This is a genomic window from Micromonospora echinospora, from assembly GCF_014203425.1.
Classification (GTDB): domain Bacteria; phylum Actinomycetota; class Actinomycetes; order Mycobacteriales; family Micromonosporaceae; genus Micromonospora; species Micromonospora echinospora_A.
The window spans coordinates 6,558,716-6,614,217 of record NZ_JACHJC010000001.1; the positions used below are offsets into that span (position 1 = coordinate 6,558,716).

Here is a 55,502-nt window from a genome sequence, read left to right on the forward strand (position 1 = left end):
ACAGCACCGACCTCGATCTTGTAGGTTGGGTGCCGTGGCTCGCAGCGTGTACCTCACCGGCGTCGGCTCGGGCGGGGGAAAATCGACAGTGGCGCTCGGGCTGGCCGAGCTGTTGTCCCGGCAGGTGGAACGGATCGGCGCGTTCCGGCCGCTCGTCGCCGGTGACGGCACCGACCCGATCCTGGCCCTGCTCACCGAGCGCTACCGGATGGAACTGCCGGTCGACGAGCTGTACGGCGCCACGTACGCCGAGGCGACCGCGCTCGTCGCGGACGGCCGCCGGGAGGAACTGATCTCCCGGATCGTCACCCGCTACCGGGAGGTCGAACGCCGCTGCCCGGCGATAGTGGTGGTGGGCAGCGACTTCGCCTACGGCGACGGCACCGGCCCGCGCGAGCTGGCCTTCAACGCCCGGCTCGCGACCGAGTTCGGCAGCGTCGTGGTGCCCGTGGTGGACGGGTTCGCGCAGGAGCCGGAGGCGATCGCGGCGGCGCTGCGCGGCGCGTACCACGATCTGGTCGACCTCGGCGCGACGGTGATCGCGGCGCTGGCCAACCGCGTGCCGCAGCCGATGACGCTGCCCGAGCTGCCGGTGCCCGCGTACGCGATCCCGGAGGTGCCGACCGTGTCGGCGCCGACGGTGGCCGAGGTGGCGGCGGCGCTGCACGGCACGGTGCTCACCGGCGACGAGACCGCGCTCGACCGCGACGTGCTCGACTACGTGGTCGGCGCGGCGCACGTGCCGACGCTGCTGGACCACCTCACCGACGGGGCGCTGGTGATCACCCCGGGTGACCGCGCCGACCTGCTGGTGGCCGCCGGCGCCGCGCACGTCGCCGGGCAGGTGTCGCTGGCCGGGCTGGTGCTCACGCTCGGCGAACAGCCCGACCCGCGCGCCATGCGGCTGGTCGAGCGGATGAACACCGGGCTGCCCGTGCTGTCGGTGCCCAGCGACAGCTACGACACGGTGTCCGCGTCCAGCCGCATCGAGGGCCGCCCCAGCACCGCCAACCCGCGCAAGGTCGAGGCCGCGCTCGGCGCGTTCGAACGCTGCGTGGACACCGACGACCTGGCCCGCCGGCTGCGCGTCAGCCGTTCCGCACGGGTCACCCCGCTGATGTTCGAGAACGACCTGATCGACCGGGCCCGCGCCCAGCGCCGCCGGCTCGTACTGCCCGAGGGCGCCGACGAGCGGATCCTGCGCGCGACCGAGGTGCTGATGCGCCGGGGCGTCGCCGAGATCACCCTGCTCGGCCGCCCGGACGAGATCGCCCGCCGCACCCGGGAACTGGGCGTGGACCTCGGCGACGCCCAGGTGGTCGACCCGGCGACCAGCCCGTGGCGGGACGAGTTCGCGCAGGCGTACGCGCAGTTGCGCGCCCACCGCGGCGTAACCGTGGAGCTGGCGCACGACATCGTGGCGCAGGCCAACTACTTCGGCACGATGATGGTGCAGACCGGCCACGCCGACGGCATGGTCTCCGGCGCCACCCACACCACAGCCGCCACCATCCGCCCGGCATTCGAGATCATCCGGACCGTGCCGGGCGTCTCGGTCGCCTCCAGCGTCTTCTTCATGCTGCTCGCCGACCGGGTGCTCGTGTACGGCGACTGCGCCGTCAACCCCGACCCGGACGCCGACCAGCTCGCCGACATCGCCATCTCGTCGGCCGACACCGCGGCCCGGTTCGGCATTGAGCCGCGGGTGGCGATGCTGTCGTACTCCACCGGCAGCTCCGGCGCCGGCGCCGACGTGGAGAAGGTCGCCGCGGCCACCAAGCTGGTCCGGGAACGCCGGCCCGACCTGCTCGTCGAGGGCCCGATCCAGTACGACGCGGCGATCGACCCGCAGGTGGCGGCCACCAAACTGCCGGACAGCCCGGTCGCCGGGCGGGCCACCGTGTTCATCTTCCCGGACCTGAACACCGGCAACAACACGTACAAGGCGGTGCAGCGCTCGGCCGGGGCGGTGGCGGTCGGGCCGGTCATGCAGGGCCTGAACCGGCCGGTGAACGACCTCTCCCGGGGCGCCACCGTGCCGGACATCGTCAACACGGTGGCGATCACCGCCATCCAGGCCGCCGCGGAGGCGTCGGAATGAGCCGCATCCTGGTCCTCAACAGCGGATCCTCGTCCGTCAAGTACCGGCTGTACGACGGCGACGACGTCCTGGACAAGGGCACAGTCGAGCGGATCGGCGAACCCGGAGGCGGGCCGGCCGACCACGAGAGCGCGGTCCGGGAGATCATCGGCCGCCTCGACCTGACCGGGCTGGCCGGCGTCGGTCACCGGGTGGTGCACGGCGGGCGGAAGTTCAGCGAGCCGGTACGCATCGACGACGCGGTCGTCACCGCCATCGAGGACCTGGTGCCGCTGGCCCCGCTGCACAACCCGGCCAACCTCGCCGGCATCCGGGTCGCGCTGGAGGCGCTGCCGGACACCCCGCAGGTGGCGGTCTTCGACACCGCGTTCCACCACACGCTGCCCGAGGCCGCCGCGACGTACGCGATCGACAAGACCACCGCCGAGCGGTACGGCGTCCGCCGGTACGGCTTCCACGGCACCTCGCACGCGTACGTCTCGCGTCGCGTCGCCGACCTCCTCGACCGCCCGTACGACGAGCTGAACACCATCACCCTGCACCTCGGCAACGGGGCGAGCGCGTGCGCGGTCCAGGGTGGCCGCAGCGTGGCCACCTCGATGGGCATGTCACCGCTGGAGGGCCTGGTGATGGGCACCCGAAGCGGCGACCTCGACCCGACAGTCATCTTCCACCTGCGCCGCGAGGGCGGCATGGGCGTCGACGACATCGACGACCTGCTCAACCACCGCAGCGGTCTGCTCGGGCTGACCGGCGCCAACGACATGCGCGAGGTGCTGGCCCGCCGCGACGCCGGTGACCCGGACGCGACGCTGGCGTTCGACGTCTACTGCCGGCGCATCACCGGCTACGTCGGCGCGTACTACGCGCTGCTCGGCCGGGTCGACGCGATCGCGTTCACCGCCGGGGTCGGCGAGCACGCCGCGCCGGTACGGGCGACGGCGCTGGCCGGGCTGGACCGGCTCGGCATCGCCGTCGACCCGGCGCGCAACGACGGCCACGGCGACCGGATCGTCTCGCCGGACGGCGCGGAGGTGGCGGTGCTGGTGGTGGGCACCGACGAGGAGCGGGAGATCGCCCGCGAGACCCGCGAGGTGCTCGGCACGGCCTGATCGCGTTCTGGGCGACGGTGCCTTAGATGCCGCCACCTCGGGGAGGTGGCGTGGTCCGGTGCCGCCGATGCCGCCACCACGGCGAAGTGGCGTGACCGCGGCGCCTCAAGTGCCGCCACCTCGGGGAGGTGGCGTGATACCGGTGCGCCCGACGCCGCCCCTGCCGCTGCCGGCGTGCGGCGGGCGGGTCAGCCCAGGGCGATCCAGGCGACCAGGGCGACCACCACGACGACGGCGACGGCCACACCGGCGATCAGCGGTACCCGGGACGGCGCCGACGCCGACGCGGCCGGCTCGGGCGAATCGACGAACGCGCGGAACTGCGCTGTGTTGCCACTCGGGTCGGTGTAGTTCTCAGCCATGCGGGTGACCCTAGCGAAGCCGGCCGGACCCGGCCGCCCCGCCGGGCCGGAGCAAGACATCCGGCTCACCCGGCCCGAGCAAACCCGCCCGGCCGGTGGAGGTGTCGCCCGGCCGGGTGGCGGTGGCAGCCGATCCGGACGGCGGGCGCGGGCCGACCGCTCGGCTGCCTACCGTGCAGGTGTGAGGTGGCAGCGGCTGGTGGCCGCGCTGATGACGGCGCTGCTGGCCGGCTGCGGCCAGGCCGTCGCCACGACCGATGCCGTCCCGGCCGGTGTCCGGCCCGCCCCCGAGCGCCAGTACGCGGTGGGAATGCGGCAGTTCACGCTCGACCCGGACAGCGCCCGGCCGCTGCCGGTCACCGTCTGGTACCCGGCCGACCTGCCCGCGCCGGCCGCTCCGTCTGCGTCCACGGGTCCCGCCGGGCCGGCCCGCGCCACCGCGCCGATCTCCGCCTCCACGCCCGGCCGGACCACCGCGCCCAGCTCTCCCGCCACGCCCAATCCTGCCGCGCCACCCGGCTCCCCCGCCGCCGCGCCACCCGGCTCCATCAGCGCACGTGGCTCCGCCACCTCGCCGGGCCGCGCCGCCGGGCCGTCCGGCGCAGACGCTGGGATGCAGGACGGGCCACGGGTGCGGCCTGGCGCGCCGTTCGCGGCGGGCCGGTTCCCGGTGGTCCTCTACAGCCACGGGCTGCGCAGCCTGCCCGCGCTGCACGCCGCGCTGACCAGCCGCTGGGCGGCTGCCGGGTTCGTGGTGGTCGCACCCACGTACCCGCGTACGAACCTGCGCGCCCGCCACTACACCCGCGACGACGTACGCAACCAGCCGGCCGACGCCTGGCGGCTGGTCCGTCACCTGGTCCGCCTGGGCACCCGCCCTGGCGACCCGCTCGGCGCGCACCTGGCCGTGGACCGGTTCGCCGCCGCCGGGCACTCGGCCGGCGGTCACACCAGCCTCGGCATGTTCGCCTCCGGGCAACCGTCCCCGTTGCGGGCCGGGATCGTGATCGCCGGTGGCCGGATGGTCGCCGGCTTCTCCCGGCCGCTCGTGCCGATGCTGTTCGTGCACGGCAGCGCCGACCGGATCGTGCCGGAGTCGATCGGCCGGGCCGCGTACGCCCGCTGTCTCGGCCCGGCCGCCTTCCTGAGCCTGCGCGGTCAGGGCCACGGCGAGTACCTGACACCGGGCCGGTCCGGCTTCGCCCAGGTGCTCGCCACCACCACCGACTTCCTGCGCTGGACGCTCTACGCCGACCGGGCAGCGCTGCGCCGCCTCCCCGCCGACGCGACAGCCCCCGGCACCACCTTCACGACCCGCTCCCTCCCCGCCTGACCGCACCCCGCCCGGCCCAGCGCCAACGATCATGAGGTTGACGGCGACGAACCGGACAGCAGATGCCGCCAACTTCATGATCGACGTGACCCAGGGCGGGGGTGGGTAGGGTGCGGGCGTGGACGGGCTGGAAGAGCGGCAACTGGGCGCCATCCGTGAGGTGGTGGAGGTGGCCGGAGCGGCCGGGATCGACGTCTGGCTGCGTGGCGGCTGGGCGATGGACTTCCACCTCGGCGCGGTGAGCCGCCCGCACGTCGACGTCGACTGGTACTGCTGGCGGCGGGACGCCGACCTGCTGGCCGACCGCCTCGGCGCGCTCGACTGGCGGCCCGACCCCCGGATGCCGGCGACGCTCCAGCTCGACCTGCTCCGGGACGACGTCGAGCTGAGCTTCGCGTACCTCGACCGGGACGCGGCGGGCCGGGTCGTCGTGGGCGCCGGACCGTGGGCGGGCACCGTCCTGCCCGAGGGCATGCTGACCGCACCACCCGGCCGGATCGGCCCGCTCGCGGCGCCGGTGATCAGCATCGCCGCGCAGATCGAGTTCAAGGAGATGTTCCCGGTCTGGATGCCGGAGCGGCCCCGCCGTGCCAAGGACGCCGCCGACCTGGCCCGGCTCCGGGCATCGGCGTGCGACCACCCGACGGGCTGACCGGGCCGGGTCACAGGCGATCGCGAGGCACAATCGAGTTCATGCGCCGTCGTCCCGTCGTTTTCGTTACCGCCGCCGTGCTCGGCGCCGCCCTCGCCGGCTGCTCGGGGCAGCCCGCCGCCCCGGCCGGGCGGCCCGCTCCCGACACCTCACCGACCAGCGCCACGGCGACCCCGCGCGTACCCGCCGGCAAGGCTCCCACGGAAAGCTTCGCGGTCGGCGTACGCCAGGTGAAGCTGAACCGGGACGGCAACCGGCCGTTGCCGGTGACGCTCTGGTACCCGGCGGCGGGCGCGGCCGGTCGCGCGGCCGAGCGCTCCGCCCCGGCGGCCGACGGGCGGTTCCCGGTGGTGCTGTTCAGCCACGGGCTGACCGCCCGGCCCGAGGACTACCAGGTGCTGCTCACGCGCTGGGCGGCGGCCGGTTTCGTGGTCGCCGCGCCACGTTTCCCGCACACGTCCCGGGGCACCGACGGCAACGCGCTGGACGTGCTCAACCAGCCGGCCGACGTGTCGTACGTGCTGACCCGGGTGCTCGCGCTCGGTGAGAAGGCGGGCGATCCGCTGCGCGGCCGGCTGGACCCGGAGCGGGTGGCCGCGACCGGGCACAGCGCCGGTGGCGTGACCACGATCGGCCTGTTCACCGCGGGCCGGGACGCGCGGCTGGACGCGGGCATCGTCTTCTCCGGCACCGCGCTCGGCGTGGGTACCGCGTTCGCCGGCACCGTCGCGCCGCAGTTGTTCGTGCACGGCGAGGCCGACGAGGTGGTGTCGTACGCCGCCGGCAAGGCCGTCTTCGACGCGGTGCCGTGGCCGAAGGCGATGCTCAGCCTGCCGAAGGGCGACCACGGCCGGGCCCTGCTCGGCGACGGCAAGGCGCTGGGCGTGGTCGCGGACACGACCGTGGAGTTCCTCCGCTGGACGCTCTACGGCGACCCGGCGGCGAAGGAGCGCCTCCCCGCCGGCGCCGCCAAGGGCGGCGTGGCCACGCTCGACGACCGGCTGTAAGGAAGGGCCCCTTATTAACGCCTCCGGTAGAGAAGGGGCCCCTTCTTTACACGCCATCCGCGCGATCCGCGCCGCCCGCGCGATCCGCGCCGCCCGCGCGATCCGCGCCGCCCCGCGCCATCGGCACCGCCGGCGCCGTCGCGCCGCCGGCGCCGTACGCCTCAGGCGGTGTGGTCGACGACCACCTTGCCGAAGACGTCGCCGGAGTGCAGCCGCGCGAACGCCTCGGTGATCTCGCCGAACGGCACCACCCGGTCGACCACCGGCCGCACCTCGTGCTCGGCGCAGAACGCGAGCAGTTCGGTCAGCTCGTCCGGGGTGCCCATCGAGGTGCCGAGGATCTCCAGCTGCATGGCGAAGACCCGGCGCAGGTTGACCTTCGGCTCGTGGCCGGAGGTGGCGCCGGAGACCACGATCCGCGCCATCGGGGCGGCCGACTTCAGCGAGTGGTCGAAGGTGGCCGCGCCGACCGTCTCGATCACCACGTCGACCCGTTCCGGCAGCCGCGCGCCGGGCTCCAGCGCGGTCGCGCCCAGCTCGGCGATCCGCTCCCGCTTGGCGGCGTCGCGGCTGGTCGCGTACACCCGCTTGCCGAGCGCGACGCCGAGCGCGACCGCCGCGGTGGCCACGCCACCGCCGGCGCCCTGGACCAGCACCGACTCGCCGTCGGCGACCCGGCCCTTGGTGGTGAGCATCCGCCAGGCGGTGAGCCAGGCCGTGGGCAGGCACGCCGCGTCGGTGGCCGACAGGCCGTCGGGCAGCGGCAGGAGGTTCACCCGGGGTACGGCGACCAGCTCGGCGAACGTGCCCTGGTAGTGCTCGGAGAGGATGGAGACCCCGCGGGGGTCGCCCGGAGTGGGCACCACCGGGTAGATGACGACCTCGTTGCCGTCCGGGTCGGTGCCGACCGCGTCGCAGCCGAGGATCATCGGGAGCTGGTCGGCGGTCAGGCCCACGCCACGCAGCGACCAGAGGTCGTGGTGGTTGAGCGAGCTGGCCCGGACCCGCACGGTGACCCAGTCGTCCTGTGGGTGGGTCGGCTCGGGACGGTCGCCGACGGCGAGCGCGGCAAGCGGGTTGTCGGTGTCGAAGGCCGAGGCGAAGGCAGCACGCATGATCGGCACGGTAACAAGCTGAGCAGCAGTTAAGAAGGGGCCCTTCCTCTACCGGAGGCGTTAGGAAGGGCCCCTTCCTTACATCTCAGCGGCGGGCGACGCCGTCGCGGCGGGCGGCCTCGGCGACCGCTTCGGCCACCGCCGGCGCGACCCGCGGGTCCAGCGGCGAGGGCACGATCGCGTCGGCGGTCAGCGACTCGGCCACCACGCCGGCGATGGCGTCGGCGGCTGCCACCTTCATCGAGTCGGTGATCCGTGTGGCCCCGGCGTCCAGCGCGCCCCGGAACACGCCCGGGAACGCGAGCACGTTGTTGATCTGGTTCGGGTAGTCGCTGCGCCCGGTGGCGACCACCGCCACGTGCCGGGCAGCCACCTCGGGGTGCACCTCCGGGGTGGGGTTGGCGAGCGCGAACACGATGCCGCCGGGGGCCATCCCGGCCACCGCCGCCTCGGGGATCTGGCCGCCGGAGACGCCGATGAGCACGTCCGCGCCGCGCAGCGCCTCGGTGACGTCGCCCTGCCGGCCCTCGGCGTTGGTGAGTTCGGCAAGCTCGGCCTTGGTGCCGGTCAGCTCACGGTGCCGGCCGATGATGCCGCGCGAGTCGCACACCACCACCCGGGCCGGGTCGACGCCGCCGGCGATCAGCATCTTGGTCACCGCGACGCCGGCCGCACCCGCGCCGCTGACGGCCACCCGCAGGTCGCCGAGCTTGCGGTTGAGCAGCGTCGCGGCGTTGCGCAGCGCGGCGAGCACCACGATCGCGGTGCCGTGCTGGTCGTCGTGGAAGACCGGGATGTCCAGCGCCTCGTCGAGCCGCCGCTCCACCTCGAAGCAGCGCGGCGCGCTGATGTCCTCCAGGTTGATCCCGCCGAACGAGGGCGCGAGCGCCTTGACCGTCGCGACGATCTCGTCCACGTCCTGCGTGTCCAGGCAGACCGGTACCGCGTCGACGCCGGCGAACTGCTTGAACAGCACCGCCTTGCCCTCCATCACGGGCAGCGCGGCGCGCGGGCCGATGTTGCCCAGACCGAGTACGGCGGAGCCGTCGGTGACCACCGCGACGGTGTGCGACACCCAGGTGTAGATGTCGACGAGCGCGGGGTCGGCGGCGATCGCCTCACACACCCGGGCAACCCCCGGGGTGTACGCGAGGGAGAGGTCCTCGCGGCTGGTCAGCGGCACGGTGGAGGTGACTGCCATCTTGCCGCCGACGTGCAGGCGGAAGACGGGATCGGCGGGGTCCGGGGTGGACGAAGACATGGTGACTCCAGGATCTGTCGAGCAGACGGACCGGCCGGCGCGGTCAGCGGTGGTCAGCGACCGGCGGCGTGGCGGTGCGGGGGTCACCCGGGCACTTTCCGAGCATAGTCACGCTCCGGCCCTCAGGATGTGAGCGGGGTCATATCGCCCCCTCACCTACCTGCGCCGTACCCGTCCGGGTCGTGGCCACCAGCGGGCCACCACGCGGCCCCGGACGTCGGCCACCCCGTACGCCCGGGAGTCGTCGGTGACGAACTCGTTGTCGCCGCGCAACCACCAGCCGCCGTCGCGCGGCTCCACCGCGCGCTTGACGACGAGCAGGTCGGGACGGCTGCGGAAGACCGCGACGACCACGTCCCCGGGGCGCACCGCCCGGCCGCCGGTGCGGACCAGCACCGCGTCGCCGTGACGCAGCGTCGGGGACATGGACGGGCCGGTCACCAGCACCGGCGCCAGCGGGCCACGCAGTACCGGAGATTCGCCGGTGGGCGCCATGTCACCTCCCAGCCCCCGAGGGCGTCTCCAGGAGTAATGTCGTCTTGGATCATCGCAAACAACCCATGGAGGACCCTGATGCGCCTTCCCCGCATCCTCACGCCCCGGGTGACGGCCAGCGCTCACTGCGACCTGCCCTGCGGCGTATACGACCCGGCCCAGGCCCGGATCGAGGCCGAGTCGGTCAAAATGATCTGCGAGAAGTACCAGGCCAACACCGACCCGGAGTTCCGTACCCGCGCCATCCTGATCAAGGAGCAGCGGGCGGACCTGGTCAAGCACCACCTGTGGGTGCTCTGGACCGACTACTTCAAGCCGCAGCACTTCGAGAAGTACCCGCACCTGCACCAGCTGTTCAACGAGGCCACCAAGCTGGCCGGCGCCGCCGGCGCCAAGGGCGGCACCGACCCGGCCAAGGCCGACGAGTTGCTGGCGAAGATCGACGAGATCTCGAAGATCTTCTGGGAGACCAAGCAGGCGTGACGTCGCCCGACGACACGTTGACGATCCGGCCGGTACGTCCCGAGGACGTACCGGCCGTCGTCGCCATGGTGCACGAACTCGCCGAGTACGAGCGCGCCCCGGAGCAGTGTCACCTCACCACCGAGCAACTCGACGCGGCCCTGTTCGGGGCGTCGCCGGCGCTCTTCGGTCACGTGGCCGTCGACGCGGCGGACCAGCCGGTCGGCTTCGCGCTCTGGTTCCTCAACTTCTCCACCTGGGCCGGCGTGCACGGCATCTACCTGGAGGACCTGTACGTCCGCCCGGCCGCCCGGGGCACCGGCGCGGGCCGGATGCTGCTCGCCACCCTCGCCGCGATCTGTGTCGAGCGCGGGTACCAGCGGCTGGAGTGGTGGATGATCAACTGGAACCCGGCGGCCCGCTTCTACGCCGCGATCGGCGCCACCCCGATGGACGAGTGGACCCCGTACCGCCTGGCCGGGCCGGCGTTGCGCGAGCTCGCCACGCACGCGACGGCCGCGCCCACGCGGCCGGCCCCCTGACCGGGTAGAGTCCCGCACCAGGGGGAGGAGCCGTGACTCAACTGACCGGGCACCCGACGACTGACGATGACGTCGTCCATCTCACCGTGCCCGCCGACGGTGGTTACCTCGGCGTGCTCCGTACCGCCACGGCCGGCCTCGCGGCCCGGCTCCAGTTCGCCCTCGACGAGATCGAGGACCTGCGCATCGCTGTCGACGAGGCGTGCGCCATGCTGCTCGCCATCGCCACCCGCGACGCCGAGCTGGAGTGCCGCTTCGCGGTCACCGAGGACGCGCTCTCCGTCGAGGTGACGGTGCCGACGGTCCGGGGCGCGACGTTGCCGTCGGAGTCGTCGTTCGCCTGGAAGGTGCTCACCGCGCTGACCACCGGGGCCGACGCCCACGCGACGGACGGCCGGGCCACCATCTCGCTGCTGACCCGCCGCGCCGGCGGCTACTGACCGGTCGCGGCCGCCGCTCCCCCGCTCAGCGGTCCGGGTCGCCGAAGCCGAGCGCGCGGTTGGTCGGGCCGCTCACGAGCAACCCGACCATGCCGATGCCGAACGCCATGAGCGGCAGGCCGAGCCAGCCCATCCCTCCCTCGATCATGAACCAGCCGACCGGCAGCAGCATGAGCTGAAGCACGATCGCGGGCGCGCGCGCCCCGGCGCGACGGCGGGACAACGCGCCGCCGAGCGCCCAGAGCGCCACCGCGCCGCCGATCGCGAAAGCGGTCACCCACAGCGCCGAGACCAGATCCGTCGTTTCAGCGGTGAGGTCGGACCAGATGAGCCACACCGCGATCAGCCCGAGCGCCACCGCCTCCGCGCGTAGCAGGAGCACCGCGGCGCGCAGCGTGCCGGGGACCGGGTCGGAGTCGATCGTCACGGGCGCCACGATACCGGTGGGTAGTCGCGGTACAGTGCCGCCCATGCGGGCCGTCCTGGTGGTCAATCCGAAGGCCACCACCACCAGCGAGCGCAGCCGGGACGTGCTGGTCCGGGCGTTGCGCAGTGAAGTCGACCTGTCGGTGCGCTACACGCGCCGGCGGGGCCATGCCATGGACCTGGCCCGGGAGGCCGCCCAGGAGGGCGTCGACCTGGTCGTCACGCTCGGCGGCGACGGCACCGTCAACGAGGTGGTCAACGGCCTGATGGCGGCGGAGCCGCCGACGTTCCGGACCGGGCAGACCTCGGCCGAGCGGCTGCCCGCGCTGGCCACTGTGCCCGGCGGCTCGACGAACGTCTTCGCCCGCGCGCTCGGGCTGCCCCGGGAGTGGCCGGACGGCACCAGCATGATCCTGGAAGGGCTGCGGCTGGGCCGGTCCCGCACGATCGGGCTGGGCCGCGCGGACGACCGCTACTTCACGTTCTGCGCCGGCTTCGGGCTGGACGCGGCGGTGATCCGCCGGGTGGAACAGTCCCGCAAGAAGGGGCGCGTCTCGACGCCGGCGCTCTACTTCCGCTCCACCGCGAGCCAGTACTTCGTCGGCTCGGACCGCCGCCACCCGTCGATCACGCTGGAGCGTCCGGGTGAGGCGCCGGACACGGAGCTGGCCACGGCGATCATCCAGAACACCGCGCCGTGGACGTACCTGGGCGACCGGGAGATCAACCCGAACCCGGAGGCGTCGTTCGACCTCGGGCTGGACGTGCTGGCGCTGCGGCGGCTGCGGGTGGCCAGCACGGCCCGTACGGCGGCGCAGTTCTTCTCCCGGAAGCCGGATCCGCACGGCAAGCAGGTGCTGCGTCTGCACGACCTGGCGGAGTTCACCCTGCGCTCGGAGCGCCCACTGCCGTTCCAGATGGACGGGGACTACCTCGGCGAGCGGGAGAAAGTCCGATTCACCTCCGTGCCGGCGGCACTGAGAGTAATCTGCTAGGTCTCGGGTACTCCACTCGGTTGACGCGGATCCCCCCGCCGCGCGGGCGCGGTGGCCGCCACGCCGAGGAAGGGTGCCGGAAATGTCAGCAACGTCACGCGGACCGTACTACATTGATTATCGACTGTGGCACGCCGGGTAACCAGGACCCTGGTAAACCCGGACAAATGGGTGGTGAGCCCGCTCACTGTTCGGAGTTTTTCCGAGCGGCACCCTTGACATCGCTGTAGTTCGTGAAAGTATTCACAAGCGAACTCGTGTTGCCGGGACATTGCCTGGATATGCTCGTTCGGTTGAGCTGTTCCAGCAGGTCCAGGCACCCCACAGCCTGCTCACGCTGCGCCGAATTGATGGATGCTGACGGTCACCATTCGGCAATGCGTACGCATATAGCAATAACAACGAAGCGTTTACTGGCCACCACTAAGAATGAGGAGTGTTGCCGCCATGGACTGGCGCCACGATTCGGTCTGCCGCGACGAGGACCCGGAGCTGTTCTTCCCGATCGGGACGTCCGGCCCGGCCCTCCTTCAGGTGGAGCAGGCGAAGGCCGTCTGCCGGCGCTGCCCCGTGACCGACCAGTGCCTGCAGTGGGCGCTGGAGTCCGGTCAGGACGCCGGCGTCTGGGGCGGGATGAGCGAGGAAGAGCGCCGCGCGGTGAAGCGCCGCGGCGGTCTCCGGGTGCTGCGCGCTCACTCCGCCTGACCCGTACCACTCGCGACGCCCCGGCCGGGATTCCGGCCGGGGCGTCGCGCTGTGCCCGGGCCGGTCAGGCCGCCACCACGCGCCGCCGGACCAGGTCCGCCAGCTCCGGCAGGTCGGTCAGAGGCTCCGCCACCGCCACCGCGCCGGCCGACCGGGCCGCCGCGCGTACCCCGTCGTGGAACCGGCCCGGCGCCAGGAAATAGGCCGCCACCGCGACCCGGCGGGCCCCCGCCGCACGCAGTCGCGCCACCGCGCCGCCGACCTCCGGTGGCGCCGCCGAGGCGTACGAGACGCGGCAGGGCACGCCCAGCCCGGCGCCGAACGCCGCGGCGACCCGACCCACCGAGGCACGCGCCGCCGGATCCCGGGTACCCGCCGCCGCCAGCACCACCGCGTCCAGCCCGCCCGGCTCGTCGCCGGTCGCCTCCGCCAGGCGGCGGCGCAGCCCGTCCAGCAGCCCGCCGTCCACACCGGCGCCGGCCGGGCCCAGCACGTCTGTCACCCGTGCCTCGATGTCCGCGCCGGCCGCCGCGACCGCCGCCGGAATATCGACCTTCCGGTGGTACGCGGCGGTCAGCAGCAGCGGCACCAGAACCGCCCGGGAGTGGCCGGCGGCGGCTAGCCCGCGCAGCACCTCGGCCGGCCCCGGATCGGTGTGGTCGAGCCAGCTCGGCAGCACCGCACGACCGGGCCAGGTGTCCGCCACGGCCCGGGCCAGCGCCCGGGTCGCCTCGGCCGCCCGAGGGTCACGGCTCCCGTGCGCGACAAGCACCACGGGCGGCCCGGCCCTCAGGTGTGCAGGCCGCACTCGGTCTTCTCGAACATCGCCCAGCGACCGGACCGCGGGTCCTCCCCCGCCTTCGTCCGCCGGGTGCACGGCCAGCAGCCGATCGAGCCGTAGCCGCGGGCGAACAGCTCGTTGACCGGGATGTCGTACCGGGCCACGTACGCGTCCACCTCCCGCTGCGTCCAGGCCGCGATCGGGTTGACCTTGACCTTGCCGCGCCGCGCGTCGAAGCCCACCACCGGCGTGTTGGCCCGGGTCGGCGACTCGTCCCGGCGCAGCCCGGCGGCCCACGCGTCGTACCCGGACAGCGCCCGCTCCAGCGGCTCCACCTTGCGCAGCTGGCAGCAGTCGTCCGGGGACCTGTTGAACAGGCGCGGGCCGTACTGGCCGTCCTGCTGGCCGACTGTCATCCGAGGACGGATCGAGCGCACCCGCACCGGCATCCGGCGGGCCACCTCGTCGCGGACCCTCAGCGTCTCCGGGAAGTGCAGCCCGGTGTCCAGGAACACCACGTCGACGCCGGGGGCGACCCGGGACACCAGGTGCGCCACCACGCCGTCGGCCATCGAGCTGGTCACGCAGAACCGCTCGCCGAACGTCTCCGCGGCCCACCGGGCGATCTCGATCGCGGGCGCGTCGGCGAGCTCCCGGCCGGCCTCCTCGGCCAGCGCGCGCAGCTCCTCCGGGTCGCGGCGGGCCGGCCCGGCCGAGCCGACCAGGCCGAGGCCGGCGGCGGAGACGAGGCCGCTCACCGGGTCACCGCCCGGCTCAGCAGACCGGTGAACTTCACCGAGAAGACCCGCGCGCAGGCGTGGCACTCCCAGGCCCCGTGCCCGGCCTCGTGCGGTCGCAGGTCCTCCTCGCCGCAGTACGGGCAGTAGAGAGGCGCAGATCTGGCGTCGCTCATCGCGCCACCTCGCTTCGCTCGCCGGCACGATGAGGCACGGCCGCACTGAGCCGAATGATTCGCTCGCTTCGCTCGCTCATCGCAACTCCTCCTCGTCGACTCTGATCACCCAGTTGGCGAACGTCTCACCCTCGGTCCGGCCGGCCAGGTAGCGGCGGGCCAGCCGTTCCACGTACTCCGGAAGCTCCTCGGCGGTGGTCTTCAGGCCGCGCAGCTTGCGGCCGAAACCGGCGGTCTGCCCCTGGGCCATGCCGAGGCCGCCGCCGAGGTGCACCTGGAAGCCCTCGACCTGCCGGCCGTCCGGCCCGACCACGAGCTGGCCCTTGAGCCCGATGTCCGCGACCTGGGTGCGGGCGCAGGCGTTCGGGCAGCCGTTGAGGTGGATGGAGATGTCCGCGTCGAAGTCGCGCAGCCGCTCCTCCAGGCGCGCGACCAGTTCCTCGCCGCGCCGCTTGGTCTCGACGATGGCGAGCTTGCAGAACTCGATGCCGGTGCAGGCCATCGTGCCGCGCCGCCACGCCGACGGCCGGGCCTCCAGGCCGATCCCGCGCAGCGCCGTGACGAGCGAGTCGGTCCGCTCCGGCGCCACGTCCAGCACCAGCAACTTCTGGTACGGGGTGAGCCGCACCCGGCCGCTGCCGTGCGCCTCGACCACGTCGGCGAGCTGCGCCAGCTGGGTGCCGGAGACCCGGCCCACCACCGGGGCCGCGCCGACGTAGTTCGCGCCGTCACGCTGGGCGTGCACGCCGATGTGGTCCACCGGCTTCGCCGGCAGGTCCGCGGCCGGCCCATCCAGGAGCGTGCGGCCCAGGTACTCCTTCTCCAGCACCTCCCGGAAGCGCTCCACGCCCCAGTCGGCGACCAGGAACTTCAGCCGGGCCCGGTTGCGCAGGCGGCGGTAGCCGTAGTCACGGAAGATGCCGACCACGCCGGCCCACACGTCCGGCACCTCGTTCAGCGGAACCCAGACGCCGAGCCGCTTGGCGAGCATCGGGTTGGTGGAGAGCCCGCCGCCCACCCAGACGTCGAAGCCGGGACCGTGCTCCGGGTGCTCCACGCCGAGGAACGAGATGTCGTTCGCCTCGTACGGCGTGTCGACCAGCCAGGAGATCGAGGTCTTGAACTTGCGGGGCAGGTTGGAGAACGCCTTGTCGCCGACGTACCGGCGGACGATCTCGTCGATCGCCGGGGTCGGGTCGAGCACCTCGTCCCGGGCCACCCCGGCCACCGGGCTGCCGAGCACGATCCGGGGGCAGTCGCCGCACGCCTCGGTGGTCTGCAGGCCGACCGCCTCCAGCCGGCGCCAGATCTCCGGCATGTCCTCGACCCGGATCCAGTGGTACTGGATGTTCTGCCGGTCGGTGATGTCGGCGGTGTCCCGGGCGAACTCGCGGGAGATGTCCGCGATCACGCGGAGCTGGGCCAGGTTGAGCTGGCCGCCGTCCACCCGGACCCGGAGCATGAAGAACTCGTCCTCCAGCTCGTGCGGCTCCAGCACGGCGGTGCGTCCGCCGTCGATGCCGGCCTTGCGCTGGGTGTAGAGGCCCCACCAGCGGAACCGGCCGCGCAGGTCCTGCGGGTCGATCGAGGCGAAACCGCGGTGGGCGTAGATGTTCTCGATCCGGTCCCGCACGTTCAGCGGGTCGTCGTCCTTCTTGATCCGCTCGTTGGGGTTGAGGGGCTCTCGGTGGCCGAGCGCCCACTGGCCCTCGCCGCGTGGCCGGCGGGGCGCACGGGCGGCGGGCGCCGGGGAGTCGGGACGGGTCGGGGTGCTGCTGACCGCCATCGCGGCGTCCTCCATTGCTTGCTGCGGTGCCTGCGAGCGCGGACGCGACGGCCGGCCCGAGAGTGGGCCGTGGACGGCGATGTCGATGACGGCCGGCGCGAGTGCGCGCCCGAGACGGATGGGTCGGGCGTCGTCAGTGGGCCGGACAGATCGCGCTGCGCACGCGGCCGTAATCGACGTGGCGGCGAGCCACGAAGCGGCGGTCGACAGCGGCGGTCATGTGCCTCATGCTGCCACACCACGCCCTGCCCGACCACAGCTCCGCACTGTGATCCCACATCACGGGCCCTCCCCGAGATCGACTCCCATCCACTCCCCCTCCCTCCCACCCACCCCCTCCCCGTTGATCAAGGAGTTGACGTCCCCCAGCCGGCCACATCAGGCCGCAATCTCCTTGGTCAACACCGCCTTCCCCGGCCCACCGCTTGTTGATCATGAAGTTGACGGGGACAAAAAGGACGGTGGATGCCGTCAACCTCATGATCGACGGGCTCGGGGCGGGTGAGGGCCGGGTGGGAGAGGGCCGGGTGGGTGGGAATTGGTGGAGCGGGCGGGTGAGCGGGAGTGGGCGTGTGACGCTGCGTGGGTGAGGAGGTTCGCGCCCGCGTCTGTTCGCGCCCTTCCCGGCTGGGCGGTGTGGGTGGCGCCGGGGCTGCTCACGCTCGCGGTGACGCTGGCCGGGATCGGGCACGCCCAACCCTGGCGGGACGAGCTGGCCACCTGGAGCGCGGCCACCCGCCCGCTTTCCGACCTGGCCCGGATGACCCGCACCATCGACGCCGCCACCGGGCCGTACTACCTGCTCATGCACGGCTGGACCGCACTGGCCGGCACGTCACCGACGGCGCTGCGCCTGCCCTCCGCGCTCGCCATGGCCGTGGCCGCCGCGCTCACCGCCCGCCTCGGCGCGGTGCTGGTCGGCCGTCGCGCCGGGCTGCTGGCCGGACTGCTGTTCGCGGTCCTGCCGGCCACCTCGCGGTACGGGCAGGAGGCCCGACCGTACGCCCTCGCCACGCTGCTCGCGGTGCTGGCCACGCTGCTGCTGGTCGAGGCGCTGCGCCGGCCGGGGCGGTGGCGCTGGGCGGGGTACGCCGCCGCGGTCGCCGCGCTCGGGCTGCTCCACCTGCTCGCGCTCACGCTGCTCGCCGCGCACGCCCTGGTGGTGCTGCTGACCGCCGCACGGGGCGCTGCGGGGGTCGTCGATCCGCCCGGCCAGTCCCGAGCCCAGATGCCCGACGCGAGCCGGCCACGCCGCAGACACCTGTGGCGTTCCACCCAGCCACGAGATCGAGCGCGAGTGGAGCACCACGGGTGTCACGGCGCCCCGCAGACACCCACGGCGTTCCACCCAGCCACGAGATCGAACGCCGGTGGAACGCCACGGGTGTCACCGCATCCCGGGAGCAGGGAGCACGGCACGGACGCGCCGGAAGCGGAACCGCAGGACGTGACCGGCGAGGCTCGCAAGGCGTGGGCGCCCGGCCGACGGGCGCTGGCCGGCTGGCTGCTGGCGCTGGTGCCGGCCGTCGTGCTCGTCACCCCACTGGCACTCGTCGCCCGGGGGCAGCGCGGTCGACAGCTCGACTGGGTCGGCCCGGCGCGCCTGCCCGACCTGGCGGCGCTACCGGGTGCGCTGGCGCAGAGCGGCGTCGTCGGCGGTTTCGTGCTCGCGCTCGCGGCGCTCGGCGTGGCCCGGCTGGGTCGCCGGGCGCTGCTGCCGGCCGCCGCCGTGCTGCTGCCGGTGCTGCTGGTGTTCGCCGCCGGAACGATGGTGCCGCTCTGGGTGACCCGCTACCTGGTCTTCACCGTGCCGTTCGCCTGCGTACTGGCCGGCGCCGCGCTGGCTGTCGCGCGGGTCACTCCCGCACCGGCCCGAACGCCGGCAACAGCAACGCCCGCTGAACCAGCGCGCACGGCGACACCCGCCGCAGCCGGCCGCACTGCCGCGCCCGTGGAAGCAGAGCAAGGGCCGACGTCGCCGCGCGGACGGATCGCGGCGGGAATCGCGGTGGTGGTCCTGGCCGGACTGCTCGGGCTGCCCGATCAGGCGGCGCTGCGCCGCACCCACGAGTGGCCGCGCAGCGCACCCGTCGACTACGCGGGCGCGGCCGGGATCATCCGCGCCGGGCAGCGGCCGGGCGACGCGATCGTCTACTCGCCCCGGGACGGGTGGCTGTTCCCGGATCTCGGGGTGGCGTACCACCTGGGGTCGAGGGTGCCACGCGACGTGCTGGTGGTCCGCGACCAGCGTCAGGACGCGAGCCTCTGGGCCGTGGAGTGCGACGACCCGGCGCGGTGCCTGGCCGGGGTGGACCGGGTGTGGCTGGTGGTCACCGGCCGGCGCACGGACCCGGTGGCGGCGGTGCCGGGCGCGAAGGGCGACGCGTTGCGCGCGGGCTACACGGTGCGGCAGGTGTGGCCGCGGCCGGGGATCACGGTGGCCCTGCTCGTCCGGTGAGGCGGTCGGTGGTGCCGCGGGCCAGCGGTACGACGATGGCCGCCTCGGTGCCGCCGTCGGCGCCGTTGCGCAGCTCGATGGTGCCGCGTAGCTCGCCGGTGACCAGCGCCCGGACGATCTGCAGGCCGAGGTTGCCGCCGCGCTCGGCGTCGAACTGCTCGGGCAGCCCTCGGCCGTTGTCGCTGACCGTGACGTGCAGTTGCTTGCGGGCCCGGTGCGCGGAGACCACCACCTCGGGCCGGGGCACCGCGACCGCCCCCTCGGGCCGGGGCACGGCGACCGCCGCCTCGGGCCGGGGCGCGGCAAGCGCCGCCTCGGGCCGGGGAGCGTCCGCCGGCGAGGGCGTGGCGGCCTCCTCGTCGGCCGGCGGGAAACCGTGCTCGACGGCGTTGAGCAGCAACTCGTTGAGGATCATCACCAGCGAGGTGGCGATCTCGGCGGGCAGTACGCCGAAGCTGCCGCGGCGGCGCATGCCGACCGTCACCTCGGTGGCGGCGACCTCGGTGGCGGCGCTGGCCACACGGTCCACGATGCCGTCGAACTCGACCGCCTCGTCGCTGGACATGGAGAGCGTCTCGTGCACCAGCGCGATAGAGGCGACCCGGCGTACTGACTCCTCCAGCGCGATCCGGGCCTCGGGCATGGAGACCCGCCGGGCCTGCAGGCGCAGCAGCGCGGCGACGGTCTGGAGGTTGTTCTTCACCCGGTGGTGGATCTCCCGGATGGTCGCGTCCTTGGTGATCAGGGCGCGGTCGCGGCGGCGTACCTCGGTGATGTCGCGGACCAGCACCAGCGCGCCGATCGGCACTCCGGCGGGCATCAGCGGCAGCGCCCGGGTGAGCATGGTGGCGCCGCGGGCGTCGACCTCCCGCCGGGGCGGCGCCTCGCCGCGCAGCGCGGCGAGCACGGCGTTGCCCGCGTCGGTGCCTTCCAGCGGGTCGCCGGCCAGCCGCCGGTGCAGCTTGGCCAGGTCCTCGCCGACCAGGTGGGAGGCGTAGCCGAGGCGGCGGTACGCGGACTGCGCGTTCGGGCTGGCGTAGGTGACCTTGCCGTTGGCGTCGAGCCGCACCAGGCCGTCGCCGACCCGGGGCGCCGAGGTGGTCTCGCCCGGGTGCCGGGGCGGCGGGAACGTGCCGTCGGCGATCATCTGGGCGAGGTCGTCGGCGGTGGTGAGGTAGTTCAGTTCGAGCTGGCTGGGGGTGCGCGCGGTGGACAGGTTGGTGTCCCGGCCCACCACGGCGATCACCTCGCCGGCTTCCCCGTCGCCGGTGCGCAGCCGGACCGGGATCGCCTCGTGGCGGGCCGGGACGTCGCCGTACCAGACCGGGTCGCCCTCGCGCCAGATCCGTCCCTGCCGGTAGGCCACCTCCAGGTGGGCCACCTCGGCTCCGCCGACGATCCGCCCGACCTGGTCGTCCAGGTAGGCGGTCGGGGCGGTGGTGGGACGGACCTGGGCTACGCAGAGGAACGTGCCGTCGCCGTCCACCGGCACCCAGAGCAGCAGGTCGGCGAAGGACAGGTCGGACAGCAACTGCCAGTCGCCGGCGATCCGGTGCAGATGGTCGATGTCGGCGGGCCGGAGCGCGGTGTGCTCCTCGGCGAGGTCACGGAGGGTGGACACGCCCCACAGCGTGCCACGCCGGACCTCACATCGTCGCCGTGACCTTCTTCAAGCCGCGCGGCGCGTCCGGGTCCTCGCCCCGGGCCAGGGCCAGAGACAGCGCGAGCCGTTGCAGCGGCAGGATGTCGAGCAGCGGCGCGTACCGCTCGTCGACCTCGGGCACCGCCATCCGGGTCTCGCCGATCTCGGCGGAGCCGACCACGACCACGTCGGCGCGACGCTCGCCGAGGCGGGGCAGGACCTCGCGCATCGACGTACCGCCGGGGCCGGAGCCGACCACGGCGAGCACCGGCACGTCCGGGTCGGTCATGGCGAGCGGGCCGTGCAGCAGGTCCGCGCCGGAGAAGGCGAGCGCCGGGAGGTACGAGGTCTCCATCAGCTTCAGCGCCGCCTCCCGGGCGGTCGGGTACGCGTAGCCCCGGCCGGTGGTGACGAGCTGGGCGGCGAACCGGTAGCGCGGCGCGAGCCGGGCCGGGGTGTCGTCGGCGAGTGTCTGCGCGGCCAGCTCGGGCAGGCGGCTCAGGGCGGCCCGCTCCTCGGCGGGCAGCACGCCGTCGCCGGCGCGTACCCCCTCGACGAGCATGAGCAGCGCGAACAGCTCGGCGGTGTAGGTCTTGGTGGCGGCGACCGCCCGCTCGTGGCCGGCGGCGATGTCCACGCTCAGCTCGGCGGTCTCGACCAGCGGCGAGCCGGGGTTGTTGGTGACGGCCAGGGTGAGCGCGCCGGAGGCGCGGGCGACCCGCAGCACCTCGGCGAGGTCGGGTGAGCCACCGCTCTGGCTGACGCCGACGACGAGCGCGTCGGAGAGGTCGGGCCGGGCGCCGAAGACGGTGATCGCGCTGGGCGAGGCCAGTCCGGCGGGCAGTCCGAGGCGGATCTCGGTCAGGTAGGCCGCGTAGAGCGCGGCGTGGTCGGAGGTGCCCCGGGCGGTGAACACCACGTGCCGGGGGCGTCGTTGCGCGACGACGGCCGCGACCTCGGCGATCGCCGCGGCGTGCTCGGTGGAGAGCAGGCGCTCGTAACCGGCCGGCTGCTCGTCGATGTCGGCGGCCATACCGGCCCCTGGACGCGTCACTCCAGACCTCCTTCTGCGCGTTTCTCGCGCGTTCGATGCTCAGTCTTGCACGTTTGAGAGATACCGAGCAACGCAACGAACAGAAGTGCGCAGTGGATCACCATTCCACGGAAGATCCCCTAGGCTTGCCCGGCTGACCGACCCGACCGGCGGAAGGACGACGTGCCCGAGGACGACGCCGCGCTCTCGGCGGAGGAGGAACTCGCGCTGGCCCGGCTGGCGCTGGGTGAGGGCGACCTGCGGCACGCCGCCGACCACATCGCCGCCGCGCTGGTCCGCTCCCCCACGCTGCCCGAGGCGCACGAAGCGCTCGCCCGGCTGAACGCGGCCAGCGGCGGGGACCTGGACCTGTTCCCGCTCGGTCAGCAGGCGTTCGTCGGCGCCGTGGTGGCCCGCGCGCACCTGCTCGCCGCCGCCGGCCGCCCCGCCGAAGGGCTCGACCTGCTGGCCGCCGCCACCGGCTACGCGCCCGCCGCGCCATGGGCCGCCGTGCCCTGGGTGACCGCCGCCGACCTGCCGGAACGCCTCGATCCCGAGCGCACGGCCCGCATCCTCATGCAGGTCTGCGCGGCGGCGCCCGACCCCGCGCCGCGCCGGCTGCGCGAGCCGCTGGAGCCGTACCTCACGCTGGCCCGCAACGCGATCACCGTGCATCCGGCCCACCCGCTGCTGCTGGGCGCGGCGTCCGCGCTGGCCCGGCGCCTCGGCGAGGTCACCGTCGCGGTCACCTGGGCCACCCGGGGGGTACGCGCGGAGCCCACCAAACTCGGCGAGGTGTGGCTCGGGTACGCGTACCGCAGCGCCGGCCGGACCACCGAGGCGCTGGCGGCACTGGAACGCGCTGTCGCGCTCGACCCCGACGACCTCGCTGTCTACGCGGACATCGCCGGCACGCTCGCCGACCACGGCCGGCTCGACGCGGCGCTGGGCTGGATCGACCGGGCGCTGGCGAAGGATCCCGCCTTCGACTGCGCCGTGCACACCGCGCACCGGCTGCGCTTCCAGCGCGACGGCGACGTGGACCACCTGGTGGCGCTCGCCGACTTCGTCCGGGAGCACCCCGACGACACGCACGAGCACGGCGACCTCGCCGAGTGCTGCCGGGGGCGCCCCTGGCTGGGTCAGGTCACACCGGCCGGTGACGAACTCGCGTCCCCCGACGGGCCCGCCCCCTCGGCGGCCGCGGTACGACGGCTCCAGCACCTGGCGCACCCGGCGTGGGCGCACCCCCCGGCCGCGTACGACGCCGCCGTCGGGCTGGCCACAGTGGACCTCACCGATCTGCTCGCGCTGCTGGCGTACCCGCCCGAAGCGCCGGCCACCGCGCTGGGCCGGGTACTCGGCGGGCAGGACCCGGCACTGTGGAAACGCTGCGCGCAGGTCTGGGCCTGCCTCGGCCTGCTGCACCACCGCACCGACGAGCCGTGGGAGTCGTCGACCCGCCGGCGGGTGCTGCGCGAACTGGCCACCGGTCCCGGCCCGGCCGCCGACGCGGCGCTGTTCGCCCTGGTCACCGCCGCCTGGGTGGACCCGGCCACCCGTGCCGACGTGGCCGCCGTGGTGGCCGGCCGGCTCACCGAGGTGGCATCCAGCGCCGCCCGGCGTACCCCGGTGGCGGTGTCGCTCGCGTACCTGGCGCGGGCCACCCCGGCCCTCGACCCGGCCGCCCGTGCCACCGCCGACACGCTCATCGCCGGCGCCGCCGGCGGCCCGCTGCGCCGCCTCTGGCGACGCCTCACAGCCGTGTTCCGCCGAGGCTGACCGCAGTCGCGTCCGCACTGTCTCCCCGAGGTGGCCCGCCCCGGCCCCCACCACCTCGCCGAGCGCCGCCACTCCCCCGAGCTGGCGCGATCGATTCCCTTCCGACCCAGCCACTTCCCCGAACTGGCGGGCACCGCGCGGCGACCACGACCCCAGGCCCACCCCACACACCAACTCCCAGCGCCGGAGCCTCGCCACCTCCCCGAAGTGGCGCGATCAACCCACCCCGAACCCCACCACCAGCCCGCACTGGCAGGCACCGGCCACCCGGAGGGGCCCCGCCGAGCACCCGACCACCCGCAGGCCCGCCACCTCCCCGAAGTGGCGCGATCAACTCACCCTTACCCCACCACTTCCCCGAACTGGCGAGCACCCGGCACGGGCACACATCCACAGCCCGCCACCTCCCCGAAGTAGCGCGATCACCCCACCTCGGACCCCACCACTTCCCCGAACTGGCGAGCACCCGCCACCGGGCACCGGGACCACCTCGCCGACCACCCAGACACCCACTGGCCCGCCACCTCCCCGAAATGGCGCGATCAACTCGCCCCGGACCCCACCACTACCTCGAACTGGCGGGCAGCGGGCGCAAGGCATCCCGGTACCAGGCACCGGGGCGCCTCGCTGGAGTGGATACGCGGCGGCCCCGCGTACCCCCGGGGTGGGGGCGCGGGGCCGCGGCGGGTGCGTCAGGCGACCGGGGCCTTGCCGAGCGCGGTCTCGGCCTCGTCCTCCGGGGTGGTGCCGGCCGGCCGCACGTCGTTGGTCGCGCGCAGCGGCACCTCCTTGATGAACCAGGCAAGCACCGGCACGGCGACGGTGAAGAGGACCGCCCAGAAGAAGACGTGCGAGATGGCGTCGGCGAGGCCACCGAGCACCGCCTCGCGCACCGTACCGGTGAGCTTCTTGAGGGCCTCCAGGTTCATCGCGCCGCCCTCGCCGCCGCCAGAGCCCGAGAACGCGGGACCGGCCGCCGAGTCGGCGAGACGGTTGGCGAAGATCGCGCCGAAGAGGGAGACGCCGAACGAGCCGCCGATGGACCGGAAGAACGTGGCGGCGCCGCTGGCCGCGCCGAGGTCCTTCTGCTCGACGCTGTTCTGCGCGATGAGCATCGAGGTCTGCATCAGGAAGCCCATGCCGACGCCGAGCACGAGCATGTAGAGCGAGGACTGCGCCTTGCTGGTGTCCACGTCCAGCAGGCTGAGCAGGCCCATCCCGGCGGCCATCACCACGCCGCCGACGATCGGGAAGACGCGGTAGCGACCGGTCCTGGTGATCGTCCGGCCGACCACCAGCGACACCACGAGCATGCCGAACATCAGCGGGAGCAGCAGCAGGCCGCTGTTCGTGGCCGAGGCGCCCTGGACGGTCTGCTGGTAGAGCGGCAGGAAGTTCATCGCGCCGAACATGGCGAAGCCGAGCAGGAACCCGATCACCGAGATCAGCGCGAAGTTGCGGTTGGCGAACAGGCTCAGCGGCAGGATCGGCTCGGGCGCACGCCGCTCGACGAGCGCGAACGCGCCGAGCGCGACCGCCGCGAGCACGGCGAGACCGAGGATCTGCGGCGAGGCCCAGGCGTACTCGTTGCCGCCCCAGGTGGTGACCAGCACGATCGCGGTGATGCCCACCGACAGCAGCGCTGCGCCCAGCCAGTCGATCTTGTGCTCGGTGCGGTACTTCGGCAGGTGCATCGTGGTGGCCAGGACCAGCAGCGCCACCCCGCCCAGCGGCAGGTTGACGTAGAACGCCCAGCGCCAGGAGAGGTGGTCGGTGATGAAGCCGCCGACGAGCGGCCCCGCGACCATGGCGATGGCCATGATGCCGGCGATCATTCCCTGGTAGCGACCCCGCTCGCGGGGCGGCACCAGGTCGCCGATGATCGCCATGACGCCGACCATCAGGCCGCCGGCGCCGAGACCCTGCACGGCGCGGAACGCGATCAGCTCGATCATGCCGTTGTCGCTGCCGCCGAAGACGCCGGAGCCGGACATGCCGCAGAGCGCCGAGCCGACCAGGAACACGACCACGGCGGTGAGGAAGACCGCCTTGCGTCCGTAGAGGTCGCCGAGCTTGCCCCAGATCGGCGTGGAGACCGTCGTGCCCAGCACGTACGCGGTGACCACCCAGGTGAAGTGGTCGGCACCCCCGAACTCGAAGACGATCCGCGGCAGCGCGGTGCTGACGATCATGTTGTCGAGCATCGCGAGCATCATCGCGATCATCAGGCCGAACAGGACGACGCGGATGTTGGGTCTCGCGGCGACCTGGGCTTGTTGACTCATCGGTAGGCTCCCCCGCAGATCATGTGATCAACTTACTTGCCGCCCGGCTAGTTGACTTACTAGCCGGACGGTAAGCTGAGGACGGTCGGACGTCAAGCGGATTGGAAGGAAGTCGGCTGGTGAGGGAGACCACAGGAGGCACGCGGCAGCGCATCCAGGCCGTCGCCTTGGAACTCTTCACCGAGCATGGCTACGAGAAGACCTCGCTGCGGGAGATCGCCGAGCGTCTCGGGGTCACCAAGGCGGCGCTCTACTACCACTTCAAGAGCAAGGACGAGATCGTCACCAGCCTGGTCGACGACCGGCTGCGCCGGATGGACGAGCTGATCGCCTGGGCCGCCGACCAGCCGCCCACCCTCGCGACCCGGCGCACCCTGCTCGGCCGGTACGCCGACAGCATGTTCGCCGGCGACCTGCCCCAGGTGATGCGCTTCTTCGAGCAGAACCAGACGGTGCTCAAGAGCCTGGTCGCCGGCCAGCAGATGCGGGACCGGATGATGCGGCTGGCCCACGAGCTGTGCCGGGGCGACGACTCGCCGGCCGCCCAGCTCCGCGCCGCGCTGACGCTGTTCGCGGTGCACAGCAGCTGGTTCGCGGTCCGGGCGCCCGGCATCACCGACGACGAGCGGAAGCGGATCGCGCTCGAGGTCGCCGACGAGCTGCTCGCGAAGATCGGCGAAACCGGATCGGACGGCGGGGCCGGGCCGGCGGCCTGAGCCGCGCCCGGCTCAGCGCGCCGCGGTCAGGTCCAGCCGCAGACCGAGCAGATCGATGCCGGGCAGCGGCGACCAGTCCTTCTCCGGCAGCCGGACGAAACCGAGCCGGTCGTAGAGGCGATGCGCGTTCGCCGCCTTCCCGGCGCGTACGCAGATCACCACCGCCGTGCAGCCCAGCTCCGCCGCGCGCGCCACGCACGCGGCCGCGAGCGCGGCGCCCGCTCCACGGCCCTGCGCGGCCGGATCCACCGCGAGCATCCGGAACTCGGCCTCGCCGGGACCGGCGAGTTCGGCGTACGGCGTGCCGGGCAGCACGAACGTCACCGCGCCGAGCACCTGGCCGGTGGTGTCGTCGACGGCCACCAGCACCTCGCCGGTCCGGGCGCGGGTGGCCACGTCGGCGAGCACCGGCGCGTACCCGCTCTCGTCCTTGAGCTGGCCGTCCGCCTCGTACGCGGCGACCGTCAGCCGCGCCACGGCGGGGAAGTCCGCCGGCTCGGCGCGGCGCACCAGCAGGGCGGTCAACCGATCTCCGCGATCAGGTCGCCGTCCTGCACCACGTCACCCTCGTTGACGGCGAGCTTCTGCACCACGCCGTCGGACTCGGCGACCACCGGGATCTCCATCTTCATCGACTCCAGGATGACAAGCGTGTCGCCCTCGGACACGGTGTCGCCGGCCGACACCACGACCTTCCAGACGTTCGCCACCATCTCGGCCCGGATCTCCTCGGCCATGTCCCGGCCCTCCCTCTCCCCGACAGCTCCCCGACAGTCCTGCGAACGGTATCCAATCATGACGCCGGTCACGCCGGACCGCGCACCACCGGCACACGATCCGCCCCACCGCGCTCGGGCGGGCGGCGGCGGCACTAGCATCGTGCGGGTCGGCCACCGGCGAGCCCGGGAGCCACACCGCGACCTCCGCCGCGCTCACCCGCGGACGGAACCGTGAACGCACAAGGAGGCAGAGCATGGCGAAGAAGGCCCGTAAGAAGAAGGCCCGTAAGAAGAGCAACGCCAACCACGGCAAGCGCCCCAACTCCTGATCATCGGGATCAGCGCGGCACCTGCCGGAAACGCGGAACGGCCCGGGTCCGATCATTCGGACCCGGGCCGTTCCGTCGCTTGTCAGTCGGCCAGTTCGCGGAACTCGGTGGTCTCGAAGACCACCAGCTCCGTCAGCCGCAGGCGCAGCCGCTCGCGCAGCTTCTCCGGCGCCGCCTCGTTGCCGCAGCAGCGGGCCACGAGCGCCTTGACCTCCTGCTCGATGCCGTACTCGCGCAGGCACGGCCCGCACTCGTCCAGGTGGTGCCGGATCAGCACCCGGCGCTCCTCGCCGCACTCCAGGTCGAGGTAGAGGTAGACCTCGGCGAGCACCTCGCGGCAGTCCGTCTCGTGCGGTTGTCCACAGCTCACGGTCACACCTCCCGGCTGGCGGCGGCGGTCGAACCCTTCTTCGACGAGGCGGCGCTGAAACCGCGCTCCGCCGCGTACTGCTCGAGCAGCTTCCGCAGATTACGTCGGCCACGGTGCAGGCGGGACATCACGGTGCCGATCGGCGTGCCCATGATGTCGGCGACCTCTTTGTAGGAGAAGCCCTCGACGTCGGTCAGGTAGACGGCCATGCGGAACTCCTCCGGCAACTGCTGGAGGGCCTCCTTGACGTCGCTGTCCGGCAGCCGGTCGAGCGCCTCCGTCTCGGCCGAGCGTAGGCCGCTGGACGTGTGCGACTCGGCCTCGGCGAGCTGCCAGTCGGTGATCTCCTCGGTCGGCGCCTGGATGGGCTGGCGCTGCCGCTTGCGGTAGGTGTTGATGTAGGTGTTGGTCAGGATCCGGTAGAGCCAGGCCTTCAGGTTCGTGCCCTGCTCGAACTGGTGGAAGGCGGCGTACGCCTTCAGGTACGTCTCCTGAACCAGGTCCTCCGCGTCGGCCGGGTTGCGGGTCATCCGCAGACCGGCGGCGTAGAGCTGGTCGACGAAGGGCATCGCGTCCCGCTCGAAGCGGGCCCTGCGCTCGTCCGTCTTTTCGGTGGTCAACCGCACATCCCCTCGCGTCGGATGCTTTCCCGCCGAGGATACGCGTACCCACATTCCGGCAGATTCACTTCCGGAGTCTGTGCCGGTGCTCACGACCGACGCCGCCGCGGGCCACTCCGGCGCGCCGAGCAGCCGCCTGAGCTGCCGCTCGTCCTGTTCGTCCCGTTCCCGGCTCCGTGTCTGGGTCGACACCGGTCACCCCCCTCGCGCTGCCAATGACGTCGTCCACAGGGAGGTAACGCGAGGTACGGGGTGCGGCATTCCACCGATCCCACCCGATCCTGGCCCCGGCGCCGGCCGCGACCGCCGCTGGGACCAGGAAGGGCCTGGGAGGGTGGCCCCGGCGCGCCCGAACCGGGCGGCCGGCACCAACCGGTGCAACGACCCGCTACGGGCGACGGTCACGGCGCAGGCCGCCGGTCAGGACAACCATCCGCGTACGCGCAGCCAGTCCTGGACCACGGCGGCCGTGCCGGCCGGGTCGCCCCGCAGGTCGTGCCGCTGTCCCGGCCGGACCACCACCTCGATCCCGGGGCCGGGCTCGGGTACGCCGAACGGGTCCCGGTCGCCGTTGACCACGAGCGTGGGCAGTCCGGTGAGCAGTTCCGCGGCCCGGGAGCGTTCCGGCCGACCCGGCGGGTGCAGCGGGAACGCCAGCGCCACCACACCTGCCGCCCCGGTGGCGACGGCGGTGCGGCAGGCCACCCGGGCGCCGCTGGACCGGCCGCCGACCACCCAGTCGCGCACCTGTGGGGCGCGTCGGCGAAGCTCGGCCAGCACGGCCGTCCACGCCTCGTCGAGGTGCCCGGCGGGAGCGGGCGCGCGCCGCCCGGCGACCCGGTACGGCTGGGTCACCAGGGCCACCCCGGCTCCGGCGTCGCGTACCGCGTCCCGGACCGCCGTGAGGTCCGGCGCGTCCACGTCGCCACCCGCCCCGTGACCCAGCACCAGCACTGTCGCGCCGCCGGTGGGCGGGTGGAAGCGGAACCGGGCCCGTCCCCGGGGTGTGTCGATCTCGTCGTCGTGCCGCACCGGCCCATTCTGCGCACGCCGGGCGGGCCGGCGGCGGCAGGGCGGGAGAACCGCTCGTCGCCCGTGGCCCGCGAACGGGCCACGGGCGACGAGGGATCAGCTCAGCGGCACCAGGGTGAGCAGGCGGTCACGCACCGGCGGGCCGGCGTCGTCGATCGCGTCCGGATCGGGTTGCACCTCGCTACGCCAGGCCACCAGCATGGCTCGCCGCTCGCGCGGCGTGGTGCCGCCCCAGACGCCGTGGCAGTCGCCCACCTCCAGCGCCCAGGCCAGGCAGGAGCCCTGGACGTCACACGTGCGGCAGAGTGCCACCGCGGCGTCGGCGGGCTCGTTGGGCGCCGGGAAGAACGTCTCCGGATCGACGTTCTGACAGGTGCCTCTGGTCCGCCACGCCTCGTCCTGGCGTCGTTCGTGCAGAGCCCGCAGCAGTCGTGGGTCGCGCCGTGCCGCGGCGACCTCGTGCGGGCGGGGCATGCGTGCCCGTGTCAATACACCCACCTCCCCCGTGGGACCGGCGAAGATCTTTTCGCAAGATCGATGAGTGTCGTCGCCCCGTGCGAACTGACGCCCATCACCGGCGCTGTGTTCTATCGCATTCGCATACGTAAGGACAAGAGTCTTCAATGAAACTGACTGAACGTCCGGGCGACCTTCCCGGAGAAAACCGGGCAAAAGGGGTGCGTCGATGTGGCGGAGCGTGATCAGAACAGGGTCGGCCCGGAGACCGCCTGCACGCCCTCCGGGGACACCCGCGCGATCAGCTCGGGACCGTCGTTGCGGACGTCGCCGACCGCCCGGGAGACCGGGCGGATCTCCAGCCCGGCGAGCAGGCCGGCGTCGGGCGGCGTGAGCAACCCGGCCGGGTCGTCGGCGGGGCCGAGCCAGTCCGCCCAGCGGTCCGGCGCCAGCAGCAGCGGCATCCGGTCGTGCACCTCGGCCAGCTCGCCGACCGCAGCGGTGGTGAGCACGCTGAACGTGAGCCGGGCCCGCCCGGCCGACTCCCACGTCGACCAGATGCCGGCGAAGGCGAGCACCGAGCCGTCCCGGGGCGTCATGAAGTAGGGCTGCCGCCCGCCACCGGCGAGCCGGACCCACTCGTACCACCCGTCGGCCGGGACCAGGCAGCGGCGGCGGGCGAAGGACGGCGCGTACGCCCGGCTGGTGGCGATCGTCTCGGCCCGCGCGTTGATCATGCGGGCGGCGCCGGCGGCGCTGCGCGACCACTGCGGCAGCAGCCCCCAGCGGCCGAGGGAGAGCAGCCGGTGCCCCTCCGGAGCGAGCCGGACCAGCGGCACCGGATCGGTCGGGGCGACATTGAAGTCCGGCCCCACCCCGCCGGTCTCGTCGGCCGAGGAGAAGATCGCGCTCAGGTCACCGGCGCTCCGGGTCGTGGCGTACCTCCCGCACATGGCGCCCACGCTAGCTCCATCCGGACGTTTCGGCTGTCCCGCCCAACGGGAGCAGCGGCCGCGGACGGTTCCACCGGGCCGGGAACTTGGCAGAATGTGACCGTGGGGAATCCGACCGCGACACCTCAGCCGCAACCCTGGACCGCGCCGACCGCGAGCGACCCGGTCGCCGCGACGCTGCGCCTGCCCGGCTCCAAGTCGATGACCGCCCGGGCCCTGGTGCTCTGCGCACTGGCCAGCGGACCGTCGACACTGGCCCGGCCGCTGCGCGCCCGGGACACCGAGCTGATGGCCGGCGGCCTGCGCGAGCTGGGCGCGCACGTGTCCATCTCCGACGACGACCGCTGGCTGGTCCGCCCGCATCCGCTCGCCGGGCCGGCACACGTCGACGTCGGCCTGGCCGGAACGGTGATGCGCTTCCTGCCCCCGGTGGCGGGGCTGGCGGCCGGCCGGGTCACGTTCGACGGTGACCCGCACGCCCGCACCCGCCCGCTCGGCCCGCTGATCGGCGCGCTGCGGGCGCTCGGCGTCCGCATCGACGCCCCGCCGACGGGCAGCCTGCCACTCGTCGTGCTCGGCGCCGGCCGGGTCGCCGGCGGCGACGTGGTGATCGACGCCTCCGCGTCCAGCCAGCTCGTCTCCGGGCTGCTGCTGGCCGCGCCCCGGTTCGACAGGGGCGTGGTGGTCCGCCACCAGGGTCCCCCGGTCCCGTCCGCGCCGCACGTACGGATGACGGTGCAGATGCTGCGCGCCGCCGGCGCCGCGGTGGACGACACCACGCCGGACGTCTGGACCGTCGAGCCGGGCCCGCTGTCCGGGCGTGGCTGGGAGATCGAGCCCGACCTCTCCGGCGCCGCGCCGTTCTTCGCCGCCGCGCTCGTCACCGGCGGCGAGGTGACGCTCCAGGACTGGCCGCGCAGCAGCCTCCAGCCGGTCGAGCAGCTGCGGGACCTGCTGCACCGGATGGGCGGCGAGGTGACGCTCGGCACCGGCGGCCTGACCGTGCGGGGCACCGGCACGGTACGCGGGCTGGACGCCGACCTCTCCGACGTCGGCGAGCTGACCCCGGTGCTGACCGCGCTCACGCTGCTGGCCGACGGCCCGTCCCGGCTCACCGGCATCGGCCACATCAGGGGCCACGAGACCGACCGGGTCACCGCGCTGGCGAAGGAGTTCACCGCGCTCGGCGCGGACATCACCGAGACCCCCGACGGCCTGGAGATCCGGCCCCGCCCGCTGCGCGGCGGGACGTTCCGCACCTACGCCGACCACCGGATGGCGCACGCCGCCGCGGTGGCCGGGCTCGCCGTCCCCGGCATCGAGGTCGACGACGTGGCGTGCACCTCCAAGACCATGCCGGAGTTCCCGGCACTATGGTCGGGGATGGTGACCGGCAAGAACTGACAGCGGGGGGACGTCCTGGCGACGAAGCGGCGGGAGTACGACGAGGACGACGTCCGGGTCCGACCGGGCCGGTCGTCGCGACCGCGTACGCGCACCCGCCCTCAGCACGCCGACGCCGTCGACGGGTTCGTCATCGCCGTCGACCGGGGCCGCTACACCTGCGTGCTGGCCGGCGCAGGGCCCGACGCCCCGCTCGTCACCGCCATGCGCGCCCGTGAGCTGGGACGCAAGTCGGTGGTGGTGGGCGACCGGGTGGGGCTGGTCGGCGACACCTCCGGCGCGCCGGGCGCGCTGGCCCGCATCGTGCGCATCGCCGAGCGGACCTCGGTGCTGCGGCGTACCGCCGACGACGACGAGACCACCGCCGAAGGGCGGCTGGAACGGGTGGTGGTGGCGAACGCCGACCAGTTGGTGATCGTCAGCGCGCTCGCCGATCCGCCGCCGCGTACCGGGTTCATCGACCGCTGCCTGGTGGCCGCGTACGACGCCGACATCGAGCCGCTGCTCTGCCTCACCAAGGCCGACCTGGGCGGCCCGGAGGCGGTGCTCGGCTACTACACCGAGCTGGAGCTGCCGTACGTGCTGATCCGCCCGGACTCCGACCTGGCCGCGCTCCGCGCGTTGCTCGCCGGCCGGGTGTCGGTGATGGTGGGCCACTCCGGGGTGGGCAAGTCGACGCTCGTCAACCGCCTGGTCCCGGACGCCGAGCGGGCTGTCGGCACGGTCAGCGCGATCGGCCGGGGCCGGCACACGTCGACGAGCGCGGTGGCGCTGCGCCTGCCGCCGGAGCCGGACACCGACGGCGACAGCGGCTGGATCGTCGACACTCCCGGGGTACGCAGCTTCGGGCTGGCCCACGTGTCCGCCGAGAGCCTGCTGCACGGCTTCCCCGACCTGGTCGAGGCGACTGTGGACTGCCCGGCCAACTGCCCGCACACCGCCGACGAGGCGGACTGCGCGCTGGACGCCTGGGTGGCCGCCGGGAAGGCGGACGCGCGTCGGCTCGCCTCGTACCGGCGGTTGCTGGCCTCCCGCAGCGGCGAGGGCGACCCGCGCGAGCCCGAGCGCAACCCCGGCGACCCGCTCGCCGGGTCCTGACCGGCGTCGCCGGCCGGACCTATGGCGCCGGGCCTCGCCGGTACGCTGACCCACCATGATCGATCCCCGGCCGACCCCACGGCCTCTGCCCGCCGAGCGGGTGCTGGAGCTGGCCGCGCCGATGCTCGCCGAGGTGGGTGGCGAGTGGCGGATGACCGACGGGCCGATGCTGCGGTCGGGGTCGCTGGGCGTCCGGGTCCTTCCACCGGACAGCGACGACTACCGTCACCTGGACCTGGAGCTCCTGCTGAACGCGGACCGGCCGGACGTGCCGACCATCGTCGACTGCACGCTCGGCCTGGCGGCCGACCCGGTCGAGGCGGCCCGCCAGGCGATCGGCGCGTGGATCGAGACCTGCCTGGTGACGGTCCTGGAGATGATCGAGCAGCGAGGGCGGCTGGCGAGCCACTTCAGGTCGGGCGACAAGGGCGGGTTCGCCGGCTGGCATGCGATCGTCGGCGGCGTGACCGGATGGTCCGCCGACGGATCGCAGCACAAGCAGGAGTGGTTCGCCGAGGCGATGCCGTGGTCGACCCTGGCGCCGGTGATCGCGGCCGGGCTGGACCGGCCACATCTCAACGGCGTTCGCATGCTGGTCGGCCAGGGTGGTGACGTCACCGAGTGCGAGGTGCGGATCAACGGCCGACGGCACGAGCCGTCCGCCGCCGCGCTCGCCGCTCTGGACTGGCCGCGCACCGACCGTTTCGGTCTGGCACGCACCTTCGTCCTCCTGGTCGGCCCCGACTGAGGCGGTGACAGCGCTCGGGTGACGCCCCGACGACCGACGGTCGTGGTCACGCCACTAGCGTGTCGGACATGACCGGGTACGCCGACGACCTCGCCCTCGCCCACCTGCTCGCCGACGCCGCGGACGCGGTCTCCTCGGCCCGGTTCCGCGCGCTGGACCTGCGCGTCGAGTCGAAGCCGGACCTGACCCCGGTCTCCGACGCGGACACCGCCGTGGAGCGGGAGATCCGCGCGCTGCTGGCCGCCCACCGTCCCGGCGACGGCCTGCTCGGCGAGGAGTACGGCGAGCAGCCGCCGGCCGGTCCCGACGGGCGGCGCTGGGTGATCGACCCGATCGACGGCACGAAGAACTTCGTCCGGGGCGTACCGGTCTGGGCCACGCTCATCGCGCTGCTGGAGCACGACCGGCCGGTGCTCGGCCTGGTCTCCGCCCCGGCGCTGGGCCGCCGCTGGTGGGGCGCGCTCGGCGCGGGCGCGTTCGCCGGCACCGGACCGGCGGACGGCACGCCGATCCGGGTCTCCGGCGTGACAGCGCTCGGCGACGCGAGCTTCTGCTACTCGTCGCTGACCGGGTGGGAGCAGGCCGGCCGCCTCGACGCGGTGCTCCAGCTCATGCGGGACACCTGGCGCAGCCGCGCGTACGGCGACTTCTACGGTTACATGCTGCTGGCCGAGGGTGCGCTGGACGTGATGGTGGAGCCGGAGCTGTCGCTGTGGGACATCGCCGCGCTGGTGCCGATCGTCACGGAGGCGGGCGGCGTGATCACCGATCTGGCCGGGCGGCCCGCCCCGGCCGGCGCGGACTCCGCCGACATCAGCGCCCTGGCCAGCAACGGAGCGCTGCACGACGACATCCTGGCCCGGCTCGGCCGTCCAGCCGAGCGCTGAACCGGGAAGAGCCTCTATCCTCGCCAGGTGGTTTCCTCCGGTTGGTGCTTCCTGGCAGCGATGATCATCGCGTACGGCTTCGCCAACCTTCTCCAGTCGGTCGCCGCGGCGCGGACAACTGTGCACCACACGTTCGACCCGGGGCTGCTGCTGCGCCTCGCCGGGCACCGGACGTACCTGATCGGTCTGGCCTGCCAGGTCGTCGGCTTCGTGCTGGCGTTCCTGGCCCGCCGCGACCTGCCGCTGTTCCTGGTGCAGGCGAGCGTGGCGGCCGGGCTCGGGGTGACCGCCGTGCTCGGCGTGCTGGTGCTCAAGTGGCGGTTGCCGGCCGCCGAGGTGGTGCTGCTGGTGCTGCTGTTCGGCGGCATCACCGCGCTCGTGCTGTCGGCCCAGCCGGCCCCGTCGCGGCAGCTCGGCACCGCCGGGCTGGTCGGCCTGGCGGTGGCGGTGGCGGTGATCGCCGGGTCCGGCTTCTTCGCGGCCCGGCTGCACGGCGCGCTCGGGTCGGTGGTGCTCGGTTCGCTTGCCGGGATGGCGTTCTCCGCCGCGGCGGTGGCGGCCCGGCCGCTCGCGTCGGCCGGTTCGGCGGAGGCGTTCGTCCGCGACCCGCTGCTCTACCTGCTGATCGTCCACTCGGTGATCGGTCAGCTGCTGCTCGGCCTCGCCATGCAGCGGGGGTCGACGACGGCGGCGGTGGCCGCGATGGACGCCGCCGGCGCGGTGCCCGCGGCGATCGTCGGCCTGCTGCTGCTGAACGACAAGATCTGGCCCGGGCGGGAGTGGCTGGCCGGCCTGGGCTTCCTGGTCACGCTCGCGGCGGTGGTCGGCCTGACCCGGTACGCCGCACCGCAGCACCAGCACGCCAGCGCCCGCGACCGCCAGAAGGCGACAGTGGGCGCCGGGATGGTGCCCGTTCAGGCCGCCTCGACCGGTCCCCGTTCCGAGACGGCCACCTCGACCGGCGGCGTCACCTCGACCGGCGTCGGCTCGATCGGCGGGGCCGGCCGGCGACGCCCGATCACCCGCTCGTAGAGGCGTTCCAGCGCGGTGGCGGTACGTTCCCAGGTGTAGCTGCACCGGACCCGGTCCACAGCGGCGTGCCCGTACGCGAACCGTCCGGCGTTGTCCGACAGCAGCCGGCGCAGCGTGACCCCGAGCGTGCGCACGTCACCCGGCGGCACCAGCTTGCCGGTCACCTCGTCCACCACCGCGTCGGCGATGCCGCCCATCGCGTACCCGACCACCGGCACGCCGCAGGCCATCGCCTCCAGCGACACCCGCCCGGCCGACGCGTAGTGCGGCGTGCAGGCCACCACGTCGGCGGAGCGGTACCAGGTCGCCATCTGGTCGTGCGGTACCGCGCCGACCAGCTTCACCTGCTCCGCCACGCCGGCCCGCTCGGCCAGCTCACGCAGCCGGCGCGCCTCGGCGTGCCCGTCCAGCCGCTCGGCCGGCGGGCCACCGGCGATCACCAGCTCCGCGTCGCCCACCAGCCGCATCGCGCGGATCAGGTCGTCCTGCCCGTGCCCGGGCGCCAGCCCGCCGACGGAGAGGATCCGGGGCCGCTGGTCCCGGGGCGCCGCCTCGCCGTCCGGGTGGAACTGGCCGGTGTCCACCCCGGTCGGCACCATCGCCACGGCGGTGCGTTGCAGGCCCATCCGGGTCAGCTCGTCGACCTCGTCGTTGCACTGGGCCACCGCCACGTCCACCGCCCGGGTCAGCGCCCGTTCCAGCGGGATGCGCTCGCCCGGCCCGCCGTAACGGGACCCGAGGTGCCGCAGCTGCTCGACGCCGAGCGAGTGGAACGTCTGCACCACCGGGATGTCGGTGGCGCGTACCGCGTGGGCGGCGGCCAGCCCGCCGACCCAGTAGTGGCCGTGCACCACGTCGGGGGTCCAGTCGCCGGCCCACTGCCCGGCCAGCCAGCGGCCGTACTCGGCGACGAACGGCACCAGCTCGGCGGTGGAGAGCACGTCGGGCGGACCGACCGGCACGCGTTCCACCCGGTAGCCGTCGAGTTCGGTCAGGGCCGGCTGGGCGGCGGCGGCACGGCGCTCGTACACGCGGACGTCATGGCCCCGGGCGGCGAGCTCCGCCGCCACGCGCGCAATGTGCTCCTGCGTCCCGACGGTGGGACCGTCGGTGGACGAGCCGGCGTGCGCGCATACAAGGCCGACGCGCATGGTGCACCTCCATGCGTTTCTCGCGTAGCGGGGTCTCCGGTCAGAGCGTCCCATTAACCCAGGTCCGGCGCGCCCAAACCTGGCAGATCGGCGTCACCGGGCCACCGCCGTCCCGCGAGCGGGACGGCGGACCGAACCCGATCACCGTCGAAATCGGTCGGCATGACCGGGCGGCCCGGGGGTACCGCCGGGGAATGCCGCTAACCCGTAGCCTCTCCGACGCCACAGTCGTCATCACCGGCGCGTCCAGCGGGATCGGCGCGGCGACCGCGTACGCGCTGGCCCAGCGGGGCGCCGACGTGGTGCTCGCCGCCCGGACCGAGTCCGCGCTGCGCCGGGTGGCGGCGAGCTGCCGGGAACTGGGCGGACGGGCCCTGGTGGTGCCCACCGACGTGACCGACCCGGAGGCGGTGGAGCAGTTGGCGGCGCGGGCGGTGGCCGAGTTCGGCCGGATCGACGCCTGGATCAACAACGCCGCGGTGGGCACCGTGGGGCTGTTCGACGAGATCCCGGTGGCCGAGTTCCGCCGGGTGGTGGACGTGAACCTGCTGGGGGCCGTGTACGGGACGCGCGCGGCGCTGCCCTGGCTGACCGCGGCCGGTGGCGGGGTGCTGGTGAACAACGCGTCGGTGCTGGCCGAGGTGGCGATGCCGTACCAGTCGGCGTACAACGCCACGAAGCACGCGATCCGCGGGCTGGCCGACACCGTGCGGCAGGAGCTGCGGGTGACCGGCCGGGGGAACATCTCGATCTGCACCGTGCTGCCGGCCACCATCGACACGCCGTTCTTCCGGCACGCGGCCAACCACACCGGCCGGGAGCTGACCCCGCCACCGCCTGTGTACCCGCCGGAGATGGTCGCCGAGACGATCGTGAAGCTGCTGCGCCGGCCCCGGCGGGAGGCGTACGCGGGCGGTGCGGCCCGGCTGATCGGGCTCCAGTGGCGGCTCGCCCCGGCGCTGGCCGAGCGGGTGCTCGGCTGGTACACCGCGCGCACCCAGTTCGGTCCCGGCGTACGCGCCGACTCCACCGGCGCCGTCTTCACCCCTGGCGGGGAGGCCGAGCGGACCGACGGCTGGTCCGGGCGGCGTGGTCAGATGCTGCGGCTCACCGCGGCCGTCGGCCTGGCGGCCGGCACCGCCGTGGGTACGGCGGCGGCGATCAGCCGCCGGTCGCGGGTGGGTCGGCCGTGAGTCCCGCGGACCGGACCGATGCGCGGGCGGCGGCCGAGGTGCACAATGGGGCGATCATGCCGACGGATGCGCGTTGCCTGGTGGAGACCGACGATTCCTCCGCCAGAGTCCGGCTGACCGGCGTGCTCGACCGGGCCGAGGTGGAGGCCGTACGGGAAGCGCTGCTGGCCCGGCTGTGGCAGCGCCCCGGCCTGTTGCTGGTCGACCTGTCCGGGGTACGGATCCCCGACCCGGTGGCCCGCGACGCGCTCGACGGGGTCTGCCGGGCGGTGGCCGACTGGCCCGCCAGCGAGATGCTGCTCGACCCGGACGGCGCGCCGCCGGACCCGCCGCCGGATCCGCTCGGCGTCGAGCTGCCCCCGGTGGTCGAGGCCGCGCGCGAGGCGCGGTCGCTGGTCGCCGCCGGGTGCCTCCGGTGGGGCCTGCCGGAGCTGGTCGAGCCGGCCTGCATCGCGGTCACCGAGATGGTCAACAACGTGGTGGCGCACGCCCTGACCCCGATGACGCTCCGGCTGGCGCCGCGCGGCAACGCGCTGCACGTGGCCGTCCGCGACCACTCGGCCGGGCAGCCCGCGTACGCGGGGCCGGCGTCGGCGGACGCGCTGGGCGGGCGCGGGCTGCTGCTCATCGACACGGTGGCCCGGCGCTGGGGCAGCACGCCGCTGCCCGACGGCAAGGTGGTGTGGTGCGTGCTGTACGTCGAGGACGAGGCGGCGGTCCGCAACTGAGGTGCCCTTTCGCACCGTTGCTCCCGATCCTCCCGGCCGGTTGCGGTTAGGGCGGGGAGCCCAGTGGGTAGTTCCCGGGCATGCGCGACGACGAGTACCCCACCCCCGTGTCCGATCCCGAGGCGGCGGGCCTGCCCGACACCGCCGACGACGACTCCACCGCCAACGACGACGTGCTCACCGGGCGCGAGGCGGACGGCCCCGAGCCGGCGCAGCTCCCCGGCGACCGCACGCCGGTCGCGGTGGACCAGTTCGGCACCACGGCGGAGGAGCAGCTCGACGGCGAGTCGCTGGACTACAAACTCGAGCGCGAGCAGTACGAGCGTCCCGCCGACGACCCGCTCGCCGGCCCCGTCGACCCGGACATCGCCGCCGAGGCGGACAGCGAGGAGGCCGCCGCGCAGGCCCAGCTCGACGCCGACGTGATCGACCCGGGCCCGGTCTCCGACCCGAACTCCCCCGTGTCCGTGTACGACCACGGCCAGCTCGGCACCGTCGCCGACCACCAGGTGGGCCGGCTGGTCGAGCCGGACGAGGGCGCGCACACCGACCAGGAGACCGACAACGTCGCCTACGACGCGGGCGCGGCCGGCGGCGGCGCCAGCGCCGAGGAGCTGGCGGTGCACGAGACCCGGGCGCCGGAGGCGCACTAGCCGTCCAGGCCCCGCTCGATGGCGTACCGGGTCAGCTCGACCCGGTTGTGCAACTGGAGCTTGCCCAGGGTGTTCTGCACGTGGTTCTGCACGGTCCGGTGGGACAGGCCCAGCCGGTCGGCGATCTGCTTGTAGGACAGCCCCTTGGCGACCAGACGCAGCACCTCGGTCTCCCGCTCGGTGAGCCGGGGCGCGTCGTCGTGCGGGGCGGGCGGCGTCGCGGCCAGCCGCCGGTACTCCCCCAGCACCAGCCCGGCCAGGCCGGGCGTGAACACCGGCTCACCGGCCGCCGTACGGCGGACCGCGTCCAGGAACTCCGCCGGGGCGGCCGACTTGACCAGGTAGCCGGTGGCACCGGCCTTGACCGCGTCCAGCACGCCCTGCGGCTCGCCGCTGGCCGAGAGCATCAGCACCCGCACGTCAGGCAACAGAGCGCGCAGCCCTCGGATCACCTCGACGCCGGAGATGTCCGGCAGCTGGAGGTCGAGCACGACCAGGTCGGGGCGGGCCGCCGCGGCCACCCGTACCGCCTGCCGGCCCTCGCCGCTGGTCGCCACCACCTGGTGACCCGCCTCGGTGAGGTCGCGGGCCACGCCCTCGCGCCACATCGGGTGGTCGTCGACCACCATCACCCGGATGCTCACCCGCGGCTCCTCGGCACGATCAGCTCGATCTCGGTGCCGGCGCCCGGCGCGGACACGATCCGCACCTCGCCGCCCAGGTCGGCCACCCGGCCCTGGATTGACTGCGCCACCCCGAGCCGCCCCTGCGCGGCGGCCTCCACCAGCCGCCCGTCCGGGATGCCCGGCCCCTCGTCGCGTACCGAGACGGTCACCGTCTCCTCCTCGTCCTCGATCAGCACCCAGGCCCGTCCACCGGCGTGCCGGGCCACGTTGTCCAGCGCCGCGCCGACCGCCGCGCCCAGCTCACCGGCGGCCCGCGCCGGCAGCGGCACCGGCGTGGCGGGCGCGGACACCACGACAGTGGCCGAGGCGTACCTGTCGATCAGGTCGCGCAGGTCCTGCTCGGCCCCGGCCGGGTCCGGCGGCGCGCCCGCCCGGCCGATGAGCGCCCGCAGCGCCGCCTCCTGCTCGCCGGCCAGCCGGGCCAGCTCGGCCGCCTCGCCGTCCAGGTCCGCGCCGCGCCGTCGGACCAGCGCGAGCACCTGGAGCACGGAGTCGTGGATGTCGCGGGCCAGCCGTTCCCGTTCCCGGGTCGCGGCCTCCAGCTCCACCGCCCGCTGCAACCGCTCCTCCGCCTGCACCGCCAGCCGCGCCACGTGCCCGACCACCACCCCGGCGAGCAGCATCAGGATCGCGCCGGTCAGCGCGGACGGGCTGATCCGGTCCCGGGTGGCGAGGTCGGCGCCGCCGAGCACCAGCGCGGCCACCGCGCCACGCCGCCGCCCGCCGGAGACCGCCCAGGCCAGCACCGGCCCGGCCAGCCAGGCGGCGGTCAGCATCGGCACACCGGCGGCGAGCGCCGCCCGGCCGACCACCCAGGGCGTGACCAGGATGATCGCCAGCACCACACCGAGGTCGGCCAGCAGCAGCGGCCAGCGCCGCCCGGCCGGGCGGCCGTAGCCGGCCGCCGTCACGCCGCTCCAGGCCAGCATCGCCAGCAGGACGCCGCCCGCGGCGACCGGGTGCGCGTAGCTGCCCGCGTCGCGCAACACGACCAGCCCGACGTACGCGAGCGCGGCGAAGCGGAACACCGCGATGGAGCGCCAGAACGGGCCCTCGAGACCGGAGGACGACGGCATGTGCGCCACCATGTCACAGCCGGTCGAGGGGACCCCTGTCGGTGCGGCCCGAGAAACCCTGACGTACGGTTGAAATGCCGCGAAAGTCGTCGAGAGCCATCGTCGGGACGGGGTCATGACAGACGCAGAACTCCCCGCACCGCGTACGGTTGTGCCCATCGAACCTTCCCTCCTTCTCGCCACGGCCTTCGGCCAAGCGCAGGTGACCGAGCTGCGGCACTCGGTGACCTCCTGCGCGCGCGACTCGGGCCTGTCCGGCCAACGGCTGGACGACTTCGTGCTGGCGGTCAACGAGCTGATCACCAACGCGGTGCGGCACGGCGGCGGGCAGGGCTGGTTGCGGCTCTGGGAGCGCGACGCCGAACTGGTCTGCGAGGTCGCCGACCACGGGCACGGGATCAGCGAGCGGCGGCTACGCGACCGTGACCGGCCGGCGCCGGACACCGCCGGCGGCTGGGGCCTATGGCTGGCCCGCGAGCTGAGCGACACGATGGAGGTGGAGACCGGCGACGCCGGCACGGTCGTCCGCATCACCGCCGCGCTCGCCACCCGGCAGTCCGCCACCGGCCCGCGGGACGGCTGACAGGCCGCCCGGCCGCCCGCCCGTTCAGCCGAAGAGCGCGCTGACCGACTCCCCGTTGTGGATCCGCCGCATCGCCTCGGCCAGGGCCGGCGCCACCGACAGCACCTCCAGCTTCGGCACCCGCTTCTGCGCCGGGATCGGCACCGTGTTGGTGCAGACGATCTCCAGTACGCCCTCCTGCGCGCTCAGCCGCTCCAGCGCCCCGCTGGAGAAGAGCCCGTGGGTGCACGCGAGCCGGATCGAGCGGACCTGCCGCTCGCGCAGGTGCGAGATCAGCTCGATCACCGTGCTGCCCTTGGCGATCTCGTCGTCCAGCACGATCACGTCCCGGTCAGCCACGTCGCCGATGATGGTGCTGATCTGCACCCGGTCGTCGCTGAAGCGCTGCTTCGCGCCGGCCGCCACCGGCGTACCGAGCATCCGGGCGAACGCGGCGGCCTCCTTGGCATTGCCCAGGTCCGGCGAGACCACCACCGCGTTGCTCAGGTCGTGCCCCTTGAAGTGCGCGGCCAGCTCGCGCAGCGCGTGCAGGTGGTCCACCGGGACGCTGAAGAAGCCGTGCACCTGCGGCGAGTGCAGCGTCATGGCCAGCACCCGGTGCGCGCCGGCGGAGGTGAGCAGGTCGGCGACGAGCCGGCCACCGATGGAGATGCGGGGCGCGTCCTTCTTGTCCGACCGGGCGTACGCGTAGTGCGGCAGCACCACGGTGATCCGGGCGGCCGAAGCGCCCCGGGCCGCGTCGATCATGAGCAGCAGCTCGACCAGGTGCTCCTGGACCGGCGGCACCAGCGGCTGGATGAGGAAGACGTCGCGCTCCCGGCAGTTCGCCTGCAACTGCACCTCCAGGCAGTCGTTGGCGAACCGGGACACCCGTACCGGATGCAACGGGACGTGGAGGTGGGCGCAGATCTCGGCGGCGAGGACGGGATGGGCCGACCCGCTGAACACGGCAATGTCACGCACGTCTGTTGATCGTACGGGCCGCCGGAGGAAGACGGTGGACACTGGCGGCGGGTACGGTGCTGCCGTGACCGCAGAGTTCGTCGCCGCCATCGACCAGGGCACCACGTCGTCGCGCTGCATCGTCTTCGACCGGGCCGGCGAGATCGTCGCCGTCGCCCAGCGCGAGCACCGGCAGATCTTCCCCCGGCCCGGCTGGGTGGAACACGACGCCGAGGAGATCTGGACGAACGTCGAGCACGTGGTGCGCGAGGCGCTGGCGAGCGCCGACATCGGCACCGAGATGCTGGCCGCGGTGGGCATCACCAACCAGCGGGAGACCACTGTGGTGTGGGACCGGGCGACCGGCCGCCCGGTGGCGAACGCGATCGTCTGGCAGGACACCCGCACCGGCCCGCTGCTGCGTGAGCTGGCCGGGACGTACGACCAGGAACGGCTGCGGTCCCGCACCGGTCTGACCCCGGCCACCTACTTCGCCGGGCCGAAGCTGCGCTGGCTGCTCGACAACGTCGACGGGCTGCGCGAGCGGGCCGAACGCGGCGAGGTGCTGTTCGGGACCATGGACAGCTGGCTGATCTGGAAGCTGACCGGCCGGCACGTCACCGACGTGACGAACGCCAGCCGCACGATGCTGATGGACCTGGAGACGCTCGACTGGGCCCCGGAGCTGCTCGACGCGCTGCGGATCCCGGCCGCCGTGCTGCCCGAGATCCGCAGCTCGGCCGAGGTGTACGGCACCGCGCAGGGGGTGCTGGCCGGAGTGCCGGTCGCCAGCGCGCTCGGTGACCAGCAGGCAGCGTTGTTCGGGCAGACGTGCTTCCAGCCCGGCGAGGCCAAGTGCACCTACGGCACCGGCAGCTTCCTGCTGCTCAACACCGGCGCCAGCCCGGTGCCGTCGCGGCACGGCCTGCTCACCACCGTGGCGTACCGGATCGAGGGCCAGCCCGCCGTGTACGCGCTGGAGGGCGCCATCGCGGTCACCGGCTCGCTGGTGCAGTGGCTGCGCGACAACCTCGGCCTGATCTCCAGCGCCCCGCAGGTCGAGGAGCTGGCCCGCACCGTCGACGACAACGGCGGCTGCTACGTGGTGCCGGCCTTCTCCGGCCTGTTCGCCCCGCACTGGCGCAGCGACGCCCGGGGCGTGATCGCCGGGCTGACCGGCTACATCACCAAAGGGCACCTGGCCCGCGCGGTGCTGGAGGCGTCCGCCTTCCAGACCCGCGAGGTGGTCGACGCCATGAACGCCGACTCCGACGTGGCGCTGCGCCGGCTGCGGGTCGACGGCGGGATGACCGGCAACGAGCTGCTCATGCAGTTCCTCGCCGACGTGCTGGACGTGCCGGTCGTACGGTCCCGGATCACCGAGACGACGTGCCTCGGCGCCGCGTACGCCGCCGGCCTGGCCGTCGGGTTCTGGCCCGACCTGGCGACGCTGCGCGAGAAGTGGCGTTCGGACGCGCAGTGGGAGTCGACGATGGACCCGGCGCACCGGGAGCGTGAGCTGCGCCAGTGGCACAAGGCGGTCCAGCGCACGCTCGACTGGGCCGAGTGAGCGTCAGTCCCAGCGGTTGCCGGTGAGCTTCTCGTACACCTCGACGTAGCGGGCCCGGGTCGCCTCGATCACCTCGGCCGGCACCTCCGGCGCGGGCGGCTGCTTGTCCCAGCCGGCGGCCGTGGCCCAGTCCCGCACGTACTGCTTGTCGTAGGAGAACTGGGCGCGACCCGGCTGGTACGACTCGGCCGGCCAGAACCGGGACGAGTCGGAGGTGAGCACCTCGTCGCCGAGGACCAGCGTGCCGTCCGCCGCCCAGCCCAGCTCCAGCTTCGTGTCCGCGATCAGGATGCCCCGCTCGGCGGCGATCTCCGCGCCACGCCGGTAGACGTCGATGGTGATCTGCCGCAGCCGCTCCGCCAGCTCCGGTCCGACCTTGTCGACCACCTGCTCGTACGTGATCGGCTCGTCGTGTTCGCCCTTCGGGGCCTTCGTCGTCGGCGTGAAGATCGGCTCGGGCAGGATCGACGCCTCCACCAGGCCGCGGGGCAGCGGCACCCCGCAGACCGAGCCGGAGCGCTGGTACTCGGCGAAGCCGCTGCCGGTCAGGTAGCCCCGGGCCACGCACTCGACCGGCACCATCTCCAGCCGGCGGCAGCGGATCGCCCGGCCGGCGAACTCCGCCGGCACGTCAGTCGCGGAGATCACGTGGTTCGGCACCAGGTCGGACAGCTGCTCGAACCACCACAGCGACAGCGCGGTGAGCAGGCGGCCCTTGTCCGGGATCGGGGTCGGCAGCACCACGTCGTAGATGGAGACGCGGTCGGTGGCGACCAGGATCAGGTCCTCGCCGTCGGCGTAGACGTCCCGGACCTTGCCCGAGTGCAGAAGTTCCACGGCGCTAGTACACCATGACCGGCGGGGCGGCCCGGCGCGCCCACCGGCGGTCCCGCCCGGCGTTGACACCCCGCCGGGGGCCGGTGAAATGATCCGTCCACCGACGTTCGGAGAGAGATCCGTGCCCGCAGCGCAGTCCGTACCCCGTCCCGGCCTCGACCGGCGACGGCTTCTCGGCGCGCTCGCCGGGCTACCGCTGCTCGGCGGCGGGCTGCCGTCGCTGGCCGGGTGCAGCCCGGAGGAGACGGCCGCCGACGACGGCCCGGTCGAGCTGTCGGTGTTCTGGTGGGGCGGCGACCGGCGGGCGGCGGCCACCGAACAGGCGCTGCGCCTGTACTCGCAGCAGAACCCCCGGGTGAGCTTCCGGGTCACCTGGCAAGGGCTGAGCGGCTACTACGACCGGCTGGCCACCCAGGCCACCGGCGGCAACCCGCCGGACCTGTTCCAGATCGACGACACCCTGCTCGCCGAGTACGCCGGCCGGGACATCCTGCTCGACCTCAGCCCGTACGCCGCCGACGGGCGGATCGACCTGCGCGAGGTGCCGGCGCAGCTGGCCCGCTACGGCCAGGTGGACGAGCGGACCGTGGGCGTGCCGGCCGCGCAGACCAGCGCGGCGCTGGTGTTCAACCGCGCGCTGCTGCGCCGGCTGGACCAGCCCGAGCCGCGCACCGGCATGTCCTGGAAGGAGTACGTCGCCTGGGCCGCCCGCGTGACCCGCGCCTCCGGCAACCGGGTGGCCGGCACCATGGACGCGTCCGGCGACTACCGGGCGCTCTGGCTCTGGCTGCGCGGCCAGGGCAGCGAGATGTACCGGGGGCGGCAGCTCGGTTTCAGCTCGGCCGAGCTGCTCGACTGGTTCGAGTTCTGGGAGGTGGCCCGCTTCAGCCGGGCCACCCCGAGCGCCGCGCTGGTCGAGCAGGCGGACAGCGGCGAGCTGGCCCGCCAGCTCGTGGTCACCGGGCACACAGCGGCCTCCTTCGCCTGGTCGCACCAGTTGCCGGAGCTGCAACGCCTGACCGACGACGAGCTGGCGGCGGTGGCCCTCCCGGGCACGCCCGCCGCCCAGTGGCCCCGGGCGTCGATGTACTGGGCCGGCTTCCAGGGCACCCGCCACCCGGAGGTGGTGGTGAACGTGATCGACTTCCTGACCACGAACGTGGCCGCCGGCCGGCTCCTCGGCGTGGAACGCGGCCTCAACGCCAGCAAGCAGGTGCGCTCGTTCGTCGTCGCGGACGTGACCGACCGGTCCGAGAAGCGGATGGCCGCGCTCGGCACCGAGCTGGACGAGCTGGCCGGCCCGTCACCCGCGCCGCCGCCCAAGGGACACGCCAAGGTCCGCACCCTGCTGATCGACGCGGCCGAGAGCATCCGCGGCAAGCGCTCCGGCGCCCGCACCGCGACATCCCGCTTCATGGCTCAGGCCAACGCCGCCCTGGCCAGCTGACCCTCTCCCCTCCGCCCGCCCGAAAGGGCGACCGGGCGGCGGGGAGGGCGGGCGCGGGTGTGAGGTCAGCGCGGGGGGCGGTTGCGGCGGTTGCGGGTGAGCAGCACCACCAGCAGCACGATGCCGCCGACCACCACGAGGCAGCAGAGCAGGCCGAGGAAGCCGAACCCGCCGCGGGAGCGACGGCGCGCGGCCTCCACCACGATTTCGCCGGTGCCCGACGACGCCCAGGCCGCAACCGGCACGAACACCGAGAGCACGACCGTACCGAGGACCGCGCCCAGGCGGCCCCACCACTTGTTCCATGCAGACATGCCCCCATCCTCGCCGAGACACGCAACCGGAGCACGGCGGACGGGGCGGATGTCGCCGGACACCAGGAATAGCCGTCCATTTGGACTGTTAGGGTCGGCTGATGACATCCTCCCTGCCCGCAGGCCCCGTACAGGCACGCGCCGGAAAGCGGGAGTGGGCAGCCCTCGTGGTGCTCGTCCTCGTGGTCCTTCTCCTGGCAATCGACGGGACCGTCCTCTACCTCGCCGTCCCGTCGCTGACGGAGGACATCGGGCCCACCGCCACCCAGATCCTGTGGATCGGTGACATCTACGCCTTCGTGCTCGCCGGGCTCCTGATCACGATGGGCAACATCGCCGACCGGATCGGCCGCAAGCGGCTGCTCATGATCGGCACTGTGGGGTTCGGCTCGGCGTCCGTGCTGGCGGCGTTCGCCTCCACCCCGGAGGTGCTGATCGCGGCCCGCGCCCTGCTCGGCCTGGCCGGCGCCACGTTGATGCCGTCGACGCTCTCGATCGTCCGGTCGATGTTCGCCGATCGCGCTCAGCGGGCCAGGGCCATCGCGATCTGGTCGGCCGGGGCGACGGCGGGAGCCGCGCTTGGCCCACTGGTGGGCGGCGCGCTGCTGGAGCGCTTCTGGTGGGGCTCGGTCTTCCTGATCAACGTGCCGGTGATGGTGCTCGCGCTGGTCGCGGGCCGGCTGCTGCTGCCGGAGTCGAAGGGCGAGGCGCCGGCCCGGATCGACGTGGTTTCCTCGGCGCTGTCCATCCTCACGATCGTCCCGCTGGTCTTCGCCCTCAAGCGTCTCTTCAGTGACGGGGCGGACGCCGTCACCGTGGCGGCCGCCGCGACGGGGCTGCTGGCCGGATGGTGGTTCGTACGCCGGCAGAACCGGCTGGCGGTGCCACTGCTGGACGTCTCGCTGTTCAAGGTGCCGGCGTTCTCGGGGGCGCTGGCCGCCAACGTGCTGGCCATCTTCGGGTTCCTCGGGCTGCTGTTCTTCTTCTCCCAGTACCTGCAACTGGTTCGCGGCTTCGGCCCGCTGAAGGCCGGCGCCGCCGAACTTCCCGGGACACTTGCCGCGGTGCTCGTCGTCGCGCTGATCGGCGTCCTGCTCTCGCGGCTGGGGGCGGGCCGCGCGATCGGGCTGGGACTGATGGTCGCCGCTGTCGGGCTCACCGTCATGGGGCTGAGCGTCGACGTGCGTACCTACTGGGGGCTGGGCATCGGCCTGGCCGTCATCGGGCTCGGTATCGGTGTCGCCATGACGCTCTCCACCGACGCCGTCGTCGGCGCCGTCCCGGAGCGGCGGGCGGGCGCCGCGTCAGCGGTGGCCGAGACGGCGTACGAGCTGGGCGGCGCGCTCGGCATCGCCGTCCTCGGCTCGCTGCACGGGCTGCTCTACCGCTCGTCGCTGGCCCTTCCTGCCGAGACCACCGCCGCCGACCGGGCGCTGGCGGAGGACTCCCTGGCCGCGGCCGTCTACGGGTCGCCGACGCCTGGCGTGGTGGCCGCGGCGCAGGACGCTTTCGCCCAGGCGATGCAGTCGGCCACCTTCGTCGCTGCCGTGATCCTGGTCGGCGCCTCGGTCGTGGCGTGGAAGGTCATCCCCTCCGAGCCCGTGCCCACTGGAGGTGCCCGTGCCGGACACTGAACGTCGTCTGATCCGCGACCGTGCCCGTACCCGGCGAGCGGTGCTGGACGCCGCCGAGCGGGTCATCACCCGCCACGGCGCCAACGTCAGCCTGGCCGCCATCGCCCAGGAGGCAGGTGTCACCAAGAGCGGGCTGATGCACCACTTCCCCTCCCGGGTGGACCTGCTCGCCGCCCTGGTCGAGCATGTGATCAGCCGCTTCTGGGAAGAGGTGAACGCTCACGTCGACCCCGCTGACGACCGGCCCGGCGCCTTCACGCGCGGTTACGTGCGCGCCCTCACCGGAAACAGTGCGTACCTGGCGGAGCTGGGCAGCGCCACCGGCCTGCTCGCGCAACTCGGGGTCGACAGCATGGAGCACGTGCTCGCCGTGGATCCGGAGGACCCGGCACGCTGGAACCGCGCCTTCGAGGCCGACGGCCTGCCGCCGGGCCGCGTCTGGGCCGTCCGGTACGCCGCCGAAGGGCTGGCCATCGGCATCGGCACCGCCTACGTCACCGACGAGCAGGTCCGGCTGGCCCGTGAGGAACTGCTCGCCCTCACCGAGAAGGCCCCGGAATGAGTTCAGGCCCGGAATCGGTGGATTCCGGGCCTGAACGTTCGTAGCGGGGACAGGATTTGAACCTGCGACCTCTGGGTTATGAGCCCAGCGAGCTACCGAGCTGCTCCACCCCGCGTCGGCTCGTACAGCTTATCCCATCGTGATCGCCGGGATCAGCCGGGTACCCGATCCCGGTCCGCGCGCCGCCGCGGGCGTCACGCCCCGCCGGTCAGTCCGCCCTGCCACGGGTCGTCCAGGACGACGGCGGCGTCGATCGTCGCGCCGGTCATCGCCTCCAGCACCACTGCGGCGCGCTGCGAGAAGGTCAGATCGGTACGGGACCGGGGCCCGCCGTCGCCGAACACGGCGACCACCGGCGCGGGTGGGGTCCCCCAGGCCCGACCGGTGATCAGGTCGAGCGTGGCGTTCACCTGCCCGTCGGCCGCGAACGTCGCGGCGATCCGGTTCGGGTCGGACATGACGGAGCACGCCACGCCGCCGGTGGACAGGCCGGAGAGCACGGCAGGGTCCAGGCCGACCCAGCCGGTCGTTCCCTCCAGTTCCAGCACGATCGCCCGGTGCGGGGTCACCTGCTTGCCCAGGAGCAGCACCGACCGGTCCCCCGGCCGGCGCGTGGAGAGCCGCTCGACGACCAGCCGCCTGGCCCCGGACACGTCCGCGGGCTGCGCGACACCCATGTTGCGGAGCGATTCCTCGGCGGCGAGCGGAGCGACGGTGATGCACCATCCCTCGCCGAGCGTCTCGGTTAGATCGAGCGGTTCCGGCACGTGTACCTCCGGGGCGGTGGGGTCTCGCGGCCGCGGGACCCCACCGGGACCGTCAGCCTCGAATGTTGACGTAGAACTTGTCGTTCACCTGGTACGGCAGGTCGAGGCCGGCGTCCCAGGCCAGGATCCTGTCGTCGACGTAGTAGGCGATCAGCTTGCCACCGGCGACGCTGTTGTGGTGCTGGTCGACCGCCTCGACCGAGAAGTTGAAGGACGGGTTCTCCGGATCGGGGTGCCCCGCACCCTCCAGTGTCGAGGCGAACGGGTACTCGTCGCACTGCTGGGCCGGGGTGTCGGGCGGCACCGGCAGCCCGGTCAACTGGTACAGGTGCCCGTACGGCGGCCTGCCGTAGCAGGCACCGTCCTTGTGGTCGCTGTTCGCCTGCACGAGGTCGGGGTGCAGGGCGCTGGTGATCCGGTGCAGCGCCGGCGCGGTGTTGTCACCGGGGACGAACTTGCCCGGGATCTCCTTGTCGCGCGGCCACGGCACGCCGTCCGGCGCCAGCATCGGGTAGGTGTCGTTCGGGTCGTTCTGCGCTCTCCAGATGTGCAGCGAGACGTCGCTGTATTCGGACACGAGGTCGTAGGTCAGGTGCGGAATGGTCTCCGCGAAGATGCACGCCTTCGGATACCGGGTGTCGAACCGGCTGAAGTACGTGGCCGAGTCGCAGCGGACGAGCCGCGGCGCGCTGTTGCCCGGCCGGATCGTGCGGTACCGGCTGGAGTCGCTGAAGGCCGAGAGGTACCAACGGCTGAACGAGAGCTTGTCCCGGCCCGCGGTCACCACCTCGTGGTTGTACACGTCCCAGTAGAACCACCGGGTGTTGTTGTCCCACGTCACCCACGGCATCGTCGCCGCGCCCCGGGTGGCGTGGCAGATCTCGTATTCCTCGCTGCAGTGGGCGATCAGGCTCAGCGGCAGGTTCGGCGCGACGAAAAGATTGTCGATCGGGCCCCAGTCGTAGTCGACCGAATCGCGCTGGATCCGGGAGAACACCCGGACTCTGCGCTCCTTGTCGTCGCCCTGGGTGAAGATCTCGATGGTTCCCGTCGAGGTGCCCTCCTTCTCGACGGGAATTCCCCTGTTGTCGACTTCCCAGTATTCGGCCACCAGCTTGACCCTGGCGCAGTAGGTGAACCGGTTGTGAATGCGTCCGATGCCGTTGTCGGCCCCACCCGCGTCGAAACACTCGGTGACGCGCGCGGCGGCCGGCTGCTCGCCGATCGGCGCGGCGACCATCGGGCTCGGCGACGCCTCGGCGGCGGGCCGCGCGGGCTGCGGGTGGGCGGCGATCTGCCGGTTCGCCTCCCGCTGCCCTTCGAGCAGGGACAGCGCCGGAACCCGCTGGCGCCAGTCGTGCTCGGCGGCGCGTTCGGCGTGCTGGGGCTCGGCGGGCGGCGTCGGCGTAGCCGATCGCCGTCCCTGCGCGCGCATCTGCTCGATGTCCTCCCCCCGGATGCCGACTGTCGTCTTGATCGTCAGGTCGGTGTCGTCGACGACCTGTCGGTCCACCTTCGGGGCGGCGTGTGCGGGTACGGACAGCGGCGCCGCGGCGGTCAGCAGTGCGACCACCGCGACGGCCACCCGTGTACGTGGGTGGCGGAGATGACGGTGAGACACGTTCCCTCCCTGATCGTTGTTTCCGGCCGGCCTCTCACTCGCGCGCACCATCGATGCGGGACGATCGCGGCGGAATCAGCACAGGGGCCGCCGGACACGTGTTCGCACGGGCGGTGCCCGTACGTCGGCGACGTGTCACAAGCGTGCGCGGAGAATGGCTCTCCCCGACCAGGCCCCCGTCTGTCGGTCGCGGACTCGAATCGAAGTGCGAGGCCCATATGTAAACAGCGAGTCACATCGATAGTCAACGTGCGTGTCGGATTGTGGCGTCATATGCGTGACGCAACAGCGACCTGCGATGTAAGAAAACTCACCTCAATGCCATTTACCTTGCTCGATGACGAGAGGGGTGATTCACTCCGCGCCCGCGCGAGGCGTGACCGGCGGCCGGGGGCGGGAACGGCGAAGGGCCCCGGAGAGAACTCCGGGGCCCTTCGTCACGAGTAGCGGGGACAGGATTTGAACCTGCGACCTCTGGGTTATGAGCCCAGCGAGCTACCGAGCTGCTCCACCCCGCGTCGGCTCGACAACCGTAGCGCACCGACCCGGGGCGGCGCAAAACGGGTGCTCAGTCCAGCCACCGCCGGATCGCCTCGACCGCCCGGCGGCTGTCCGCGTCGAACTGGGCGCGCTCGGTCGAGGTGCTCTCCCAGCCCTGTTCCCACAGCACCGTCACCACGTCACCGAGGCGGATCGCGCGGATGAGATGCACCTCGTCGCCGCCGCTCGGATCGCCGTTCGCGTCCCGGTACGGCATCCGCGTCTCGAACAGCACCGACTCGTCGCCGTACCCGGTGTCGGGCAGCAACTGCTGCCGTACCGTCACCGACGGCCGGCCCCGGGCGGGCTGCTCGGGGCAGGCCCGGACCGCCGCGCGCAGCTCGGCCAGTGCCGCCCCGGCGCCGCCGGTCCGATAGATCGTGATGCTGTTCCGGTAGTTGCCGGACGGCACCTCGTCGGCCGGGGCCCCGGTCCGGCGGTACGGCAACGACCGGGCCCGCTGCGCCACCACCCGCTCGTCGGCGGGGCTCGCGCCGCAGAGCACCGGCAGCACCGGTCCCGGGCCGAAGTAGTTACCGGTGCCGGCGTCGTTCGCGGCGGGCATGACGAAGAACGCCCGGTCCGGGATGGTGGTCGGGGTGGCCGGGGCCGGAGGCGTGGTGGGCACGGCCGGGCTCCGCGAGCCGGGCGTACGGCCGACGGTCGGCGACGGCGGTGGCGGTGACGCCGGCGCGACCGAGGGCGTGGCGGTGGACGGCCGCGGGGTGGGCGTACCCGCGGGCGGCGGAGCCGGGTTCGGCGCCGGCCCGGCGGCGAGCACCAGCTGGCTGCCGGCCACCGTGCCGCCGACCAGCCCGGCCACCGCCAGGACGGTCAGCGCGGCGCGGCGCCGGGCCCAGCGGTCGGCGCTGCGGCGCAGCCGGTCCGGCGCGGGCAGCACCCGCTCGTCGGTGTCGGCGGCGAGGGACCGGTAGTAGCGGTGCAGTTCAGGCGACATCGTTGACCTCCAGCTCCTCGGCGGCGACGCCGGGCAACAGCTCGGCCAGCCGGGCCCGGCCCCGGGACAGCCAGGACTTCACAGTGCCGGCGGGTACCCCGGCCTCCCGGGCGATGTCCTCCACCGGCAGGTCGAACAGGTAGTGCAGGGCGAGCGCCTGCCGCTGCCGGGGCGGGAGCTGTCGTAGCGCCCCGACCAGCAGCACGGTGTCCTCGCCCGGCGGTCCGACGTCCGGCGGCGGCCCGGTGCGGCTGGCCGCGAGGCGCCACCCGCGCAGCCGCCGGAACCGGTCGGTCGCCAGCCGGCTGATCACCAGCCGCAGCCACGCCTCCGGGGCGGGGTGGGCGGCGAGCTTCGCCCACTGCCGCCAGGCCCGCGCGTACGCCTCCTGCACGAGATCCTGGGCCTCGGCCGGATCGCCGGCCACCGCGTAGCCGTACCGGACGGCCCGCCCCGACGTGCTGCGGTAGAAGTCGTCGAAGCTGTTCGCGTCACGCATGTGCCCTCCCGCCCCCCACACGTCCATCTGCACTGTTGACGGCGCAGTGGGGTGCGGGGTTGCGGGCGGGGAGTCCGGAAGACGACACGAGCCCGGGGTCCGGGTGACCGTTGCGGTCCCGGACCACGGGCTCGTGGTGTCGGCTCGGCGTCAGCCGCTCGGTGTGGGCGCCGGCGATGTGGGCGCCGGCGGTGAGACGCTGCCCGACGGCGCCGGGTTGCCCGAGCCGCCGGCCGCGGCCTGGGCCTGCTGGAACGCGCTCATCGCCTCGTCCAGCGCCTTCAGCGCGCGCCCGTACCGCTCGAAGTCGCCGGACGTCTGCGCGGCCTTGACCTCGGCGATCGCGGTCTGCACCCGGGCGGCAGCCTGGGCCAGGTCCCCGCTCATCGGCGGCGGCGTCGCGTTGTTGTCGCCCCCGGTCGGCGGCGGCGTCGTCGTGTCGTTGTCGTCGGTGCTGGGCGGCGGGTTGTTGTTCGGTGCCCGCTTGCCCTGTTCGACGAGCTGCTTGATGCCGTCGTTGAGGTTGTTGGCGAGCACCACGTACGAGCCGCCGTCACCGTAGGAGAGCAGCACCTTCTGCAGCAGCGGGTACGCGTCCTGGTTGCTGCTCTTCACGTAGACCGGCTCGACGTAGAGCATGCCGTCGGCGAACGGCAGCGACAGCAGGTTGCCGTACTGCACCTGGGCCTGGTTGGAGGAGAGCAGGTTGAGCTGCTGCCGGATGTCGCCGTTGTTCGTCATCTGCTGGTGCACCTGCGTCGGCCCGGAGATCCGGGTCTGGTCCGGCAGCTCCAGCACCTCCAGTTGGGGCTTGCCGTCGACGTACGAGCCGGAGACCAGCGCGGCGAGGTTCTGCCGCCCGTTCGGGGTGACCGCGGAGGTCAGCTGGAAGCGTGGCCCCTCCTGCCCGGGGAACTGGGTGAAGAGGTAGTACGGCGGCTGCTTCTGCCCGCTGTCCGGCGCGTCCGGCACGTTCGGCACCTGCCAGAAATCCTGGCCGGAGTAGAAGTCGCCCGGGTCGGTGACGTGGAACTTGGTGAGCAGGTTGCGCTGCACCTTGAACATGTCCGCCGGGTAGCGGAAGTGCTCGGCCAGCTCGGCCGGGATGTCGCCCTTGGGCAGCACCAGGTCGCCGCCGAACGCCTTGTTCCACGCCTTGAGCACCGGGTCGGTGTCGTCGTACGAGTAGAGCTTGACCGTCCCGTCGTACGCGTCGACTGTCGCCTTCACCGAGTTGCGGATGTAGTTGACGTTCTCCCGGGCGAGCTGGAACGTGCCCCGGCCGGTCAGCTCGTCGGTGGTCTCCGCCTGGAGGTTGACCCGCTCGGCGTACGGGTAGGTCGCCGCCGTGGTGTAGCCGTCGATGATCCACAGGACCCGGCCGTTCACGACCGCCGGGTACGGGTCGCCGTCGAGCGTGAGGAACGGTGCGACCTTCTCCACCCGGTCACGCGGGTTGCGCACGTAGAGCAGCTTCGAGTTCTCGTTGACCGCCTCGGAGAGCAGGAAGTTCGGCTCCTGCTCCTTGATCGAGTAGAGCAGGCGGCGCGGGAACGAACCGATCTTGACGCCACCCTCGCCGGTGTAGGTGTAGTACTGCTCGCCGCCGGTGGAGGTGGGCCGGTCGAACTCGACGTTGCGGTCGCCGTTCTGCCCGACGATCGCGTAGTCCCCCGGCTCCATCCGCTC

At 73.4% G+C, this 55,502-nt stretch carries 57 protein-coding genes and 2 tRNA genes (1 of these 59 cut by a window edge); 27 read left to right on the forward strand and 32 right to left on the reverse strand.

Features of this window, described 5'->3' with window-relative positions; all coding sequences use genetic code 11:
- The first annotated feature begins 25 nt into the window (after positions 1-25).
- Complete coding sequence (gene pta, locus FHU28_RS29480) at positions 26-2,101, forward strand: phosphate acetyltransferase (protein ID WP_184688194.1); 2,076 nt, start codon at positions 26-28, stop codon at positions 2,099-2,101.
- Positions 2,098-3,213, forward strand: a complete 1,116-nt coding sequence (locus FHU28_RS29485; protein WP_184688196.1) for an acetate/propionate family kinase — start codon at positions 2,098-2,100, stop codon at positions 3,211-3,213. Before pta ends, FHU28_RS29485 begins: the two co-directional genes overlap by 4 nt.
- A 188-nt stretch (positions 3,214-3,401) precedes the next feature.
- Here the strand turns inward: FHU28_RS29485 and FHU28_RS29490 are convergent, their stop codons facing one another.
- A complete protein-coding gene (locus tag FHU28_RS29490; RefSeq protein ID WP_166457193.1) occupies positions 3,402-3,575 on the reverse strand; it encodes a hypothetical protein in 174 nt (57 codons plus the stop codon).
- 181 nt (positions 3,576-3,756) lie between these two features.
- On the opposite strand from FHU28_RS29490, the gene FHU28_RS33160 reads away from it, so the two are divergent.
- The 3 genes from FHU28_RS33160 (at position 3,757) to FHU28_RS29505 (ending at position 6,567) form a co-directional block, all read left to right on the forward strand.
- Positions 3,757-4,908, forward strand: a complete 1,152-nt coding sequence (locus tag FHU28_RS33160) for an alpha/beta hydrolase family protein (RefSeq protein ID WP_184688199.1) — start codon at positions 3,757-3,759, stop codon at positions 4,906-4,908.
- A gap of 118 nt (positions 4,909-5,026) precedes the next feature.
- Positions 5,027-5,560: a nucleotidyltransferase domain-containing protein gene (locus tag FHU28_RS29500; protein WP_184688201.1), complete on the forward strand. Its 534-nt coding sequence runs from the start codon at positions 5,027-5,029 to the stop codon at positions 5,558-5,560.
- A gap of 41 nt (positions 5,561-5,601) precedes the next feature.
- On the forward strand, positions 5,602-6,567 hold the full coding sequence (locus FHU28_RS29505) for an alpha/beta hydrolase family protein (RefSeq protein ID WP_184688202.1): 966 nt from the start codon (positions 5,602-5,604) through the stop codon (positions 6,565-6,567).
- A 161-nt stretch (positions 6,568-6,728) separates the two neighbouring features.
- Here FHU28_RS29505 and FHU28_RS29510 read toward each other — a convergent pair whose 3' ends face one another.
- The 3 genes from FHU28_RS29510 to FHU28_RS29520 all read right to left on the reverse strand — a co-directional run bounded on the left by FHU28_RS29510 (position 6,729) and on the right by FHU28_RS29520 (position 9,438).
- Positions 6,729-7,682 (reverse strand): zinc-binding dehydrogenase, encoded by a 954-nt coding sequence (locus FHU28_RS29510; protein WP_184688204.1) that lies wholly within the window; start codon positions 7,680-7,682, stop codon positions 6,729-6,731.
- Between the two features lie 85 nt (positions 7,683-7,767).
- Positions 7,768-8,943, reverse strand: a complete 1,176-nt coding sequence (locus FHU28_RS29515) for an NAD(P)-dependent malic enzyme (RefSeq protein ID WP_184688206.1) — start codon at positions 8,941-8,943, stop codon at positions 7,768-7,770.
- Positions 8,944-9,099: 156 nt separating this feature from the next.
- Entirely contained in the window at positions 9,100-9,438 is a 339-nt protein-coding gene (locus FHU28_RS29520; protein ID WP_184688208.1) for a S24 family peptidase, read from the reverse strand.
- Between the two features lie 78 nt (positions 9,439-9,516).
- Between FHU28_RS29520 and sodN the strand changes: the two genes are divergently transcribed.
- Genes sodN through FHU28_RS29535 form a run of 3 tightly spaced genes read left to right on the forward strand, consistent with a single transcriptional unit; the run spans position 9,517 to position 10,882 of the window.
- Positions 9,517-9,921 (forward strand): superoxide dismutase, Ni, encoded by a 405-nt coding sequence (gene sodN, locus FHU28_RS29525; RefSeq protein ID WP_073828737.1) that lies wholly within the window; start codon positions 9,517-9,519, stop codon positions 9,919-9,921.
- A complete protein-coding gene (locus FHU28_RS29530) occupies positions 9,918-10,442 on the forward strand; it encodes a GNAT family N-acetyltransferase (protein ID WP_184688211.1) in 525 nt (174 codons plus the stop codon). The genes sodN and FHU28_RS29530 overlap by 4 nt, the downstream gene beginning before the upstream one ends.
- Before the next feature lie 32 nt (positions 10,443-10,474).
- Complete coding sequence (locus FHU28_RS29535) at positions 10,475-10,882, forward strand: ATP-binding protein (RefSeq protein ID WP_184688213.1); 408 nt, start codon at positions 10,475-10,477, stop codon at positions 10,880-10,882.
- Between the two features lie 25 nt (positions 10,883-10,907).
- On the opposite strand, the gene FHU28_RS29540 is transcribed toward FHU28_RS29535, so the two are convergent.
- On the reverse strand, positions 10,908-11,309 hold the full coding sequence (locus tag FHU28_RS29540) for a hypothetical protein (RefSeq protein WP_184688215.1): 402 nt from the start codon (positions 11,307-11,309) through the stop codon (positions 10,908-10,910).
- Between the two features lie 43 nt (positions 11,310-11,352).
- Between FHU28_RS29540 and FHU28_RS29545 the strand changes: the two genes are divergently transcribed.
- Together FHU28_RS29545 and FHU28_RS29550 are read left to right on the forward strand one after the other, a co-directional pair.
- Entirely contained in the window at positions 11,353-12,303 is a 951-nt protein-coding gene (locus FHU28_RS29545) for a diacylglycerol/lipid kinase family protein (RefSeq protein WP_030503232.1), read from the forward strand.
- 447 nt (positions 12,304-12,750) lie between these two features.
- A complete protein-coding gene (locus tag FHU28_RS29550) occupies positions 12,751-13,008 on the forward strand; it encodes a WhiB family transcriptional regulator (protein WP_013288358.1) in 258 nt (85 codons plus the stop codon).
- A gap of 64 nt (positions 13,009-13,072) precedes the next feature.
- Here FHU28_RS29550 and FHU28_RS29555 read toward each other — a convergent pair whose 3' ends face one another.
- The 4 genes from FHU28_RS29555 to FHU28_RS29570 form a co-directional block, all read right to left on the reverse strand.
- Positions 13,073-13,816 carry a sirohydrochlorin chelatase gene (locus FHU28_RS29555; protein ID WP_184688217.1) on the reverse strand — a complete coding sequence of 248 codons (744 nt, stop codon included), beginning with the start codon at positions 13,814-13,816 and terminating at the stop codon, positions 13,073-13,075.
- On the reverse strand, positions 13,798-14,547 hold the full coding sequence (locus tag FHU28_RS29560) for a phosphoadenylyl-sulfate reductase (RefSeq protein WP_184688219.1): 750 nt from the start codon (positions 14,545-14,547) through the stop codon (positions 13,798-13,800). The genes FHU28_RS29555 and FHU28_RS29560 overlap by 19 nt, the downstream gene beginning before the upstream one ends.
- The gene (locus tag FHU28_RS29565; protein ID WP_184688220.1) at positions 14,544-14,702 is read right to left on the reverse strand and encodes a hypothetical protein; all 159 of its coding nucleotides are present in this window, start codon (positions 14,700-14,702) and stop codon (positions 14,544-14,546) included. The genes FHU28_RS29560 and FHU28_RS29565 overlap by 4 nt, the downstream gene beginning before the upstream one ends.
- A 76-nt stretch (positions 14,703-14,778) precedes the next feature.
- Positions 14,779-16,488 carry a nitrite/sulfite reductase gene (locus FHU28_RS29570; protein ID WP_184688222.1) on the reverse strand — a complete coding sequence of 570 codons (1,710 nt, stop codon included), beginning with the start codon at positions 16,486-16,488 and terminating at the stop codon, positions 14,779-14,781.
- A 586-nt stretch (positions 16,489-17,074) separates the two neighbouring features.
- On the opposite strand from FHU28_RS29570, the gene FHU28_RS29575 reads away from it, so the two are divergent.
- Positions 17,075-18,946 carry a glycosyltransferase family 39 protein gene (locus tag FHU28_RS29575; protein ID WP_311773674.1) on the forward strand — a complete coding sequence of 624 codons (1,872 nt, stop codon included), beginning with the start codon at positions 17,075-17,077 and terminating at the stop codon, positions 18,944-18,946.
- Here FHU28_RS29575 and FHU28_RS29580 read toward each other — a convergent pair.
- Both FHU28_RS29580 and FHU28_RS29585 read right to left on the reverse strand, forming a co-directional pair.
- On the reverse strand, positions 18,921-20,567 hold the full coding sequence (locus tag FHU28_RS29580) for a PAS domain-containing sensor histidine kinase (protein ID WP_184688224.1): 1,647 nt from the start codon (positions 20,565-20,567) through the stop codon (positions 18,921-18,923). The genes FHU28_RS29575 and FHU28_RS29580 overlap by 26 nt on opposite strands.
- Before the next feature lie 25 nt (positions 20,568-20,592).
- The gene (locus tag FHU28_RS29585) at positions 20,593-21,621 is read right to left on the reverse strand and encodes an SIS domain-containing protein (RefSeq protein WP_184690035.1); all 1,029 of its coding nucleotides are present in this window, start codon (positions 21,619-21,621) and stop codon (positions 20,593-20,595) included.
- 183 nt (positions 21,622-21,804) lie between these two features.
- Between FHU28_RS29585 and FHU28_RS29590 the strand changes: the two genes are divergently transcribed.
- Positions 21,805-23,403, forward strand: a complete 1,599-nt coding sequence (locus FHU28_RS29590; RefSeq protein WP_184688227.1) for a tetratricopeptide repeat protein — start codon at positions 21,805-21,807, stop codon at positions 23,401-23,403.
- Positions 23,404-24,095: 692 nt separating this feature from the next.
- On the opposite strand, the gene FHU28_RS29595 is transcribed toward FHU28_RS29590, so the two are convergent.
- Positions 24,096-25,688 carry an MDR family MFS transporter gene (locus FHU28_RS29595; RefSeq protein WP_184688228.1) on the reverse strand — a complete coding sequence of 531 codons (1,593 nt, stop codon included), beginning with the start codon at positions 25,686-25,688 and terminating at the stop codon, positions 24,096-24,098.
- A gap of 119 nt (positions 25,689-25,807) precedes the next feature.
- Between FHU28_RS29595 and FHU28_RS29600 the strand changes: the two genes are divergently transcribed.
- Complete coding sequence (locus tag FHU28_RS29600) at positions 25,808-26,404, forward strand: TetR/AcrR family transcriptional regulator (protein WP_184688231.1); 597 nt, start codon at positions 25,808-25,810, stop codon at positions 26,402-26,404.
- A 12-nt stretch (positions 26,405-26,416) separates the two neighbouring features.
- Here FHU28_RS29600 and FHU28_RS29605 read toward each other — a convergent pair whose 3' ends face one another.
- Both FHU28_RS29605 and FHU28_RS29610 read right to left on the reverse strand, forming a co-directional pair.
- Complete coding sequence (locus FHU28_RS29605; RefSeq protein ID WP_184688233.1) at positions 26,417-26,929, reverse strand: GNAT family N-acetyltransferase; 513 nt, start codon at positions 26,927-26,929, stop codon at positions 26,417-26,419.
- Entirely contained in the window at positions 26,926-27,141 is a 216-nt protein-coding gene (locus FHU28_RS29610; protein ID WP_013288370.1) for a biotin/lipoyl-binding carrier protein, read from the reverse strand. Before FHU28_RS29610 ends, FHU28_RS29605 begins: the two co-directional genes overlap by 4 nt.
- Before the next feature lie 236 nt (positions 27,142-27,377).
- On the opposite strand from FHU28_RS29610, the gene FHU28_RS33295 reads away from it, so the two are divergent.
- The gene (locus FHU28_RS33295) at positions 27,378-27,452 is read left to right on the forward strand and encodes a 50S ribosomal protein bL37 (RefSeq protein ID WP_373292824.1); all 75 of its coding nucleotides are present in this window, start codon (positions 27,378-27,380) and stop codon (positions 27,450-27,452) included.
- Between the two features lie 82 nt (positions 27,453-27,534).
- On the opposite strand, the gene rsrA is transcribed toward FHU28_RS33295, so the two are convergent.
- The 5 genes from rsrA to FHU28_RS29635 form a co-directional block, all read right to left on the reverse strand.
- A complete protein-coding gene (gene rsrA / locus FHU28_RS29615) occupies positions 27,535-27,822 on the reverse strand; it encodes a mycothiol system anti-sigma-R factor (RefSeq protein WP_184688236.1) in 288 nt (95 codons plus the stop codon).
- Positions 27,823-27,824: 2 nt separating this feature from the next.
- A complete protein-coding gene (locus FHU28_RS29620) occupies positions 27,825-28,634 on the reverse strand; it encodes a sigma-70 family RNA polymerase sigma factor (protein WP_184688239.1) in 810 nt (269 codons plus the stop codon).
- A gap of 228 nt (positions 28,635-28,862) precedes the next feature.
- Complete coding sequence (locus FHU28_RS29625) at positions 28,863-29,474, reverse strand: alpha/beta hydrolase family protein (protein ID WP_184688241.1); 612 nt, start codon at positions 29,472-29,474, stop codon at positions 28,863-28,865.
- A 96-nt stretch (positions 29,475-29,570) separates the two neighbouring features.
- The gene (locus FHU28_RS29630; RefSeq protein WP_030503699.1) at positions 29,571-29,963 is read right to left on the reverse strand and encodes a WhiB family transcriptional regulator; all 393 of its coding nucleotides are present in this window, start codon (positions 29,961-29,963) and stop codon (positions 29,571-29,573) included.
- A 212-nt stretch (positions 29,964-30,175) separates the two neighbouring features.
- Positions 30,176-30,883, reverse strand: a complete 708-nt coding sequence (locus FHU28_RS29635) for an SOS response-associated peptidase (RefSeq protein WP_184688243.1) — start codon at positions 30,881-30,883, stop codon at positions 30,176-30,178.
- A gap of 102 nt (positions 30,884-30,985) precedes the next feature.
- Here FHU28_RS29635 and aroA point away from each other — a divergent pair, with 102 nt between their 5' ends.
- From aroA to FHU28_RS29660, 5 genes are all read left to right on the forward strand, one after another.
- A complete protein-coding gene (aroA, locus tag FHU28_RS29640) occupies positions 30,986-32,287 on the forward strand; it encodes a 3-phosphoshikimate 1-carboxyvinyltransferase (RefSeq protein WP_184688245.1) in 1,302 nt (433 codons plus the stop codon).
- Positions 32,288-32,449: 162 nt separating this feature from the next.
- The gene (gene rsgA / locus FHU28_RS29645; RefSeq protein WP_259275690.1) at positions 32,450-33,385 is read left to right on the forward strand and encodes a ribosome small subunit-dependent GTPase A; all 936 of its coding nucleotides are present in this window, start codon (positions 32,450-32,452) and stop codon (positions 33,383-33,385) included.
- Between the two features lie 55 nt (positions 33,386-33,440).
- On the forward strand, positions 33,441-34,133 hold the full coding sequence (locus tag FHU28_RS29650; RefSeq protein ID WP_043328492.1) for a DUF6348 family protein: 693 nt from the start codon (positions 33,441-33,443) through the stop codon (positions 34,131-34,133).
- Between the two features lie 68 nt (positions 34,134-34,201).
- A complete protein-coding gene (gene hisN / locus FHU28_RS29655) occupies positions 34,202-35,020 on the forward strand; it encodes a histidinol-phosphatase (protein WP_073828752.1) in 819 nt (272 codons plus the stop codon).
- 60 nt (positions 35,021-35,080) lie between these two features.
- The gene (locus tag FHU28_RS29660; RefSeq protein ID WP_184690037.1) at positions 35,081-36,052 is read left to right on the forward strand and encodes a hypothetical protein; all 972 of its coding nucleotides are present in this window, start codon (positions 35,081-35,083) and stop codon (positions 36,050-36,052) included.
- On the opposite strand, the gene FHU28_RS29665 is transcribed toward FHU28_RS29660, so the two are convergent.
- Positions 35,935-37,203 (reverse strand): glycosyltransferase, encoded by a 1,269-nt coding sequence (locus tag FHU28_RS29665; RefSeq protein ID WP_184688248.1) that lies wholly within the window; start codon positions 37,201-37,203, stop codon positions 35,935-35,937. The genes FHU28_RS29660 and FHU28_RS29665 overlap by 118 nt on opposite strands.
- A 194-nt stretch (positions 37,204-37,397) precedes the next feature.
- Between FHU28_RS29665 and FHU28_RS29670 the strand changes: the two genes are divergently transcribed.
- The 3 genes from FHU28_RS29670 (at position 37,398) to FHU28_RS29680 (ending at position 39,777) form a co-directional block, all read left to right on the forward strand.
- Positions 37,398-38,396, forward strand: a complete 999-nt coding sequence (locus FHU28_RS29670; protein ID WP_184688251.1) for an SDR family oxidoreductase — start codon at positions 37,398-37,400, stop codon at positions 38,394-38,396.
- 56 nt (positions 38,397-38,452) lie between these two features.
- Positions 38,453-39,124 (forward strand): ATP-binding protein, encoded by a 672-nt coding sequence (locus FHU28_RS29675; protein WP_184688253.1) that lies wholly within the window; start codon positions 38,453-38,455, stop codon positions 39,122-39,124.
- An 80-nt stretch (positions 39,125-39,204) separates the two neighbouring features.
- Entirely contained in the window at positions 39,205-39,777 is a 573-nt protein-coding gene (locus FHU28_RS29680) for a DUF5709 domain-containing protein (protein ID WP_184688255.1), read from the forward strand.
- Here the strand turns inward: FHU28_RS29680 and FHU28_RS29685 are convergent.
- Positions 39,774-40,406: a response regulator gene (locus FHU28_RS29685; RefSeq protein WP_184690039.1), complete on the reverse strand. Its 633-nt coding sequence runs from the start codon at positions 40,404-40,406 to the stop codon at positions 39,774-39,776. The two genes, FHU28_RS29680 and FHU28_RS29685, sit on opposite strands and share 4 nt — an antisense overlap.
- Before the next feature lie 11 nt (positions 40,407-40,417).
- Positions 40,418-41,539, reverse strand: a complete 1,122-nt coding sequence (gene macS / locus FHU28_RS29690; protein ID WP_184688257.1) for a MacS family sensor histidine kinase — start codon at positions 41,537-41,539, stop codon at positions 40,418-40,420.
- Positions 41,540-41,654: 115 nt separating this feature from the next.
- Here macS and FHU28_RS29695 point away from each other — a divergent pair, with 115 nt between their 5' ends.
- Positions 41,655-42,122, forward strand: coding sequence for an ATP-binding protein (locus FHU28_RS29695; protein ID WP_184688259.1), 468 nt, complete (start codon positions 41,655-41,657; stop codon positions 42,120-42,122).
- Between the two features lie 24 nt (positions 42,123-42,146).
- Here FHU28_RS29695 and FHU28_RS29700 read toward each other — a convergent pair whose 3' ends face one another.
- The gene (locus tag FHU28_RS29700; RefSeq protein ID WP_184688261.1) at positions 42,147-43,085 is read right to left on the reverse strand and encodes a ribose-phosphate diphosphokinase; all 939 of its coding nucleotides are present in this window, start codon (positions 43,083-43,085) and stop codon (positions 42,147-42,149) included.
- A 64-nt stretch (positions 43,086-43,149) separates the two neighbouring features.
- Between FHU28_RS29700 and glpK the strand changes: the two genes are divergently transcribed.
- A complete protein-coding gene (gene glpK, locus FHU28_RS29705) occupies positions 43,150-44,634 on the forward strand; it encodes a glycerol kinase GlpK (protein WP_311773675.1) in 1,485 nt (494 codons plus the stop codon).
- Between the two features lie 3 nt (positions 44,635-44,637).
- On the opposite strand, the gene FHU28_RS29710 is transcribed toward glpK, so the two are convergent.
- Positions 44,638-45,471: a phosphoribosylaminoimidazolesuccinocarboxamide synthase gene (locus tag FHU28_RS29710; protein WP_073828760.1), complete on the reverse strand. Its 834-nt coding sequence runs from the start codon at positions 45,469-45,471 to the stop codon at positions 44,638-44,640.
- Positions 45,472-45,592: 121 nt separating this feature from the next.
- On the opposite strand from FHU28_RS29710, the gene FHU28_RS29715 reads away from it, so the two are divergent.
- Positions 45,593-46,918, forward strand: a complete 1,326-nt coding sequence (locus FHU28_RS29715) for an ABC transporter substrate-binding protein (RefSeq protein WP_184688265.1) — start codon at positions 45,593-45,595, stop codon at positions 46,916-46,918.
- Between the two features lie 65 nt (positions 46,919-46,983).
- On the opposite strand, the gene FHU28_RS29720 is transcribed toward FHU28_RS29715, so the two are convergent.
- Complete coding sequence (locus FHU28_RS29720) at positions 46,984-47,232, reverse strand: hypothetical protein (RefSeq protein WP_091422247.1); 249 nt, start codon at positions 47,230-47,232, stop codon at positions 46,984-46,986.
- 101 nt (positions 47,233-47,333) lie between these two features.
- Here FHU28_RS29720 and FHU28_RS29725 point away from each other — a divergent pair, with 101 nt between their 5' ends.
- Together FHU28_RS29725 and FHU28_RS29730 are read left to right on the forward strand one after the other, a co-directional pair.
- Complete coding sequence (locus FHU28_RS29725) at positions 47,334-48,866, forward strand: MFS transporter (protein ID WP_184688267.1); 1,533 nt, start codon at positions 47,334-47,336, stop codon at positions 48,864-48,866.
- Entirely contained in the window at positions 48,853-49,428 is a 576-nt protein-coding gene (locus FHU28_RS29730; RefSeq protein ID WP_184688269.1) for a TetR/AcrR family transcriptional regulator, read from the forward strand. Before FHU28_RS29725 ends, FHU28_RS29730 begins: the two co-directional genes overlap by 14 nt.
- A gap of 41 nt (positions 49,429-49,469) precedes the next feature.
- On the opposite strand, the gene FHU28_RS29735 is transcribed toward FHU28_RS29730, so the two are convergent.
- From FHU28_RS29735 to FHU28_RS29765, 7 genes are all read right to left on the reverse strand, one after another.
- Positions 49,470-49,543 (reverse strand) — tRNA-Met (locus FHU28_RS29735).
- Positions 49,544-49,622: 79 nt separating this feature from the next.
- Positions 49,623-50,195: a hypothetical protein gene (locus tag FHU28_RS29740; RefSeq protein WP_184688271.1), complete on the reverse strand. Its 573-nt coding sequence runs from the start codon at positions 50,193-50,195 to the stop codon at positions 49,623-49,625.
- Between the two features lie 52 nt (positions 50,196-50,247).
- Positions 50,248-51,816, reverse strand: a complete 1,569-nt coding sequence (locus tag FHU28_RS29745; protein ID WP_184688273.1) for a NucA/NucB deoxyribonuclease domain-containing protein — start codon at positions 51,814-51,816, stop codon at positions 50,248-50,250.
- A gap of 444 nt (positions 51,817-52,260) precedes the next feature.
- A tRNA-Met gene (locus FHU28_RS29750) sits at positions 52,261-52,334 on the reverse strand.
- Positions 52,335-52,384: 50 nt separating this feature from the next.
- Entirely contained in the window at positions 52,385-53,314 is a 930-nt protein-coding gene (locus FHU28_RS29755) for a hypothetical protein (RefSeq protein WP_184688275.1), read from the reverse strand.
- The gene (locus FHU28_RS29760; protein ID WP_184688276.1) at positions 53,304-53,813 is read right to left on the reverse strand and encodes a SigE family RNA polymerase sigma factor; all 510 of its coding nucleotides are present in this window, start codon (positions 53,811-53,813) and stop codon (positions 53,304-53,306) included. The genes FHU28_RS29755 and FHU28_RS29760 overlap by 11 nt, the downstream gene beginning before the upstream one ends.
- 150 nt (positions 53,814-53,963) lie before the next feature.
- On the reverse strand, positions 53,964-55,502 hold the 3' portion of the coding sequence (locus FHU28_RS29765; protein ID WP_221453336.1) for a UPF0182 family membrane protein. The gene runs 1,458 nt beyond the window's last position; only the last 1,539 of its 2,997 coding nucleotides appear in the window; the start codon falls outside the window, past its right edge; its stop codon occupies positions 53,964-53,966.

Excerpts from the sequence above, each read along its gene's own strand:
- FHU28_RS29520 (WP_184688208.1), bottom strand. The coding sequence starts at position 9,438 with ATGGCGCCCACCGGCGAATCTCCGGTACTGCGTGGCCCGCTGGCGCCG.
- FHU28_RS29660 (WP_184690037.1), top strand. The coding sequence starts at position 35,081 with ATGATCATCGCGTACGGCTTCGCCAACCTTCTCCAGTCGGTCGCCGCG.
- FHU28_RS29545 (WP_030503232.1), top strand. The coding sequence starts at position 11,353 with ATGCGGGCCGTCCTGGTGGTCAATCCGAAGGCCACCACCACCAGCGAG.
- FHU28_RS29635 (WP_184688243.1), bottom strand. The coding sequence starts at position 30,883 with ATGTGCGGGAGGTACGCCACGACCCGGAGCGCCGGTGACCTGAGCGCG.
- FHU28_RS29670 (WP_184688251.1), top strand. The coding sequence starts at position 37,398 with ATGCCGCTAACCCGTAGCCTCTCCGACGCCACAGTCGTCATCACCGGC.
- sodN (WP_073828737.1), top strand. The coding sequence starts at position 9,517 with ATGCGCCTTCCCCGCATCCTCACGCCCCGGGTGACGGCCAGCGCTCAC.
- FHU28_RS29595 (WP_184688228.1), bottom strand. The coding sequence starts at position 25,688 with ATGAGTCAACAAGCCCAGGTCGCCGCGAGACCCAACATCCGCGTCGTC.
- FHU28_RS29485 (WP_184688196.1), top strand. The coding sequence starts at position 2,098 with ATGAGCCGCATCCTGGTCCTCAACAGCGGATCCTCGTCCGTCAAGTAC.
- macS (WP_184688257.1), bottom strand. The coding sequence starts at position 41,539 with ATGCCGTCGTCCTCCGGTCTCGAGGGCCCGTTCTGGCGCTCCATCGCG.
- FHU28_RS29720 (WP_091422247.1), bottom strand. The coding sequence starts at position 47,232 with ATGTCTGCATGGAACAAGTGGTGGGGCCGCCTGGGCGCGGTCCTCGGT.
- FHU28_RS29725 (WP_184688267.1), top strand. The coding sequence starts at position 47,334 with ATGACATCCTCCCTGCCCGCAGGCCCCGTACAGGCACGCGCCGGAAAG.
- FHU28_RS29610 (WP_013288370.1), bottom strand. The coding sequence starts at position 27,141 with ATGGCCGAGGAGATCCGGGCCGAGATGGTGGCGAACGTCTGGAAGGTC.
- FHU28_RS29680 (WP_184688255.1), top strand. The coding sequence starts at position 39,205 with ATGCGCGACGACGAGTACCCCACCCCCGTGTCCGATCCCGAGGCGGCG.
- FHU28_RS29570 (WP_184688222.1), bottom strand. The coding sequence starts at position 16,488 with ATGGCGGTCAGCAGCACCCCGACCCGTCCCGACTCCCCGGCGCCCGCC.
- FHU28_RS29675 (WP_184688253.1), top strand. The coding sequence starts at position 38,453 with ATGCCGACGGATGCGCGTTGCCTGGTGGAGACCGACGATTCCTCCGCC.
- FHU28_RS29550 (WP_013288358.1), top strand. The coding sequence starts at position 12,751 with ATGGACTGGCGCCACGATTCGGTCTGCCGCGACGAGGACCCGGAGCTG.
- FHU28_RS29685 (WP_184690039.1), bottom strand. The coding sequence starts at position 40,406 with ATGGTGGTCGACGACCACCCGATGTGGCGCGAGGGCGTGGCCCGCGAC.
- FHU28_RS29565 (WP_184688220.1), bottom strand. The coding sequence starts at position 14,702 with ATGAGCGACGCCAGATCTGCGCCTCTCTACTGCCCGTACTGCGGCGAG.
- FHU28_RS29505 (WP_184688202.1), top strand. The coding sequence starts at position 5,602 with ATGCGCCGTCGTCCCGTCGTTTTCGTTACCGCCGCCGTGCTCGGCGCC.
- FHU28_RS29515 (WP_184688206.1), bottom strand. The coding sequence starts at position 8,943 with ATGTCTTCGTCCACCCCGGACCCCGCCGATCCCGTCTTCCGCCTGCAC.
- FHU28_RS29490 (WP_166457193.1), bottom strand. The coding sequence starts at position 3,575 with ATGGCTGAGAACTACACCGACCCGAGTGGCAACACAGCGCAGTTCCGC.
- FHU28_RS29510 (WP_184688204.1), bottom strand. The coding sequence starts at position 7,682 with ATGCGTGCTGCCTTCGCCTCGGCCTTCGACACCGACAACCCGCTTGCC.
- FHU28_RS29755 (WP_184688275.1), bottom strand. The coding sequence starts at position 53,314 with ATGTCGCCTGAACTGCACCGCTACTACCGGTCCCTCGCCGCCGACACC.
- FHU28_RS29665 (WP_184688248.1), bottom strand. The coding sequence starts at position 37,203 with ATGCGCGTCGGCCTTGTATGCGCGCACGCCGGCTCGTCCACCGACGGT.
- FHU28_RS29760 (WP_184688276.1), bottom strand. The coding sequence starts at position 53,813 with ATGCGTGACGCGAACAGCTTCGACGACTTCTACCGCAGCACGTCGGGG.
- FHU28_RS29650 (WP_043328492.1), top strand. The coding sequence starts at position 33,441 with ATGATCGATCCCCGGCCGACCCCACGGCCTCTGCCCGCCGAGCGGGTG.
- FHU28_RS29585 (WP_184690035.1), bottom strand. The coding sequence starts at position 21,621 with ATGGCCGCCGACATCGACGAGCAGCCGGCCGGTTACGAGCGCCTGCTC.
- hisN (WP_073828752.1), top strand. The coding sequence starts at position 34,202 with ATGACCGGGTACGCCGACGACCTCGCCCTCGCCCACCTGCTCGCCGAC.
- FHU28_RS29695 (WP_184688259.1), top strand. The coding sequence starts at position 41,655 with ATGACAGACGCAGAACTCCCCGCACCGCGTACGGTTGTGCCCATCGAA.